Source organism: Streptomyces canus (genome assembly GCF_030815415.1).
GTDB lineage: Bacteria > Actinomycetota > Actinomycetes > Streptomycetales > Streptomycetaceae > Streptomyces > Streptomyces canus_F.
Window position 1 is genome coordinate 3479586 of the sequence record NZ_JAUSWW010000001.1, and the last position, 56182, is coordinate 3535767.

A 56182-nucleotide genomic window follows, 5' to 3' on the forward strand; every position below is an offset into this window, starting at 1 on the left:
AAGGCCTGTGTACGGCGCTGAGGGCGCCCCCTGGATCAGGGGGCGCCCTCAGGCGTGTTGCGGCTCCCGAACGGGCCTGTGGGGGCGCTCAGTCGGTGGTGTAGTTGTGCAGCCCGGGCACGTGCAGGGTGCCGCCGAACTGGCCGGCCTGCACGACCGTCACCTTGGTGAAGTAGATCAGCGGGATGTTCAGCGGCGGCGGGCTCTTCGGGCTGAACGTCACCGGGATCAGCCCCAGCAGGTTGCCGGAGATGCTCTCCGTGTACATCACCGTGTCGCCGTCACGGATCGTGGAGGTCGAGCCCTTGGCCGCCTGCACGTGGTAGGTCTTGCCGGACTGCTCGTCTTTCACCGTCTGGTGCAGGTCGCCGATGTCGGTGCCGTCGGAGATGACGTACTTCAGCACCTCCTTGACGGTGCCGTCGGCCGTGCGCACCTTGACGATGCCCTTGTAGTCGGCGCCCTTCAGCAGCAGGGAGCTGGCGTTCAGGTACCAGGGGTCGGCCGGCAGCGGCACGGCGTTGTCCACGCCGCCCTCCGCGTCGGTGGCGACCGGGCAGTCGTCGACGTCCGTGCTGGAGCTCGGCGACGGGCTGGCGGTGGCCGCCTCGGCCGCCTTCTCGACAGCCTTGGTGGTGTCCTCGGCAGCCTTGGACGCCGCGTCGGTCGTGTCCTTCGCGGTGTCCTCGACCGTGTCGGCGACCTTGTCGGTGGTGTCCTTGACGGCGTCGGACGCGTCGTCGTCCTTGCTGTCGTCGGAGGCGCTCTCCGAGGCCGAAGCGGACGGCGTCGGGCTGGCGCTCGCGGACGGCGAGGCGCTCTCACCGCCCGTGAAGATGCCCTCGATGGCGTCGCCGATCTCCTCCAGCACGTTCCCGCTGCTCTCGGAGGCCGAGGGCGAGGGCGTGGCGGTGGCACCGGACTGCGCGTCGTTGGAGCCCGCCGAGGACGAACTGGCGGACGCCGACGGCGTGGGCTCGGCCTCGTCGTCGGAACCTGAATCCGACGAAGAGCCGTTGCCCGAGTCGGTGGGTGACGCGGACGCCGAAGGGGTGGCCTCGGCCTCGTCGTCCTTGGAACCGGAGTCACTGGCGCTCGGGGACGGTGAGGCGGACGCCGAGGCGCCGTCCTCCAGGGCCGCGACACAGTCCTTGTACTCGTCGGCCGTCAGGCTCTTGGAGGTGGGCTGGTCCTCCGCGTTGGCGAGCGTCGGCGTGAACCCCATCCCCATGAGGACCGCGGTCGGCATCGCCGCCAGGGCTATCGCCTTGCCGGCGGGCATGTGGAAGCGGGTGAACAGCGGCTTCTTGGGCGCCGCATGCCGTGGCCCGGTTCTCGCACGGGACCCCTCCACATCGGTCCCGTGGGTCACCTCGTCAGCCGGCACTGTGCCTCCCGTTCGCCCCGTTCGCCGGGCTCGTTCCTGACAGATCGTTCGGCTCGCCGACGTCGTACGCGTCCTTGGAGAGCGTGGGAACCGCACCACCGGGGGCGCTGCCCTCACCCGCGGTGTCCCCCTGGCCCGGCTCCTGCACGGGCGGCTCGCCCGGCACCCAGGCCACGGCCATCGCTCCGCCGATGAGGGAGAGGAGGAAGCCGACGAGGAAGCCGCCGAGATTGGACACGGGGATGGACACCAGGGCCAGCAGGATCGCCGCCACGCCCGCGAAGGTGCGCACGTGCTTCTGGAACCAGAGGCTGATGCCGAGGACGACCAGCAGCACGCCGATGATCAGCGACCCGGCGCCCGCGGTGGTGGCCATCGCGAGGGTCAGGTGACCGATCTGGAGGTGTGCGTAAGGGAAGTACGCGATGGGGATTCCGCCCAGAAGGACGAACAGGCCGGCCCAGAACGGCCGGTCGCCCCGCCAGGCGCGGAACTTCCGCTTGATGACCCGGATGTAGTGCTCATCGTGGCCGGGTACGGCAGGAGTCTCGGCGCTCATGGATACAGCTCCCTGGTGCGGCGTTGCTGTGGTGGTGAGTTGTACGGCATGTGAAGAACCGCGCTTCACAGTGGACGGGCGGGGGCGCCACCGGCTCCCCCGCCCGTCAGCGAGTGCTTAGTAGCACTCCTTGACACCTGACGACAGCGACATCTTGAGGCCGCTGAGCTTGAAGGTTCCGGCGGTGGTGGCCCACGCCGTCTGCTTCACGCCGGTCAGCGTGGCCTTGTCGGCCTGCTGGGCGAAGCCGAAGGGGTTGGCCTGCTCGCCGCCACCCTTCATGCCCGGACCCTTGCTGGCGTCCTTGGCGGCCACACCGATGTCGATGTTCTCGAACGTCGCGTCGGCCTCGAGCTCTTCGACGTCGATGTACAGGTTCTCGGCCTGGACGGGAGTACCGCCGCCGCCCGCCTTCAGGATCAGGCTGACGGAACCGAGGACCGGGATGTTCGGCGTGACCACGGACTGGCACATGCCGGTGATCGAGGCCGACTTGAACGCCGAGACCGCGACGGGGTGAGCCGTCTTCTTGCCGTCGAGGGTGTACCCCGTGTCAAGCGCACCGTACTGGGAGAAACCCGTACCGACGAGCTTGTCCGCGGTGACCTTGAACGACTGGCCCGACACACTGAACGACGCGGCGAGAGCGCCCTGCGCGAGGGCGACACCTATCGCAGCCGTGGCGGCCACGCTGGGCACCATCACGACGGCGAACCGCTTCCATCTGGTCCCGCCACGCACCTGGGACTCCATATTTCCTCCTTCTCGGACGTACATCTCCTGGCCCTGACTGCCCCTGTCGAACATGACGGCTCAGCCGGGCAGGGATGGGAGAAGTGCTACGTCCTCGGGAAGGGGAGCGCCCGTACTCGGAGGCGCGAACCGCGCACCGATCACCGGCGATCACCCCCGAGCGACAACCACTGGTCGCGCCTGAGCACATCACGCACAACCTTCTGGACAGGCTTCACCGGAAGGCGAAGACCCCCCTGCCCAAGAGCAGGCACCACTGCTGCCTGCTCTGCTCGGTGGGGACCCAGGAGTTCCCGCGGGCCCGACCGGCTGTCGGGGTGCGGGGAATGGACCGAGCGTCGCCGATCGTGGTGCATTCTCGCCGCCCGCACAAGGGGCTTCGTTACTCGGTAGTAACGGCCGGATAACCGAACAACGACCCGCTGGTCTCGGCCGACGACTCAGGGTGGCGCGCAGGGGCCGGACAAAATTGTTGATCGCCGGACAGAAACCGACAGATCAACGCCCAAAACTTACTTGCAGTAACAGCGGCCGCGATTACCAAGATTTGGTAAAGCGCGGCCGCAGTGACACTCCGTCGGCAAATCTTTCACTCGGGCACCACAGGCCCGGGTGTTTAGGGACTGGTCAGAACGGGGCTCCCGCCCCGGTCGGCGCCCCTCCCCTAGAACAGGGCCCGCGCCAGCGCCCGGCGTGCCGCGATCACCCGCGGGTCATCGGCCCCGACGACCTCGAAGAGCTCCAACAGCCGTACACGTACGGCATCCCGGTCGTCACCGAACGTGCGCCGCACGGTGTCGATGAGCCGCCCGAAGGCGTCATCCACATGTCCGCCCACCAGATCCAGGTCGGCGGCGGCGATCTGCGCCGGCACATCGGCCGGCTTCTCGGCGGCGTCCTTGCGGACCTGCTGCGGGTCCAGACCCTGCACCCGCTGGAGCAACTCGGCCTGGGCGAGGCCCAGTTTGGCCTCCGAGTTGCCCGGGTCGTCGCTCAGTACGTTCTTGTACGCCTGCACCGCACCGCCGAAGTCCCCCGCGTCCAGGGCCTGTACGGCGGCCTCGAGCAGCGCGTCGTAGGGCCCGACCGGCGTCGCGGGCGCGGCGGCCTGTGCGACACCGGGCCGGGCGTCGGGGTCCACCGTGATCCCGGTGAGCCCGAAGCGCTCCTCGGCGACCTGCACCAGTTGGTCCAGGGTCTGCTGGATCTGCTCCTTGCCGGCGGCTCCCTGGAAGAGCGGCAGGGCCTGTCCGGCCACCACCGCGAAGACGGCGGGAATCCCCTGGACCCCGAACTGCTGCATCAGCATCTGGTTGGCGTCGACGTCGATCTTGGCGAGGAGGAGGCGCCCGTTGTACTCGACGACGAGCTGCTCCAGCACCGGGCTGAGCTGCTTGCAGGGCTCGCACCACTCGGCCCAGAAGTCGATGACGACCGGTACCTCGGTGGAGCGCTGCAGGACGTCCCGCTCGAATCCGGCCTCGTCGACGTCGATGACGAGATCGGCCGGCGAGACGCCTGCGGTGCCGCCGCCCTGCCGGGCCGCTGCGGCGCGCGCCTGCTCCGCCTTCTCCTTGGCCTCCTGGGCCGCCTTCACCGCGGCGAGGTCGACGACTCCGCTCATGGACATGTTCCGTGGCTGCATGCGTCTATCCTCCCCCGTCCGCGCGTGCAAGTGAAAAGCGTTGAGAAAGCCGGTACCGCTTCTGTACTGCCGAGCGCCGGGTCCCCACCCCACGCCAGTGGTTTCGCTACGGGTCGTAGCGTAATGGCACGGGGTGCCTCGGGGCCACCCGAGCCCGGTGATCTCCCTCACGGCCACACGGGAACCGCCGGTTATGGTCATGGGATGCAGAGCCGCACTCCCGCCCCGCGGGCCACCGGACGCCCCCGCAGCGCCACCGCGGACGCGGCGATCCTCGCGGCGACCCGGGAGGCCCTGGTGGAGCTGGGCTGGTCCAAGCTCACCCTGGGAGACGTGGCGGCCCGGGCGGGGGTCGCGAAAACGACGCTCTACCGTCGCTGGGCGGGCAAGAACGAACTGGTCGTCGACGCGGTGGCGGAGCTCTTCGACGAGCTGGAACTCCCCGACTGCGGCACCCTCGCCGCCGACATCGAGGGCGTGGTCCTGCAGTACGCCGCGATCCTGGCCCGTCCGGAGGCGAAGAGCGGTCTGATGTCGGTCGTGGCCGAGTCCATCCACGACGAGGCCCTGCGCGAGCGCATCCGCTGCTCGATCGTCGAACGCCAGAAGCGGCTGGTCCTGGAGGGCCGCGCCCGCGCCGAGGCGCGCGGCGAGCTCCCCCCGGAATCCGATCCGGGGGAAGCCGCCCGCACGATCGACCTCATTTTCGACATGGTCGCCGGCACGGTGGTGCACCGCACCCTGGTCAGCGCGCAACCGGCGGACGAGGAGTGGGTGCGCGGTTTCGCCCGCGTCCTGCTCCTGGGCCTGACCTCGGCCGGACCCCGGTAAGTGCGAGAGGCCGCCCGGCGCGGGCGGCCGAGTCCGTCGCCTCAGCCGTCTGTTGTGGAGTGGGACCGCACAGTCGGGCTGACGTCGCGGGCCCGTGCCACAGCCCTGGACCAGATCTCGGCGACCTTGTGCAGCCTGGACCTGTCGGCGACGGGCAGCGAGGCCGCGTACTGCTTGCGCAGCGAGAGCACCGTGGACGGGATGTGCAACCGCGCGGCGCACTCCCCGTCTCCCACCGCCACCGCGATCTCCCGTCGGCGCAACTCCTCGGTCGCGCCCCGCTTGCGGAACTCGGTGCTGAGACGCTCGCTCGCCTCTTCGGGGGTCGGGTAGGGATGTCCCTTCTCCCTCATGCACGTCCGCCAGTCGCGCAGGGCGGCCGTATACCGGGGGGCGCGGGTCACCTGGTCCGTGAGCGAGGCGTCGAGGTTCTGCGGGATGTGCATCGCCGCCGCCCAGCCGTCCAGGTCGCCGAACAGCCGTCTGCGGCTGTCCGCCTCGCAACCCACGGCCGAGAAGGTGACGGTGCTGCCCGCGCCGAACCTGATCTCCCGCAGGTCCCCCGGAGTGCCGCGCAGAGCTCGCAGATACGCGTCCGCTTCCCTGGCCGGCAGCCGGGCCACGTACTGGTCGTTGGTCGGACTGTCGGTGTCCGCCGCCTTCCGGGCACGCTCCGTCGAGAACCTCGCATACAGCCCGTAGCCTTCGCGGCGCCGGGTGTCCAAGCCGATCTCCCGCTCCTCGTAGGAGCCTGTGGCCGGGGCGAACGCATCGACTCGGTAGGGGAAGCCCTTGGCGGTCATGCATGCCGCGATGAGTTCGGTCTCGGCGTGGAAGAGCCGGGCCTCGTCCAGCGCCTGGCCACCCGAACGCGTGAGCAACGCGAGCTCGGCCGGGCCGAGTTCCGGCGTGGGCGCTGGGGCCGAGCCCGAGTCGCTGCACGCCGTCAACACGAGAGCCGCCGCCACGGCGCAGGCGGAGAAGGCTGCGCTTGTCGCCTTCCGGCGGTGTGTCATACGACCGTCCCCTCTCTGGACGTACACGGCGTCCCGTCCGTGGAAATGGGCGCGAGTGGCGGGCGGTGCCGATGGGCACCGCCCGGGCGCGCTCAGTCGAACGGGTTGGGGCCGCCGCATGCGGAGGTGGTCGTGTCGCTGGGCGAGATCCAGCTGTTGGACGAGAAGTTGTTGTTGTGCGAGGAGGCGAACTGGGTCTCACCGGAACCGCGGGACAACCGGTAGAAGCCGCCGCTGTAGTTCGTCCCGGTCCACATGACCGCGTTGCAGCTGACCCCGTTGTTGTAGGCGGAGGAGGCGCAGTCGCTCCAGGTGCCGTTCGGGCAGGCGCTCTGGCCGAACACCCCCCAGTTCGAGTTCCGTCCGGACAACTCGCCCGGTCCGGCGCCCGTGTAGTTCTCACCGTTCCAGAAACAGAGGTTCCCCGAGTCGCAGCCGACGGGCGCGGCCGCTATCGCCACGCTTGAGGGCAGGGCGGCGGACGTACCGGCGACACCACCGGACGAGGCCGCGGACGTTCCGGCCAGACCGGCGACCGCCAGGACCGCTCCCGCCGCGACTGACAAGAGTCTCTTCACGCATTTCTCCTTCCGATATGGCCAGAATGCATCGGCCGTTCATGGCGCCCGAATTCCTAAAACCGGCAAAAAAGTCTCGCCCGGTCCTTTCCGGAAGCCGATCCGGCCATGTTGCGCATGGCTGGCCTGAGCTGACCGGTACAGCATTGCCCGCCGATGCGAGAGCGGTCCATGATGCTGAACCTCATAGAAAAAGCGCAGGTACAGGGGAGGAATGAAATGCTCCGCATTCATTTCACGGACGCCGACCTCGCCCGGACACGCGTTGCCCGCTCACCCGACCCGATGTGGGAGATCACAACGAGCCTGCACCGTCTCCAGACGAAACGAGGCCGCTGGTCCCATGCGGAATGGTACAGATCAACCCGCGACCGCATCGCGGATCGAGGACTCGGAAGCCTGCTGCAGAAGTTCTTACTGCCGCTCTTTCCCAGGGCCGCCTATTTTCCCGACTTCCTCACGCCGAGTCAGGGCGCTGATGAGGAACTCGACGGCGGTCTCGAAGGCATGGTCGCCACATCGCCAGACCGGGTTCTGAAGGAAATGGCGATCTTCGACCGCAGGGTGGGCGCCCCCTCCTGGGCGCCCCGCATCGCCGAGAAAGAATCGAGGCAGGAACTCGCGGCGGCGCTGCGCACCTATTACGACGTCGCCGTCGCTCCGTACGCCGAGCGGATGCAGGCACGCATGGACGCCGAGCGGGCCCTCCGCTGCCGGCACGCCCTCGATGGCGGCATCGGGGGGATGCTGGCGAGCCTCGGACCCGCCATGTGCTGGCGGCCGCCGGTCCTGCACGTCTCGTTCACGGTCGCGGACCGGGACCTCCATCTGAACGGGCGAGGGCTGGTGCTGATCCCGTCCTACTTCGCCGCGCAGAATCCGACCACCCTCGCCGACCCGGAACTGCCGCCCGTCCTGGTCTACCCGGTCCACCGCGCCGCCCCGGGACGTCCCCCGCTCGCCACCGTGGCCGCGAACGCCGGTGCACCGCTCACGGCACTGCTCGGGCGCGCGCGGGCCGGGGTGTTGCGGGCCACCGCCGCGGGAGCCACAACCGGCGAGATCGCTCGCGTCACGGGCATCTCCCCGTCGTCCGCGAGCAAGCACACCACGACCCTGCGGGAGGCAGGGCTGATCACCAGCCATCGGCACGCGACGACGGTGCTGCACACGTTGACGCCTGCGGGGGCCGCGGTTCTGCGAGCGGCCACCCGCACCGCGCCCGACGCTTGAGCCGCCCTGTCCGCTCGGGGTCGGTGCGGGCTCAGAACCCCGCCGGCTCCGTATAGACGCCCCACTCGTCCCGCAGCACCCCGCAGATCTCACCGAGGGTCGCTTCGGCCCGTACGGCGTCCAGCATCGGCCCGATCATGTTGCCGCCGTCTCGCGCGCAGGCGAGCATCGCGTCGAGGGCGGCGCGTACGGCGGCCTCGTCCCGTGCGCCCTTGCGGGCACCCAGCACACGCACCTGCTCCCGCTCCACCTCGTGGCTGACCCGCAGGATCTCCAGGTCGCCGGTGACGGAGCCGTGGTGGACGTTGACGCCGACGACCCTCTTGTCGCCCTTCTCCAGGGACCGTTGGTACTGGAACGCGGACTCGGCGATCTCGCCGGTGAACCAGCCGTCCTCGATGCCGCGCAGGATGCCGGAGGTGATGGGCCCGATGGGATGCCGCCCGTCGGGATGGGCCCGCAGCCCCCGCTCCTTGATCTGCTCGAAGATCTTCTCGGCGTCGGCCTCGATACGGTCCGTCAGCTGCTCCACGTACCACGAACCACCCAGCGGATCCGCCACGTTGGCGACCCCGGTCTCCTCCATGAGGACCTGCTGGGTCCGCAGCGCGATCTCCGCGGCCTGCTCGGACGGGAGCGCGAGGGTCTCGTCGAGGGCGTTGGTGTGCAGGGAGTTGGTGCCGCCGAGCACGGCCGCGAGCGCCTCGACGGCCGTCCGTACGACGTTGTTGTACGGCTGCTGCGCGGTCAGTGAGACCCCGGCGGTCTGGGTGTGGAAGCGCAGCCACTGCGCCTTGTCGCTCCGCGCCCCGTACACGTCCCGCATCCACCGCGCCCAGATCCTGCGGGCCGCGCGGAACTTGGCGATCTCCTCGAAGAAATCGACGTGGGCGTCGAAGAAGAAGGAGAGCCCGGGCGCGAAGACCTCGACGTCGAGTCCGCGACTCAGCCCCAGCTCCACGTACCCGAACCCGTCGGCGAGCGTGTAGGCGAGCTCCTGCGCGGCCGTCGATCCCGCTTCCCGGATGTGGTAGCCGGAGACGGAGAGCGGCTTGTACGCGGGAATGCCCTCCGCGCAGTACTCCATGAGATCCCCGATGAGCCGCAGATGGGGCTCGGGCTGGAAGAGCCACTCCTTCTGCGCGATGTACTCCTTGAAGATGTCGGTCTGGAGAGTGCCGTTGAGCACCCCGGGATCGACGCCCTGCCGCTCGGCGGCGACGAGGTACATGCAGAAGACGGGTACGGCGGGCCCGCTGATGGTCATGGAGGTGGTGACGTCCCCGAGCGGGATGTCCTTGAACAGCACCTCCATGTCGGCGGCCGAGTCGATGGCGACCCCGCAGTGCCCGACCTCCCCGAGCGCCCGGGGGTCGTCGGAGTCCCGCCCCATGAGGGTCGGCATGTCAAAAGCGACGGACAGCCCCCCGCCCCCGTTGGCGAGGATCTTCTTGTACCGCTCGTTGGTCTGCTCGGCGTTCCCGAACCCGGCGAACTGCCGGATGGTCCACGTGCGCCCCCGGTACCCGGTCGGATAGAGCCCCCGCGTGAACGGATACTCCCCCGGCCACCCGATCCGCTCGAACCCCTCGTACCGGTCCCCCACCCGAGGCCCGTACACCGGCTCCACGGCGTCCCCGGACAACGTGGTGAAGTCCGCCTCCCGCTTACGCGAGGCGTCGTACCGGGCCTGCCACCGTCGGCGGCCCTCTTCGATGGCGTCAGCGTCCATGCTTCAAATTTACTAGGACGTCCTAGTAAATGTCGATGGAGAACCGCCGCGAGCTCTCTCGCGGCGGTGGAGTTACGCCTTGGCGACGGCCGCGCCGTCCTCGGCGACCTGGCCCTCGAGCTCGTGAGTGATCTTGCGCTCCACGAAGAAGGCGGCCGTCGGAATCGTTCCTGCGAGCAGGACCCAGAGCTGCTTCTTGACCGGCCACTTGGCCTTGGAACCCAGGTCGAAGGCGAAGACCAGGTAGATGACGTAGAGCCAGCCGTGGGCGATGCCGACGACGCTCGTGAAGCTGTCCGCGCCGTCCATCTCGAGCAGGTACTTGGCGATGACGCCCAGGGTCAGCAGGACGAGCAGCACGCCGGTGACGTAGGCCATGACGCGGTAGCGGGTCAGCACGCTCTTTTTCATGCGTACGAGCGTAACCGCCGGTTTCGAATGATCTTCCGGCGCCCCTGAAGGCCACCGGCGTGTCCGTCAGCCCTCGTCGAAGTCGTGCGCCGCCACCCGTAGGGGCCTCAGCATCGCGAAGAGTTCGGCGCACTCCTCCGCGTCGTAGACGCCGAGTCCGAAGTCCATGGCCATGAGGTCGCGGGTGGCGGATTCGACGACCTCGCGGCCCTTGTCGGTGATGACGGCGAGCGTGCCGCGGCCGTCGTTGGGGTTGGGCTTTCTGTCCACGAGGCCCGACTTCACCAGGCGGTCGACCGTGTTGGTGACCGACGTGGGGTGGACCATCAGACGTTCGCCGATCTTGGACATGGTCAGCTCGCCGGCCTTGGAGAAGGTGAGCAGGACCAGGGCCTCGTAGCGCGCGAAGGTCAGTCCGTAGGGCTTGACGACCGCGTCGACCTCGGCGAGGAGGATCTGGTGGGCGCGCATGATCGAGGTGATCGCGGCCATGGACGGCACGTTTCCCCAGCGCTGCTTCCAGAGTTCGTCGGCGCGGGCGATGGGATCGAAGGGAAGACTGAGCGGCTTCGGCACGGCACCAGACCTTACCGGCCGGTCACATGCTGGTCAGCCCCGTCTTGGCATTCGGTCCGGCGGGCCGCCACGGCCAGCAGCACACAGCACGCCGTGCCCAGCACTCCCGCCCCCGCCACGGTCCCCGCGACCCCCGCGAACTCCGCCACCACCCCTGCCAGCGCCATTCCCACGCCCTGGATCGTCATCAGGCCGGCCGTCAGCAGCGTCATCGCCCGACCCCGCAGTTTCTCCGGCACCGCCCGCACGAACCACTGGTCCAGGCCCAGCGTGTACGCCGACCCCGCCCCCGACAGCACCAACACCAGCAGGGAGACGGACAAACCGGGGTGCAGCACATACGCCACGTACGGCACCAGCGTCACGCACACCAGCGGCAACGCGATCCGTTCCCTGGCCGCCGGCCCCAGCCGCGCCCCCGCCCACAGCTCCCCCGCGATCGTGCCCACCGGCAGCGCGCACATCAGCAGTCCCAGCCCCACCGACCCCGCGCCCAGATCGTCCGCGTACGGCGCCGCCAGCGCCTCCGGGACCACCGAGAACATCGGCGGCACCCAGAAGAGGAACAGCAGCACCCGGACCCTGCGGTTCGCGAACACCTGCCGCGCGCCCTTCAGCGACTCCGTCACCAGAGCGGTCCCGGCCCCCGCCCGCGCCGGCCGCCGCCGCGTGCCGAAGCGCAGCAGCACCGCCGACGCACAGAACGTGGCCACCGTGATCAGCAGCGCATGCCGCGGCGCCACGACGGTCAGCAGCAGGCCGCCCACCCCGTACCCCACGAGCAGCGCGCTCTGCGACACGATCCGCAGCAGCGAGCGGCCCAGCACGAACAGATCGCCGTCCCCGAGGATGTCGGCCAGCGTCGCCATCCGCGTCCCCTGGAACACCGGCGCCACCACCGCCAGACAGCACCGCAGTGCCAGCAGCAGCGCGATGCCCGCCCCCGGCGCCGCCATCGGCAGCACGCACGCCGCGCACACCAGGTCGCACACCACCAGCACCCGCCGGGCCGGAAAGCGGTCGGCGATCCCCGCGAGCAGGGTGCCGCCGACGACGTACGGGAGGAATCCGAGCGCGAACGCCAGCGCGCTCATCAGGGGCGAGCCCGTCAGCTCGTAGACGAGGACCGAGAGCGCGATCTCGCTGACCACGACACCCAGCAGGGAGAGCAGATGCGCCACGAAGACCGCGCGGAACTCCCGTACGGCGAAGACGCGGCCGTAGCCGGTGGGCGGGGCGGCGGTGAGGGTGTCGTCCGTCATGTGCAGCAGCGTGCCGACCGCCCCGCCCGCACCCTAGAGTTTCGGACACAGCCGAATCTTCCCGCCATCCAGCCATCCAGCCATCCAGCCAGGGACACGGACACGTATGCCATCGCGACTGCACTTCGGTGAGGACGACTTCCTCCGCTGCCGCTTCGCGATCTCCCCCCTCTGGGAGACGCAGGAAGTCGTCCGCACCCTGAAGCGGCCCGACCGGCACGGCTATCACACGCCCTGGCTGCGCCGGATCCGCACCGCGGCCGCCGAGCTGGATCTCACGCCGTTGTGGCTGCTGATGCCCCGCCGCGGGCACTCCCCCGACTGGCTGGGCCCGCCCCCGCTCGGGCCCGGGGCCACCTTCGAGGAGGAGATCGCGGCCGTACGGGCGAGTGATCCGGTGGCCGCGCGCGCGGACACCGCGAAGTCGCTCGCGTGCACGCCCGGCGCGCCGGAGTCGGCGCACGGACGGGCCTGGATGCGGGATCCCGTCCGGATGGTGCGGGAACTGTCCGACGCGATCGAGGAGGTCTGGCGCACCCTCGTCGCCCCGGACTGGCCTCGGCTGCGCGCCCTGCTGGAGGCCGACGTCGCCTTCCACTCGCGCCGGCTGGCCGAGGTGGGGCTCGGCGGCCTGCTGCCGGAGATCAGCCGGCGGTTCGGGTGGGACGCGGGGACGCTGACCGTCGAGCACCGGGGCGAGCACGAGCGACGGCTCGAAGGCCAGGGGCTGGTGCTCATGCCGAGCGTCTTCATCTGGCCCGACGTGGTCAGCACCTTCGAACCGCCCTGGCAGCCGACCCTCGCGTATCCGGCGCGGGGCATCGGCGGGTTGTGGGCCGAGCCCGACGACCGTACGTCCGACTCGCTCGTACGGCTCCTGGGCCGCGGCCGGGCCGCCGTACTCGCCGCACTCGACGAACCCGCCACCACGACCGCCCTGGCCCACAGGCTCGGCCTCGCCCCGTCATCCGTGTCCGCACACCTGACAGTCCTGCGCGACGCGGGCCTGCTCACCGCGAGGAGGTACGGCCACCAGGTCCTGTACGAACGCACACCGCTGGGGATCGCCATGAGCGGGGCCGCGCCCCGCTAGGGGCGTGGGGCTGTGCTGGATCTGCGGCTACCGCCGCGCGGGCGCGACCAGCCACAACGAACCCGCACCCGAAACACGGCCCTCCCGCGGAGCGGCGCGGTGTCGCATACGGCTCGGACACGTGATCCATGTGACGATGAGTCACGCACCCTTACTCAAAGTCATCACTCGCGCAAGGGAGCAGCATGCCCCGGCTGAGCCACACCCTCGCGGTCCTCGCAACCCTCGCGCTCGCCGCAGGCTGCTCGTTCGCGTCCGACGTCGAGGAGGCCTCCGTCGCCGGCGCGGCCAGCAGGAAGTCGGACACGGATCCGGCGTCCCCGTTCTGGGTGGACCCCAACAGTTCCGCCGCCCAGCAGATCCAGCTGTGGCAGCGGGAGGGCCGTACCCGGGACGCGGCGCAGCTCCAGAAGATCGCGGACCAGCCGGCCGCGCTGTGGCCGGCCGGTGAGATCGACCCGGGTCCGGCCGTCAGGGCGGCCATCGGCTCGGCCGCGGCCGAGGACCGTACGGCACTGTTCGTCGCGTACAACATCCCGCACCGGGACTGCGGCCAGCACTCGGCGGGCGGGGCCGCGGACGCGGACACCTACCGGCGGTGGATCGGGAGGTTCGCGGACGCGCTCGGTGACGCGAAGGCCCTCGTCGTCCTGGAACCCGACGCGGTCGCGCACATCGTGGACGGCTGCACACCGGGCGAATACCACGCCGAGCGCGAGCAGTTGCTGGGCGAGGCGATCGACCGGCTGAAGCGGCAGCCGAACACCAAGGTGTACCTCGACGCGGGCAACCCGTCGTGGATCCGGGAGCCCAAGAAGCTGGTCGAGCCACTGCGGCGGGCGGGCGTGGCGAAGGCCGACGGCTTCTCGCTCAACGTCTCCAACTTCCAGACCGACACCGTCACCAAGGAGTACGGCCGCCGCCTCTCCAGGGACCTCGACGGCAAGCACTTCGTCATCGACAGCAGCCGTAACGGCAACGGGCCGCTGCCGGGTGTGTGGTGCAACCCGCCCGGCAGGGCGCTGGGCACCGCGCCTACGACGAGCACGGGCGAGACGGCCCTGGACGCCTATCTGTGGGTCAAGCGGCCCGGCGAGTCGGACGGGACCTGCGAGGGCGGTCCGGACGCCGGGCAGTGGTGGCCGGAGTACGCCCTGGGGCTGGCGGACAACTCCCGGAACTGACCGGCCACTTCACCCGCTTCGGCCACTTCGCCTACTTCACCTGGATCCACTTCGCTTCGGACGGGGTGCCGTCCGCGTCCGTCACGAACAGCATGTACCAGCCGGGCGGCACCAGGGCCGGGTCCTTGGGCACATCGAAAGTGACGGCGTTCGCGTTCTTCGTGATGCCGAGTTCGATGGAGCGCTGTTCGACGTCGGTGGTGTGCGTCACCGCGCTCGGCCGCATCAGCCGGGCCTTGGCGATCCGGTCCGCGTCGGCGGTGCGGAAGGTCGCGCGGTGGTCCGCGTCGAGTTCCTTCGGTCCGTTCTTCAGTTCGGGGCGGTCGGCATCGCCACGGTGCAGGGCGGGCGGTGTGAAGATCTCCATGCGCTGCTCGAAGTGGCCGAGCTTGGTGTTCTGCTGGTCGTCGTAGAGCGGGTCGGAGCCGAAGCTGGCGACCCTTCCGTCGGGCAGCAGCAGCGCCTCGGAGTGGTAGTTGCGGCCCACCGTCGGGGACGCGGCCTCGTGGAAGACGTTGCCCTTCGGGTCGTAGAACTGCGCCTTGAGGATGTTGCTGGCGCTGCGGCCGCGGTAGTCCTCGGCGCCGTTCGCGGTGAACACGGTGTCGTCCGGCATGATCACGCTGTTCAGATACCGCGTGCCCTGCGGGAGGCTGGGGCCGTCCTCGAAGACGGGGTTGTCCTTCTTCAGGTCGACCACGGCCGTGCGCGGGGTCGACTTCTTCGACTCGCCGACGCCTCCGCCGCCGAGGATCATCACCTTCTGGTCCTGCGCGGGCGGGAGGAGGAGGGACGCCGAGGTCTCCGTCTCGTCGGCGTCACGCAGACCGGGGACCTTCTCGAAGGTGTTGGTCTTCAGGTCCCACAGCCCCGGCTCGCGACCCATGTCTGCGGGCCCGTAACCGGCGTTGGAGGCCGGGTAGAAGAGCTTGCCGCCCTTGGTGAGGAAGAGCGCGGGGTACGTGGGGAAGTACCGCTTGGGGCCTGGTGACCACTTCTTCGTCTTCGGGTCGTAGATCTCGTTGTCGCCCGGGTCGATCATCCCCACGTCGTCCAGGCCGGAGACGGCGAGGACGCGGCCGTCGTCGAGGCCGACCAGGGTCGGATACCAGCGGGCCTTGTCCATCGGGTCGACCGGGATGTACTTCTCGGCGAGCGGGTCGAACTCGTAGGCGGCGCGGATGCCCTGGAAGTCCTGCTTGTCGAGGGTGATCTTCTCGCTGAGACCGTAGGCGTTGTCCGCGTCCTCGCCGTTCAGGCCCACGATCTCGTACTGGGCCTGCTTCTCGGTGACGGACATCGGGCCCTTCTCCACGGCCTCCACGAAGACGCGCGCCTCGGCGGCCGTCACCTTGGTCTGCCAGGGCTGCATCACACCGCGGGCGTTGTAGGTGACCTTGAAGGTCTTCTTCGCCTTGGGGACGGTGACATCGAACTTGGTGGCGTACTCGACCCCGGCGGGCGAGCGGAAGCGGGTCCCCTTCTTCAGGACGATCGCCTTGTCGGGGTTCTCGTTCTTCACGCGCATGCCGCCGCCGGCCCGGTCCACCTCGCCGTCGAGCAGCTCGTAGCGGGCCGTGCCGCCGGCCACGAGGAGGCTGCCGTCCGGGAGTTGGGCGTGCCCCGAGCAGAAGAAGTCGTCGGGCGTCGGGATCTTCTTGAAGGTGTCCGTGGCCGGGTCCCAGAGAACGGTGTCGAAGGACCCCTCGTCGAACTTCTTCTGCTCGTTCCCGGAGCCCGCGACGATGAGCACCTTGCCGGTGTGCAGCAGCGCCGCGTGGATGGCGTTGGTGCGGTACTCCTCCGGGATGTCGACCCGGCTCCAACTCCCGTACTTCGCCTTGTACTCGGGTTGGGCGATCTTGTACGCGTAGTACTGATCACCGGCGAAGTCGAGCGCGGCCGGGGTGTTCAGGCCGACGAGGAGGGCGATGCCGCCGATGGCGAGGGCGGTCTTCTTGGTGCGCTGGGACGGCTGGTAGGCCATGCCTAGTTGCCTCCTGTCGTGGTGCTGGAGGTGGTGGCGAGGGCGGGCTCGGTGCCGTCGGCGGGGCGGGGGGTGGCTGAGGCTGTGGCTGTGGCTGTCGTCCTGGAGCGGTGGGTCTGGCGTTCCTTCAGGCGGGTGGAGATCCACACACCGACTGGGGCCAGGGATATCGCCATGGCCAGGACCGCCCAGGTACGCATCGCCACATGCGTGTGGTCCAGGGCGACCGAGCCGGCCAGCGAGGTCGCGAGGAGGGCCGCCCAGAACAGGTGGATGCGGAAGGTGAGCAGCCGGTCGGGGCTGACGTCGCCGCCCTTCGGGGTGACGACGAAGCGGCTGGGGCGGCGGATGAGGGCCTCGCCGAAGGACTTCAGGTAGATCGGCGCGGAGAGGGCCGACATCGCCATGCCCGCGAGGCCGCCGGAGCCCTCGGGCTCGTGCGGGGAGACGTTGTGGCGGCGGTTCCAGAGGTAGAGGCCGATCTGGAGGGCGGCCGCGTCGCTGTAGAGCATCAGCCAGACCGATGCGGCGACTTGAGTGCCGGACGCGCCGAACCAGAGGAACAGGAAGCAGCTCAGGATGCCCAGGAACCAGTTGACGGCCGTCATCGGGTAGTAGACGAGCATCAGCGTGTACGAGAGGAGACGTCCGGGCGGCATCGTGAACGGTGCCTTCCAGTACTGCTTGAAGAGCGTCTCGTACGTGCCGCGCGACCACCGCAACTGCTGGGTGAAGAAGTCCGTCCAGGAGGCGGGGCCTTCGCCGACGGCGAGGACGTCGGGGGTGTAGACGCTGCGCCAGTGGTTGCGGGTTTTGGGATTGCGGTGGCGGTGGAGCTCGAAGCCGGTGGCCATGTCCTCGGTGATGGAGTCGTACAGGCCGCCGATCTGTTTCACGGCCGCGATGCGTACGACGTTGTTGGTGCCGACGAACATGGGGGCGCGGTAACGGTTGCCGGCGCGCTGGATCAGCGCGTGGAAGAGGAACTGCTGGGACTCGGCGGCCTTGGTGACGGGGTTGTGGTAGTTGCCGTACACCTGCGGGCCCACGACGAAGGCGACGTCCGGGTCCCGGAGGTAACCCATCATCCGCTCCAGGAAGTTGGGGAGCGGGACGTGGTCCGTGTCGACCGAGGCGAAGAAGTCGTACTCGTCGCCGTGCATGGCGATCCAGGCGTTGTAGTTCCCGTGCTTGGTGTTGGCCTTGTGGACGCCCTTGGGTCTGTTCCACTCGGGGACGCCGTGGCGGGTGAAGTGCCGTACGCCGAGTTCCGTGCACAGGGCCTTGGCCGGTTCGTCGTCGCCTTCGTCCAGGAGCCAGACGTCCAGGGGGCCGGTGTGGGTGATCTTCGTGGCGCCTTCGAGGGTGGCGCGGACCATCTCCAGGGGTTCCTTGCCCGGGACGTACGTCGTGAGGAAGGCGACGCGGGTGCCGGGTTCGGGGGTGACGGGGACGGGGTCGCGGGCCACGAGGGTGGCGTGTGCGACGGAGACGACGTTGACGACCATGAACAGCTCGATGAGCGCGATGGCTATGAGCATCGTGAAGTCGAGGCCGACCATCCAGTCGTCGCCGCCCTCGCGTTCGACCCAGTGGGTGGGCCAGACGAGGTAGACCAGCAGGGCGCCGGTGAGCAGGGGCGCGAGGGTCATCAGAAGGATCGCGCGTATTCGGTGCGGCTCGCCTGCGAGGAGTGAGGTGTACCGCACCCGGTACTTCTCTTCGGACGGCTCGGTGAGCGGTCCGGCAAGTCGGCTGTGGGTGTCGTAGTCGTAGCCCTCCGGCCGCACAGCGCCCTCCAGTGATCGAACGAGCCGATATCAACACACAAGTGGAGATTTACGGGCGTGTCGAACTGGGAGGGTCCAGGCGAGTGGGATGCGTCTGACGGTGAGTGGGGGGATGCCTGCGGCGGCCCGTGGCGGCTTCGGTGGGGTTCGCGTTGCGCACTACTCGTCGTTGGGGGTCGGTGCCGCACCGGGGGGTGTCCGTCCTCGGTCGGGCGGTGCGGTGGGCTGGGGATGTGCTCTTGGTCGGTCGCCCGACGCTGCGGGCGGACACCCCCCGGTACGTCCCCTTCTCGCCGTTGCGCAAGCGCGGGCCCGTCCCGCCTGGGGACGGTGCGCCAGTGCGCCGCTGCGGGTGCGTCCCGCCTGGGGACAGTGCGGCGGTGCGGGTGCGTCCCCGCCTGGGGACAGTGCGGCGGTGCGGGTGCGTCCCCGCCTGGGGACGGTGCCCATGCGTGGGTGGTGCCCCGCCGGGGGCCCGGGGGGTGCGGCTCCCTGTCCGCGCGCCCCCAAAGGGGCGCGGGGAACTGCGCGACCAGCCACGACGGAGTCGCAGACGAAGCACCGCACTTGCAGCGGAGCGCTCAGTCGGTGAGGTGTCGCTCCACCGTTGCCACCTTGGAGGTCAGGCCGTCGGTCACGCCCGGGCGGATGTCCGCCTTGAGGACCAGGGAGACGCGCGGGGCGCGTGCCTCGACCGCGGCGACGGCGCGCTTCACGACGTCCATGACCTCGTCCCAGTCGCCCTCGATCGAGGTGAACATCGCGTCGGTGCGGTTGGGGAGGCCCGATTCGCGGACGACACGGACGGCGTCGGCGACGTACTCCCCCACCTCGTCGCCGACGCCGAGCGGGGTGACGGAGAAGGCGACGATCACGACGTCTTCACCGCGCTCTCCTGGCGGGCGCGGGAGGCGATGACCGCGTCCTCGGCCTCGCGCTTGAGCTTGCGCTCGGCGAAGAAGCCGCCGGTGGGCAGGACCGAGAGGACGAAGTAGAGGGCGGCGGTCTTCACGGACCACTTCGTACGGTTCCAGGCGTCGGCCCAGAAGATCACGTAGAGGATGAAGAGAACGCCGTGGACCATGCCCATCACGGGCACCGCGTTGAAGTCCGTGGTCCGCTTCAGGACCGAGCAGACGAGCAGGAGCAGGAACGAGACCGCCTCGGGGGCGGAGACGAGGCGGAGGCGGCGCAGGGCGCTGGCGGTCTTGAGGTCCACGGGTCACCTTCGGTGGATGGGCGTCGACGCTTTGTGAATGCGTGCACAAACGTTGTCCATTGTGGCAAACCGTTGAGCGGGGGCAGGCTGGGGGGTCCGTCGTCGGTGTCTCGCAGCCAGGAGTGCGTGTGCGGTTCGTCTGCGGGCCGGCCGGGCCGGAGTGCTGCCGTGGCGCAATGCTGCCCGGCAGGGGCAGATCTCCGCGACCGGCTTCGAGCAATTGCACGCCGCCCTCTCGCCGGGCAAGCAGAGCGAACTGAAGGAACGGCAGAGCGCGCTGGTGATGCGGGACGACGAGGAGGACGGGGCGCCCCCGCACTCCACCGTCGACCTGACCTCGGGGAAGGCGGTCATACGGCTGCCCGGGGCCCGTCACTGACCCCCTAGGGGTGCGATCAGGGTCCCTCTCCACCCACGGGCTCTGTCGGCAAGGCCTTTCCGCGGGCTACCTTCGCAGCGTGGCGATGTTCCGACTTCAAGGAAGCAAGGTGCTCGCCGTCGAGATGACCGGGGACGCCGTGAAGGCGAAGAACGGCTCGATGGTCGCGTACGACGGACAGATGGCGTTCAAGAAGCTCAGCGGTGGCGGTGAGGGCATCCGGGGCATGGTGACCCGGCGGATCACCGGTGAGCAGATGACGGTGATGGAGGTGAGGGGGCAGGGGACCTGCTGGTTCGCCGATCGCGCCTCCGAGATCAATCTCGTCGGTCTCCAGGGGGACAAGCTCTACGTGGAGTCGAGCAATCTGCTCGCGACCGACGGGGGGCTGCGGACGGGGACCACTTTCACGGGGCTGCGCGGCGCCTCGCAGGGCAACGGGCTGTTCACGACCACCGTCGAGGGCCATGGACAGGCGGCGATCACCTCGGACGGTCCGGCCGTGGTGCTGCGGGTCAGCCCGCAGTACCCGCTGAGCGTCGACCCGGGGGCGTACATCGCGCACCAGGGGAATCTGCGGCAGTCCTTCCAGTCCGGTGTGACATTCCGCACCCTCATGGGAGAGGGCGGCGGCGAGGCCTTCCAGATCCGCTTCGAGGGGGACGGTCTGGTGTACGTCCAGCCCAGTGAGCGGAACACGATCGCGGGGGATGTCTGAGATGGCCTTCCGCGAGCTCAACTCGAAGATGGTCGAGGCGACCGTCGTGCCCGGGCAGCGGCTGTTCAGCCAGCGCGGCGCGATGCTCGCCTACCGGGGCGAGGTGTCCTTCACGCCCAACACCCAGGGCGGCCGGGGCGGGATCGCGTCGATGATCGGGCGCCGGGTCGCGGGCGAGGCCACTCCCCTGATGACCGTGGAGGGCAGCGGCACCGTCCTGTTCGGGCACGGCGGCCACCACGTCCAGGTGATCAACCTCACCGGCGACACCCTGTACGTCGAGGCGGACCGCCTCCTCGCCTTCGAGGGCACCCTCGATCAGGGCACGATGTTCATGGGCTCGCAGGGCGGCGTCATGGGCATGGTCCGCGGCCAGGTCACCGGCCAGGGGCTGTTCACCACCACCCTCAAGGGACATGGCTCGGTCGCCGTGATGGCCCACGGCGGCGTCATCGAGCTGCCGATCACCCCGCAGCGTCCGGTCCATGTCGACCCACAGGCCTACGTCGCCCACCACGGGGACGTCCGCAACAAGCTGTCCACCGCGCTCGGCTGGCGCGACATGGTGGGCCGCGGCTCCGGCGAGGCCTTCCAGCTGGAGCTCAGTGGTCACGGAACGGTGTTCGTCCAGGCGTCGGAGGAGAAGCTGTGAGCACCTACCCGGGCGCGGGCCCCACCGTCCACGACCCCGCGACACTGCCCGTCGACGACAACGTGAACAACTACACCTTCTGTGTGGAGCTCAAGGGGAGCCAGTGGTTCCTGCAGAAGGGGAAGATGATCGCCTACTACGGTTCGATCGATTTCAACGGCGTCGGACACGGGCGACTCGACCGACTTGTCCGTACGTCCTTCCATTCGCCTCTGCACGCGAGCGACTGGGTCGTGGCCGAGGGTTCGGGCAAGATGCTCCTCGCCGACCGGGCCTTCGACGTGAATTCGTACGACCTCGAGAACGGCAACCTGACCATTCGCTCAGGCAACCTGCTCGCTTTTCAGCCAAGTCTCGCCCTCAAGCAATCAATCGTGCCGGGTTTTCTGACCCTGATCGGAACCGGAAAGTTCGTGGCCGCATCTAACGGCCCGGTGGTGTTCATGGAACCCCCGATCCGGGTGGACCCGCAGGCGCTCGTCGGCTGGGCCGACTGCCCGTCGCCGTGCCATCACTACGACCACGGCTATATGACCGGTCTGATGGGCGGTCTACGTGCGATGACGGGCCTGGGCGGGGCCTCTGGAGAGGAGCATCAGTTCGAGTTCGTAGGGGCCGGCACCGTGCTGCTCCAGTCCTCCGAGGCACTGATGGCGGAGCAGGCCACGGGGGCGGTTCCCCAGCAGGCCGGAGTGCCCGGTTCCGGAGTGCCCTCCACAGGCCCTTCACAGCAAGCGGGCACACCGCGCCTTCCCGGACAGCTGGGGGACCTCCAGCGTCGCTTCGGGCTGTGAGCGGTAGTCTGCGGAGTGTGACGTCGAACGTGTGCACGCCGTCACGCCAAACCCTCACTAGTTCGCCTTTCAACTTCTTAGGTAGACTTCATTCATGGAGACCGAGACGGCCACGCCCTGGCTGACTGATGCGGAGCAGTGCGCCTGGCGCACCCACCTGGAGGTCAACAGGCTGTTGACGTACCAGCTCGAGAAGGACCTCCAGCCGTTCGGCCTGACAATGAACGACTACGAGATCCTGGTGAATCTCTCCGAGTCGGAGGACGTACGGATGCGGATGAGCGATCTCGCGTCCGCCACCCTCCAGTCCAAGAGCCGCCTCTCGCACCAGATCACCCGCATGGAGAACGCGGACCTGGTGCGGCGCGAGAACTGCGAGTCAGACCGCCGCGGTCTGTACGCGGTGCTGACCGAGCACGGCATGGAGACGATGCAGAAGGTCGCGCCACACCACGTGGCGTCTGTGCGGCGCCACTTCATCGACCTGCTGAACCCCGATTCCCTGGCGGAGCTCGACAAGTCCCTCAAGCCCATCGCGGAGCATCTGCGCGGCCAGCGCGGGCGCCCCTGACCGGGTAACGGCAGCTAGACGAGCGGCAGGCGGAGTTCGAACAGGGCTCCGCCTGCCGGCGCGTCGCGGACCGTGAGCGTGCCGCCGTGGCGTGCGGCGACGTCCCGGGCGATGGCGAGCCCGAGCCCGGCGCCGCCGTCGTCACGGCCGCGGGTCTCGTCGAGCCGCACGAACCGCTCGAAGATCCGCTCCCGGTCGGCCTCGGCCACCCCGCCCCCGTCGTCGGCGACCTCGACGACGGCCCACGCCCCGTCCCGCCGTACGGTCACACCGACCGCCGAACGGGCGTGCCGCTGGGCGTTGTCGAGCAGATTGCCGATCACCCGCCCCAGCCGGCTCCGGGACCCGGCCACCTCCACGTCCACCGCCTCGACGGTCACCCCGTCGCGTCCCCGCGCCTCCCGCCGCGCCACCTTGCCGAGGTCGAGCCGCTTGTCGCCGGCCCCTCCCCCGCGTCCAGCCGGGCGAGCAGCAGCGGATCGGCGGCGAGCCGCTGGAGTCGTACGGTGTCCTGGACCGCGCCCGGGACGTCCAGCAACTCCAGATGGGCGGCGCCCACTTCCAGCTGGGTGCGCAGGACGCGATCGGGCTGCGCAGTTCGTGCGAGGCGTCGGCGACGAACCGGCGCCGGCGCTCCACGGAGGTCTCCAGCGCGGCCGGCGTCGCGTTGGTGGTGCGGGCGAGCCGGGCGACCTCGTCGTGGGTGTCCGGCTCCGGTACGCGTCGCGCGAGGTCCTCGGAGGCGGTGATCGCGGCCATCTCGCGCCGGATGCCCTCGACCGGGCGCAGGGCGCGCCGGGTGACGAGCCAGGTCGCGGCGGCGACGACGCCGAGCAGCAGGGGGAAGTCGATCAGCATGACGGTGAGCGCGGTGTCCACGGCGCTCTGTTCGGTGTCCAGGGACTCTCCGGCGTACACGGTCGGCTCGGCCCCGTCGTCGGTCTCCACGGGGAGCGCCGCGAAACGGTAGTCGGCGCTCGCGCCGTCGATGGTCGCGGTGACGTCAGTGAGCTCGACGCTGTCGCCGATCTCGCCGGGTTCGAGGGCGGTGCCGTCGTCCGCGTCGTCGTCGGAGTCGTCGCCCGAGCCGCTCGGGCTGCCCGGCTGCGCCTGGGCCTTCACCGCGTCGGTGGCGGTGCCGCTGATCCGCTCCAGGCCGTCGCTGACCGCGACCAGCGTGCCGTTCGCGTCGCCCAGGTCCAGGTCGGCGTACGACTTCCCGGTGGCGAGCAGGGTGGCCACGCCGCGTGCCGAGCGTTCCGCCTGGTCGATGAGGTTGGACCGCGCGAGCGGACCGAGCCGAAGAGGCTGCTCACCGCCGTGCCTCCAGACGGTGCCGCTTCTCGTCCTCCATGGGCAACAGGCGCATACGTAAAGGTTCGCAAAGCCGAGCTGAAGATCCCTTCAGGCGGCTTCAGGTTCCCCTCAGCGTCGATCGGCGATGTTTGGTCATGTCGAAAGCGAGCGAATCGCTGAAACCGAGTGAAGTCGACCGAATAGGCAGGAAAACCTCATGAAGCGCAACATCGTCATCGCCACCCTGACCGCCGCCGCCCTGGTCACCGGCGGGACCGTCGCGGCCTTCGCGGCGGGCGACGACGACACGACGGCGCAGCGTCAGGCGAGCGCCGGCGCGCAGGTGATCGCGGACCGGGACGACGTGAACGACCGCGACGACGACGCGAACGACGACCGTACGGCGACCGCCGGTGGTGACGTCACCGCCGCCGAGGCGATCGCGGCCGCCCTCAAGCACACCCCGGGCACCGCCGTCTCCGCCGACGTGGACGACGACGGCGCCGACGCCGGCACGTGGGACGTGGACGTCGTCAAGGGCGACGGCGCCGAGTACAGCGTCAAGGTCGCCCCGGACTCCGGCGAGGTCCTCGGCGCCCACCGCGACACCGACGACGGCAACGACAGCGAGGACCGCGCCGAACTGGCCGCGCTGAAGGGCGCCGAGTTCGACGCCCGTGAGATCGCGAAGGCGGCCGCGGCCAAGGGCACGGTCACCGAGGTCGGCGTCGACGACGACAACGGCACCGTGGCGTGGAGCGTGGAGACCGTGAAGAACAACGTGACCTCCGAGTGGAAGGGCGCCCTCGACACGGGCAAGCTCACCCAGGACCAGGACGACTGACCGTCCCCTCCACCGAGGGCCCGGCCTCCCCCGCCGGGCCCTCGGATCCCCCCACCCGGCGGGCGCGGCTTACTGGCCGCGCCCGCCGGTCTCGTCATACGGCGGCCAGGGCCCCCTTCGCCTCAGCAGTACGGCCGCGGCGGGCACCCTTCGCCACGGCCAGTGCCGTCAGGACGACGGCCGCACCGGTCACCGCGAAGCACCCGGACACTGGCAGCCGTCCGGCGAGGACGCCGGCCGCCGCCGTACCGGCCGTGCTCCCGGCGTTGACCGCCGTGTTGACCCAGGCACCGGCCCGGGTGCGCGCCTCGTCGGCGACGGCCTCGTCCGCGATGAGATACGCGGTGGTGAGGGCCGGCGACACGAAGAGGCCGGCCACCGTCATGGTCAGGGTGAGCGTGCCCAGGCCCGGGGCGAGACCGGCGCCGAGGAGCGCGAGGCCGAGGCCCGCCGTCAGCAGGGCCAGCCGGACCGGGGCGGACGTACGCCAGTGGACGGCACCGTTCAGCAGGCCGCCGACGGCACTCCCGGCGGACAGCGCGGCCAGCACCCAGGCCACGCTCGCCCCGCCGTGGTGATGGCGCTCGGCGAAGACCATGACCAGCAGATCGAGCACACCGAGAGCGACCCCGACGGCCACGGCGGCGGTGACGGGCCGCCCGATCCTCCGCAGCACGGGACGACCGCGCCCGCCCCGACCCCCGGCCCCACTGCGGCCCGCGGGCGCCATGCCCCGCACCACCGGCGACGACACGAACCCCACCGCCCCCGTCACCATCAGCGCCGCCCCCACGACGATCCCGGCCGCCGGCGTGACGGCCCCGACCAGGACGCCCACCAGCAGCGGGCCCGAGACGAAGAGCAGTTCCTCGGCGACGGCGTCGAGGCTGTACGCGCGTTGCCGCAGGTCGCGGTCCGGGGCGAGCCGGCTCCAGACGGTCCGCATGGTCGGGCCGAGCGGCGGCACGCAGGCGCCGGCGAGGGCGGTGAGGGTGCCCAGGAGGTACGCCGGAGCGCCCGGCCGCCAGACGGCCGCGGTCAGCAGACCGAGCAGGACGGTGTAGGCGACGAGCATCGGCACGAGCGCCCGGCGCGGCCCGTGCCGGTCGATCAGCGAGGCCCTCGCGGGCGCCAGGAAGACGACGGTGGCGCCGAACAGCGCCATCACGGTGCCCGCCACGGCGTACGAGCCGGAGGCGCGGGTCACGGCGAGCATCACGGACAGCGGGACGATGCCGTACGACAGTCTGCCGACCAGGGCGGTGACGAAGGTGCGGCGGGCATGCGGAATGCGCAGCACGCGCGCGTAGGACGCGGACATGATGAGTTCCTCGGAGAAGAGGCGGAAGGCGGACACCGGCACGTCACGGGAGCGGTGTGCTCGACCGTGACTCGGTGTGCGCTCTATGCCAGGGAGAGGAACATGCGGATCACCGTATCAGCGGCGCCGCGGAGTCGACCAGGGCGCCTCAGCCCTGCGTCAGGCCCGCCACCAGCTCGTCCGCCGCCCCGTACGGGTCCAGTTCCCCGGCCACGATCCGGTCCGCCAGCGCGTCCAGGCGTCGGTCGCCGTGCAGGTCGCCGATCCTCTCGCGCAGGGCCGTGACCGCGATGGTCTCCACCTCGCGGGCGGCGCGGGCGCGGCGGCGCTCGGCCAGGACTCCGCGCTCCTCCATCCAGGCGCGGTGCTTCTCCAGCGCCTCGACGACCTCGTCGATGCCCTCGGAGCGGGCGGCGACCGTCTTCACGATGGGCGGGCGCCAGTCGCCGGGGCCGCGGGACTCGCCGAGGCCCAGCATGTGGTTGAGCTCACGGGCGGTGGCGTCGGCGCCGTCCCGGTCGGCCTTGTTGACGACGTACACATCGCCGATCTCCAGGATTCCGGCCTTGGCCGCCTGGATGCCGTCGCCCATGCCCGGGGCCAGGAGGACCACGCTGGTGTCCGCCTGCGAGGCGATCTCGACCTCCGACTGGCCGACGCCGACCGTCTCGACCAGGACGACGTCGCAGCCCGCCGCGTCCAGGACCCGGATCGCCTGCGGGGCCGACCAGGCCAGGCCGCCGAGGTGGCCGCGGGTGGCCATCGAGCGGATGTAGACGCCCGGGTCGGAGGCGTGGTCCGACATCCGGACGCGGTCGCCCAGCAGGGCGCCGCCCGAGAAGGGCGAGGACGGGTCGACGGCCAGGACGCCGACCCGCCTGCCCTGCTTGCGGTACGCGGTGACCAGGGCGGACGTGGACGTGGACTTGCCCACGCCCGGCGAACCGGTGAGGCCCACGACGTACGCGTTGCCCGTCAGCGGGGCGAGCGCCGCCATGACCTCCCTGAGCTGCGGGGACGCCCCCTCCACCAGGGAGATCAGCCGGGCCACGGCACGCGGCCTGCCCTCCCTCGCCTGGGCCACCAGAGAGGAGACGTCCTGCATCACAGCTCCGATCCGTGAGAAAAGTACAGCTCAGGCCTTGGGTACCCGCACGATGAGCGCGTCACCCTGACCGCCGCCGCCGCACAGCGCGGCCGCGCCGACACCGCCGCCGCGCCGCTTCAGCTCCAGCGCCAGGTGCAGCACCAGACGGGCCCCGGACATGCCGATCGGGTGGCCCAGGGCGATGGCACCGCCGTTGACGTTCACCGTTTCGGAGGACACCCCGAGGTCCTTCATTGACTGGACCGCGACGGCGGCGAAGGCCTCGTTGATCTCGATCAGGTCGAGGTCGGAGACGTCCAGGCCCTCCTTCTTCAGGGCGTGGAGGATGGCGTTGGACGGCTGGGACTGGAGGGAGTTGTCCGGTCCCGCCACATTGCCGTGGGCGCCGATCTCGGCGATCCACTCCAGGCCGAGCTCCTGCGCCTTGGTCTTGCTCATCACGACCACGGCCGCGGCACCGTCGGAGATCTGCGAGGAGGTGCCCGCCGTGATGGTGCCGTCGCGGGTGAACGCCGGGCGCAGCTTGCCCAGGGACTCCGCGGTCGTCTCCGCGCGGATGCCCTCGTCCTTGCTGAACACGACCGGCTCGCCCTTGCGCTGCGGGATCTCGACCGGGGTGATCTCGGCCTCGAAGATGCCGTTCTTCTGCGCGGCCGCGGCCCGCTGGTGGGACAGGGCGGCGATCTCGTCCTGCGCGGGACGCTGGATGCCCAGGCGCGCGTTGTGCTTCTCCGTGGACTCGCCCATGGCGACGTTCTCGAAGGCGTCGGTCAGACCGTCGTGGGCCATGGCGTCGAGCATCTCGATGGCGCCGTACTTGTAGCCCTCGCGGGACTTCGGGAGCAGGTGGGGGGCGTTGGTCATGGACTCCTGGCCGCCCGCGACGATCACGTCGAACTCGCCCGCGCGGATCAGCTGGTCGGCCAGCGCGATCGCGTCGAGGCCCGACAGACAGACCTTGTTGATGGTGAGCGCCGGGACGCCCATCGGGATGCCTGCTTTGACCGCGGCCTGGCGCGCCGGGATCTGGCCGGCCCCGGCCTGGAGCACCTGGCCCATGATCACGTACTGCACCTGGTCGCCGCCGATCCCCGCACGGTCGAGGGCGGCCTTGATCGCGAAGCCGCCGAGGTCGGCTCCGGAGAAGGACTTGAGTGAGCCGAGCAACCGTCCCATCGGGGTGCGGGCACCCGCCACGATGACGGACGTCGTGCTGTTCGAACCAGACATGAGGTGCGATCCCCTTTCAGCTGCACAGCTGAGGAGTGAACGAGGGTTTACTTCGAATGTACTGAGTGGCACTCCGTGCCGTCACCGGGCTGTCGGTGTGATCGCGCGCACGTTGCGTAACCACCTCCGGAGCGCTGCACTGAGTTCCATGCTGACGCGAATCGACCACATCGGGATCGCCTGTTTCGACCTGGACAAGACTGTCGAGTTCTACCGGGCCACCTACGGCTTCGAGGTGTACCACTCCGAGGTCAACGAGGAGCAGGGCGTGCGCGAGGCCATGCTCAAGATCAACGACACGTCGGACGGCGGGGCCTCCTACCTGCAGCTCCTCGAGCCGACCCGCGAGGACTCCACCGTCGCGAAGTGGCTCGCGAAGAACGGTGAGGGCGTGCACCACATCGCTTTCGGTACGGCGGATGTGGACGGCGAGTCCGCCGACATCCGCGGCAAGGGCGTACGCGTCCTGTACGAGGAGCCGCGACGCGGCTCCATGGGGTCACGGATCACGTTCCTGCACCCCAAGGATTGCCATGGAGTACTGACAGAACTGGTCACTTCGGCGCCTGTTGAGTCACCTGAGCACTGACCCCCGTACATATGGGCCGGTAGGGTTGGGGGCGGTCGCCGCTCTTGGGGGGCGACCTGGCTCCCCCGGTCAAAGGTGGTGCCTGCCCCGCGACGTCTGGTACGCACGCTCGCCGCGTTGCCGAAAGGCCCTAGTAGCTCCGCTACGAGGACCTTCCGGCGCCTTGCGATCGCACGCACCAGACGCCGCGGGGCCCGCCCTTCGGGCGGACGACACCACCTTTGACCGGAGAAGCCGCCGGGGTCCGGGTTTCGGGGGACAAGCGTCGGGGCGGCAGCCCTTGCTCCGCCGTTGATCTGACACCATTCCCCGGGGGCCCCGTTCGGCGGATGGACGGAGCTCGTTTGGGCAGACACGCGACCAGGGGACGGATGGGACCGCGCAGTGCGGGGCTACGAAAGCCAGGAGCGAGTGCCGGCGGCTGACGTCGACCACCTCTCTCGGTTCGAGGCCGAGATGGACCGGCTGAAGACCGAGCGGGAAAAGGCGATCCAGCACGCCGAGGACCTCGGCTACCAGGTCGAGGTGCTGCGCGCCAAGTTGCACGAGGCGCGGCGCACCCTCATGTCCCGACCGTCCTACGACGGCGGCGACATCGGCTATCAAGCCGAACAGTTGCTCCGCAACGCCCAGATCCAGGCCGATCAGTTGCGCCAGGACGCCGAGCGCGAGCTGAGCCAGGCGCGGGCGCAGACGCAGCGCATCCTCCAGGAGCACGCCGAGAACGCGGCGCGGCTCCAGGCGGAGCTGCACCAGGAGGCGGTCACCCGCCGCCAGCAGCTGGACCAGGAGCTCTCCGAGCGCCGCCAGACCGTCGAGTCGCACGTCAACGAGAACGTGGCGTGGGCCGAGCAGCTGCGCGCCCGTACCGAGCAGCAGGCCCGCCGGCTCCTGGAGGAGTCCCGCGCGGAGGCCGAGCAGGCCATGGCCGCCGCCCGCGCGGAGGCCGAGCGGGTCGCCGCCGAGGCCCGCCAGCGGCTCCAGAGCGAGGCCGAGACGGCCCGCGCGGAGGCCGAGCAACTGCTGCGCCGCGCCCGCACGGACGCCGAGCGGCTGCTGAACGCCGCGTCCACGCAGGCCCAGGAGGCCACCGACCACGCCGAGCAGCTGCGCAACTCCACGGCGAGCGAGTCGGACAGCGCCCGCCGCGAGGCGACCGAGCTGAGCCGCGCGGCCGAGCAGCGGATGACGGAGGCCGAGGAGGCGCTCCGCAAGGCGCAGAGCGAGGCCGAGAAGCTCCTCGCCGAGGCCAAGGCGAGCGCCGAGAAGACGCTCTCCAGTGCCGAGTCGGCCAACGAACAGCGCACGCGTACGGCCAAGGAGCAGGTCGCCCGGCTGGTCACCGAGGCCACCAAGGAGGCCGAGGCCACGAAGGCGGACGCCGAGCAGGTCGTCGCGGACGCCCGCGCGGAGGCCGAGAAGATCGTCGCCCAGGCCTCCGAGAAGGCCCGCACGCTCACCGCCGAGGAGACCGCGTCCCAGCTGGGCAAGGCGGCCAAGACCGCCGAGGACGTCCTCACCAAGGCGTCCGAGGACGCCCGTAGGACCACCAGGGCCGCCGCCGAGGAGGCCGAGCGGATCCGTTCCGAGGCCGAGGCCGAGGCGGACCGGCTGCGCGCCGAGGCGCATGACATCGCCGAGCAGCTCAAGGGCTCGGCGAAGGACGACACCAAGGAGTACCGGGCCAAGACGGTCGAGCTCCAGGAGGAGGCCCGTCGGCTGCGCGGCGAGGCCGAGCAGCTGCGTGCCGACGCGGTCGCCGAGGGCGAGAAGATCCGCGCGGAGGCCCGCAAGGAGGCCGTCCAGCAGATCGAGGAGGCGGCCAAGACCGCCGAGGAACTGCTGGCGAAGGCCAAGCAGGACGCGGACGAGCTGCGTCAGACGGCCACGACGGACAGCGAGAAGGTCCGCACCGAGGCCATCGAGCGCGCCACCACGCTGCGCCGGCAGGCCGAGGAGACCCTGGAGCGTACCCGCCAGGAGGCCGAGCGGCACCGCGCGGAGGTCGTCGAGCAGTCCGAGGGCATCAAGGCGGACGCCGAGCGGTCCGCGCGGGAGCTGCACGAGGAGACCGAGCAGGCCATAGCGGCCCGCCGGGCCGAGGCCGCCGAGGAACTGACCCGGCTGCGCACCGACACCGAGGAGCGTCTCGCCGCCGCCGAGCAGGCGCTGACCGACGCTCGCGCCGAGGCCGCGCGGATCCGTCGCGAGGCCGTCGAGGAGAGCGAGCGGCTGCGCTCCGAGTCCGCCGAGCGGATCCGCACCCTGCAGCAGCAGGCCGAGGCGGAGGCCGACCGGCTGCGCAACGAGGCCGCCTCCGACGCGTCCGCGTCCCGCGCGGAGGGCGAGGCCATCGCCGTACGGCTGCGTTCGGCGGCCGCGGCCGAGGCCGAGCAGCTGAAGGCGGAGGCCCAGGACACCGCCGACCGGGTCCGTGCGGAGGCGCAGGCCGCCGCCGAGCGGCTGGCGACGGAGGCGTCCGAGACGCTGGCCGCCGCCCAGGAGGAGGCCGTCCGGCGCCGCCGCGAGGCCGAGGAGACCCTCGGCTCGGCGCGCCAGGAGGCCGACCAGGAGCGCGAGCGGGCCCGCGAGCAGAGCGAGGAGCTGCTGGCCTCCGCACGCAACCGTGTGGAGGAGGCGCAGGCCGAGGCGGTGCGGCTGGTCGAGGAGGCCGACCGGCGCGCCACCGAGATGGTGTCTGCGGCCGAACAGCACGCCCAGCAGGTACGGGACTCCGTGGCCGGGCTGCACGAGCAGGCTCAGGAGGAGATCACCGGGCTGCGCAGCGCCGCCGAGCACGCGGCGGACCGCACCCGGCGCGAGGCCGAGGAGGAGGCGGACCGGGTCCGCGGCGACGCCTACGCCGAGCGGGAGCGGGCCAGCGAGGACGCGGGCCGCATCCGGCGCGAGGCGAACGAGGAGTCGGAGGCCGCCAAGGCGCTCGCCGAGCGCACCGTCGGGGAGGCGATCGCCGAGGCGGAGCGGCTCAGGTCGGACGCCGCCGAGCACGCCCAACGGGTGCGCACGGACGCCTCGAACGCGATCGCCGAGGCCGACCAGGCCGCCGCCCGTACCCGGGCGGACGCCCGTGAGGACGCCAACCGGATCCGCTCCGACGCGGCCTCGCAGGCCGACGCCCTCATCACCGAGGCGCGCAACGAGGCCGAGCGGCTCACCACGGAGACGCTCGCCGACACCGACCGGCTGCGCACGGACACGGTCAACGAGGCCGAGCGTGTACGGTCCGAGGCGGTCGCCAAGGCCGAGAAGCTGATCGCGGACGCCACCGGGGACGCGGAGCGGCTGCGCGCCGAGGCCGCCGACACGGTCGGCTCCGCGCAGCAGCACGCCGACCGGGTCCGCGCCGACTCCGAGCGTTTCAAGGCCGACGCGCTGGCCGAGGCCGACCGGGTCACGACGGCCGCGCGCGAGGAGGCCGAGCGGACCCTCGACGAGGCCCGCAAGGACGCGAACAAGCGGCGCCAGGACGTGGCCGAGCAGGTCGACACGCTCATCACGGAGACCACGGCCGAGGCGGACAAGCTCCTCACCGAGGCGCAGCAGCAGGCCCACAAGACCACCGCGGACGCGGAGGGACAGGCCGACTCCATGGTGGGCGCGGCCCGCTCGGAGGCCGACCGGCTGGTCTCGGAGGCGACCGTCCAGGGCAACTCCCTGGTGGAGAAGGCCCGTACGGACGCGGACGAGCTGCTCGTCGGTGCCCGCCGGGACGCCACCGCCATAAGGGAGCGCGCCGAGGAGCTGCGGGACCGCATCACGGCCGAGATCGAGGACCTGCACGAGCGGGCCCGCCGCGAGGCCGCCGAGACGATGAGGTCGACCGGTGACCGCTGCGACGCGCTCATCAAGGCGTCCGAGGAGCAGCTGGCGAAGGCGCAGGCGAAGGCCAAGGAGCTGGTCTCGGAGGCGAACTCCGAGGCGGGCAAGGTCCGTATCGCCGCCGTGAAGAAGGCCGAGGGGCTCCTGAAGGAGGCCGAGCAGAAGAAGGCGGCGCTCGTGCGGGAGGCCGAGGAGCTCAAGGCGGAGGCGATCCGCGAGGCCCGGCGCACGGTGGAGGAAGGCAAGCGCGAGCTGGAGATCCTGGTGCGCCGCCGCGAGGACATCAACGCCGAGATCTCCCGTGTCCAGGACGTCCTGGAAGCGTTGGAGTCCTTCGAGGCTCCTTCGGCGGGCAAGGACGGTGGCGTCAAGGCCGGCGTCACGGTCGGCGCCCCGCGATCGGGTGGCAAGCCGTCCGACAGTTAGGCGTCGGACAGCTGAGCGAAGGCTGACCGACAGGTCGAATTCCGGTGCCGTCTGAGGCCTTTGACCAAGTTTTTGGCAAGCCGTCCCGGGGTTAGCCACTCAAAAGGGGTGTCATTCTCCAGATCAAACACGTATCCGCTCGATGACACACCGCTTCGGCCCCTAGGATTCCCCCTATCACCTCACCGGTCTCATTTGACAGGAACCCCATGAGCGACACTTCCCCCTACGGCTTCGAGCTTGTGCGGCGTGGGTACGACCGCGCTCAGGTGGACGAACGGATCTCCAAGCTCGTCTCCGACCGTGACAGCGCTCTCTCCCGCATCACCGCTCTGGAAAAGCGCATCGAGGAGCTCCACCTCGAAACGCAGAACGCGCAGGCTCAGGTCACCGACGCCGAGCCCTCGTACGCCGGTCTCGGCGCGCGTGTCGAGAAGATCCTCCGCCTCGCCGAGGAGGAGGCCAAGGATCTGCGCGAGGAGGCCCGTCGCGCGGCGGAGCAGCACCGCGAACTCGCCGAGTCGGCGGCCCAGCAGGTCCGCAATGACGCGGAGTCGTTCGCCGCGGAGCGCAAGGCCAAGGCCGAGGACGAAGGCGTCCGGATCGTCGAGAAGGCCAAGAGCGACTCCTCTCAGCTGCGCCAGGAGGCACAGAAGGACGCGCAGCAGAAGCGCGAGGAGGCGGACGCCCTCTTCGAGGAGACCCGCGCCAAGGCCGCCCAGGCCGCCGCGGACTTCGAGACGAACCTCGCCAAGCGTCGCGAGCAGTCCGAGCGCGACCTGGCGTCCCGCCAGCAGAAGGCGGAGAAGCGCCTCGCGGAGATCGAGCACCGCGCGGAGCAGCTGCGTCTCGAGGCCGAGAAGCTGCGCACCGACGCCGAGCGCCGGGCCCGTCAGACCGTCGAGACGGCGCAGCGCCAGGCCGAGGACATCGTGGCCGACGCGAACGCCAAGGCCGACCGGATCCGTTCGGAATCCGAGCGCGAGCTGGCCGCCCTCACCAACCGCCGCGACAGCATCAACGCCCAGCTGACGAACGTGCGCGAGATGCTCGCCACGCTCACGGGCGCCGCGGTGGCCGCGGCCGGTTCGCCGGCCACGGACGACGAGCCGATCTCCCGTGGGGTCCCGGCTCAGCAGTCCCGGTAAGCAGTAGCGCGCTCAGAGGCCCGCACCGTCTCCCCCGGAGGTGCGGGCCTCTGGCGTGCCCACCAGGGGCAGGAAGACGTCGTCGACGATCTCCGGTCAGCGTCTCGTGGCACAGGACACCGGCACGACGCTCGCGAGGGCCGGCAGATACGCCGTGCTCACCCACTGCACGGCTGTCGTCGAGGCGTCCAGGTCGTGGGGCCGCCGTACTGGCGCGCGGGCGGGGAGCCGCGGCCTTCCCGCCCGCCTCCTCTGGTCGACGGCCTTCACGGTGCTCGCCGCCCTCGTCGCACTCGCCCTGCCCGCTCAGGTGGCAGCCCCCGAACGCCCGTCTTAGCGTGGCCGCATGATCGAGCTCGAGGGCCTGACCAAGCGGTACGGCGAGAAGATGGCGGTCAACAACCTGACCTTCGCCGTCAGACCGGGCATCGTCACGGGCTTCCTCGGTCCCAACGGCGCCGGCAAGTCCACGACGATGCGGATGATGCTCGGCCTCGACCGCCCCACCGCCGGTGACGTCCGGATCGACGGGCAGCACTACGACCACCTCAAAGAGCCTCTGAAGTACATCGGCGCCCTGCTGGACGCCAAGGCCATGCACGGCGGGCGCAGCGCCTTCAACCATCTCCTCTGCCTCGCCCAGAGCAACGGCATCCCCCGCGGCCGGGTCGCCGAGGTCCTCGACACCGTCGGCCTCACCGCGGTGGCGAGGAAGAAGGCCAAGGGGTTCTCCCTCGGCATGGGACAGCGGCTCGGCATCGCGGGCGCGCTCCTGGGCGATCCGCGGATCCTGATGTTCGACGAGCCGGTCAACGGGCTCGACCCCGAGGGCATCCACTGGATCCGCAACCTGATGAAATCGCTCGCGACACAGGGGCGGACCGTCTTCGTCTCCTCCCACCTCATGAGCGAGATGGCGCTGACCGCCGATCACCTCGTCGTCATCGGTCAGGGGCGGCTGCTCGCCGACACCTCCATGGCCGAGTTCATCGAGCAGAACTCGCGGTCGTACGTCCGGATCCGCTCACCCCAGCGCGAGCGGCTGCTCGACGTGCTGCACGAGGCCGGGATCACGGCCGTGGAGGCCGGCAACGGGACGCTGGAGGTCGACGGCGGCAAGCCCGAGCACGTCGGGGAACTGGCCGCGCGGTACCAGATCGTGCTGCACGAGCTGAGCCCTCAGCAGGCCTCCCTGGAAGAGGCGTTCATGCAGCTGACCGCGGAGTCGGTCGAGTACCACGCACACTCCGACACACCCGTCGCGGCGCCGGCCGAGCAGTGGGGCGACGACTGGAAGGGGAACCGACCATGACGGCGATCCAGGTCGTACGGTCCGAGTGGACCAAGATCCGGTCGGTGGCCTCCACCGTGTGGACGCTCTCCCTCGCCGTGGTCGTCACCCTCGCCCTCGGCATGCTGATCGCGGCCCTGTCGAAGAACGAGTTCGACACCATGAGCCGCAACGACCAGCTCTCCTTCGACCCCACCTTCATCAGCTTCGCCGGGATGGGCCTCGGTCAGCTCGCGATGATCGTGTTCGGGGTGCTCGTGGTGTCGAACGAGTACAGCACCGGCATGATCCGCACCTCGCTGGCCGCCGTACCGCAGCGCGGCACCTTCCTGTTCAGCAAGATCGCGGTGGCGGCCGGCCTCTGCCTGGTCGTCGGCCTCGTCACCAGCTTCGTCACCTTCTTTCTCGGGCAGGCGATGCTCGGCTCGCGCCGGGCCGACATCGGCGACCCGGGAGTGCTGCGCGCGGTCATCGGCGGCGGGCTCTACATGACCCTCATCGCGGTGTTCTCGATGGGCGTGGCCACGATGCTGCGCTCGCCGATGCTGTCGCTGGGCATCCTGATGCCGTTCTTCTTCCTGATCTCCAACATCCTCGGCAACGTCTCGGCGACCAAGAAGATCGGCCAGTACCTGCCCGACCAGGCCGGCAGCAAGATCATGCAGGTGGTCACCCCGATCGAGGACGACACTCCGTACGGTCCCTGGGGCGGGCTGGGAATCATGGTGCTGTGGGTGGTCGCGGCGGTCGCGGGCGGGTACGTCCTGCTGAAGAAGAGGGATGCGTGACGACCCAGAGCTTTGCTCGCTCTTGAGTGGAACCGTCAGCGCCCCGATAAGCTCCTAACCCTTACGGGGGCGTGTGCCCTGCTGTCCTGAACCTTTCGATGGGTGCGGAGCATGATCGAGGCAGTCGGCCTGACCAAGCAATATGGCGACAAGACCGCTGTGTACAACCTTTCCTTCCAGGTGCGGCCCGGTGCCGTCACCGGCTTCCTGGGCCCCAACGGCTCCGGCAAGTCGACGACGATGAGGATGATCCTCGGTCTGGACAACCCCACGTCGGGGCAGGTGACGATCGGCGGCTACCCGTACCGCAAGCTGCCCAACGCCCCCCGCCAGGTGGGCGCGCTGCTCGACGCCAAGGCCGTGCACGGCGGCCGGCACGCCCGCAACCATCTGCTCTGCCTCGCCCAGCTGTCCGGCATCCCGGCCCGCCGGGTGGACGAGGTGCTCGGTGTGGTCGGACTCCAGGACGTGGCCAGGAAGCGCTCCAAGGGCTTCTCCCTCGGCATGGGCCAGCGGCTCGGCATCGCCGCCGCGCTGCTCGGCGACCCCCAGGTGCTGCTGTTCGACGAGCCGGTCAACGGGCTCGACCCCGAGGGCATCCTCTGGGTGCGCAACCTGATGAAGTCGCTCGCGGCGGAGGGCCGTACGGTCTTCGTCTCCTCGCACCTCATGAGCGAGATGGCGCTGACCGCCGACCACCTGATCGTCATCGGGCGCGGACAGCTGCTGGCCGACATGAGCGTGCAGGACTTCATCGCCGCGAACTCCGCCGGCTTCGCGCGCGTACGCACCCCCGACACCGACCCGCAGCTGCGCGAGAAGCTGACGTCCGCGCTGACGGAGGCGGGCGGGCACGTGCTGCCGGAGCAGGACGGCGCGCTGCGCATCACGGGTCTGCCGCTCCCCCGCATCAGCGACATCGCCCACGACACGGACGTACGCCTCTGGGAGCTCTCCCCGCACCAGGCCTCGCTGGAAGAGGCGTACATGCGGATGACCCAGGGCGCCGTCGACTACCGCTCGACGATCGACCAGAAGGCGGGCCTCCAGCAGCTCCTCCCGCCGGGAACCCAGCCCCCGATGCCGGTCCCGGGCCAGGGCCAGCCCGGCTGGTACGCGCCTCCGCCGCCGCAGCAGGGCGGCCAGCCGCTCGCGGGCGCCCCCGCCGGCGCGTACGGCACCGGGCAGCCTCCGGCGGGCCCGTACGCCGCCCCCGGCGCGGGTCAGCCCAACCCGTACGCCCAGACGCCTCCCCAGGCCCCCCAGGCCCCGGCGCAGCCCTCCGCCCCAGCGACCCCGCCCGCGGACCGGCAGCCCGCCCCGAGCGCGCCCGCCGCGGCCCCCGCGCCGCCCACGGCCGCCCCACAGCCCACCGCACCCGCCCCGGCCCCCGCGCCCGCCGCCGACCTGACGAAGTCCGAGGACGCCCGATGAGTACGCCCCAGCCCCCGATGCCGCAGGCCGCCGCACCCGACTGGCAGGCGGCGCCCGCTCCTTCGTACGCCGCGTACACCTCGCCGATCCCGGTCGTGCGCACGCACCTCGGGCACGCGATCGCCTCGGAGTGGACGAAGATCCGCTCGGTGCGCTCGACGATGTGGACGCTGGGCGTCTTCGTGCTGCTGGTCGTCGGCATCGGCCTGCTCGCCGCCGCCGTGGTGTCGAGCAGCGCGACCGAGGGCGATCTGTCCGGTGAGAACCCGCTGTCGTTCGGCTTCTTCGGACTGCTGCTCGGCACGATGTGCGTGATCACGCTCGGCGTGCTGACCACGGCCTCCGAGTACGGCACCGGCATGATCCGCACGACGATGACCGCGTGCCCGAGCCGTGGCCGGGTGCTGACCGCGAAGGCCGTCGTCTTCTTCCTGGTCGCCTTCGTCGTCACGTTCGTGTCGGTCCTGCTGGTCGCCCTCGCCGACGTGGCCCTCCTCGACGGCACCGGTGTGAAGGACCCCTCCGGCAGCGAGTGGCTCAAGGGCACCCTCGGCATCTCGCTCTACATCGCGCTGCTCGGCCTGCTCTCGCTGGTCGTCGGCTCGATCATCCGGCACTCGGCGGGCGCCATCACCATCATGATCGGCCTGGTGCTGGCGCCGCTGGTCATCGCCCTGTTCATGTTCTCGTCCTCGCTGGAGGACCTGCGCACGGCCCTGTTCGAGTACTCCATCCCGAACCAGCTGAGCGTCTTCTACTCCAACTCGCTCACCGAGACCGGCCCCTCCGGCTGGGACCCGCTGTGGATCATCGCGGGGGTGACGGCCGCCGCGTTCGCCGGTGCCTACGCCCTCCTCAACCAGCGGGACGTCTAGAACCTCGGCGCGTTACGGGACCGCTGCACCCGCGAGGTGCGGCGGTCCTTCGCGTTCCAGCAGGCCTTGTGCCAGTGCCGCCGCTCGTCGACGCCCGAGTGGTCCGGCCAGGCCACCACATGCGGGACGCCGTCGGGGATCAACTGGTCGCAGCCCGGGCAGCGGTAGGACTTGCCCTGGGCACTCGCCCCCGGCACATGGCGGATGTTCCACTCCTCGCCCTGCCAGCTCTCGGAGGACTGGAAACCGCCGTAACGTCCCGAGCGGTCGTCCCCGCCTGAGGGGTCGGCTCCTTTGGGGCGGTTGCGACGCGGGGACACAGGACACCTCACGGGGCTATACAGGAAGCATGGACCGTGTCCAGCCTACGCGGCGCGAGCCTGGGTAGGCGTAGGGGACCAACCCCCACAAGTACCCCTTCATATCGGCCCATTCTGCAGACAATCCGAGTATCTCTTCGGCAGGCCGTGTCCTCGGCACGTGTCAGACGGTTATGCCGGGTGGGGGAGCTCCGCGTCGGAGCCAAGGAAGCAGGAAAAGCAATGCACGTGGGAAGTTTCGTGTTGGCGGCCCAGTTCCCGGGGCAGGGCCAGGGGGAGGCGCTGCACCGCGCGGTCCGCTCGGCCGAGGTGGCCGAGGAGGCCGGACTCGACTCCGTCTGGCTGGCCGAGCATCACTTCGTGCCGTACGGCACCTGTCCGTCGGCGGTCACCCTGGCGGCGTTGCTGCTGGGCCGCACCAGTCGTCTCAGGGTCGGCACCGCGGTCAGCGTGCTGCCCACCGTCCACCCGGTCGCCCTTGGCGAGCAGGCCGCGCTGCTGCACATCGCGTCCGGCGGACGGTTCTCGCTGGGCGTGGGGCGCGGCGGGCCATGGGTCGACCTGGAGGTGTTCGGCTCGGGCCTGGAGGCCTACGAGACGGGGTTCCCGGAATCACTCGATCTGCTGGTGCGCTGGCTGCGCGAACCGTCGGTGGGTGCCTCCGGGGAGCGCTTCGTCTTCCGTGAAGTACCCGTCGTACCGCGGCCGTCGGAGTCCCTGTCGGAGGAGCCGGGGCCCGAGGTCGTCGTCGCGTGCACCTCTCCGGCGAGTGTGCGGCTGGCCGCCGAGCGCGGACTGCCGATGCTGCTCGGGATGCATGTGGGGGACGAGGAGAAGGCCGAGATGGTCTCCTTGTGGCGCACCCACGCGCGCACGGCGGGTCGTTCACCGGAGGAGGTGCGGGGCGCGGCCCATGTCTCGGCCGGGGTCTGCCAGATCGCGGACCGGCGCACGGATGCGGTGGAGACCCTGGTGAAGGCGATGCCGGGCTGGCTGCGGCAGGGCCTGGAGGCCCATGTGACCGTCGACGGCCGGCATCGCTCGATGCGCGACCCGGTGGCGTACACCGAACTGCTCTGCGGGCTGCACCCGGTGGGCACTCCGCGGCTCTGCGCCGACCGGCTCGCGGCGACCAGCGAGCGGACCGGGATCACCCGCTTCGCCCTCCTCACGGAGGGCTCGGGAGATCTGGCGGCGACGGAGGAGAACGTCCGGCGGCTGGGCGCCGAGGTGCTCCCCCACCTCGGCTGACCGTGCGTATCGCACCCGCCGTGCTTGCCGCCCCGGTACCTGATGCACCTCGCGCGTACGGAGCGGCAAGCAAGCAGTTCGCTGTCAGCAGTCCCGGAACTCCGGTGACTGATTGAGCAGCTGGCTACGGACCGAGGTGAAACGGGCCAGGGTCTCGTCCACCGAGCCGTCCAGCGGGAACACCGCCACACGGTGGCAGTTCTGGAAGGCCAGTCGCACCCCGAAGTGCCTTTGCAGCGCGCCGCGTATCGCGTCACTCGCGAGCGCACGCAGCAGCTGACCGCGTGCTTGCTCGTCCGGCGGAGGCGTCTGGTTGTCGGCGAACTGACCGCCGTCGACCTTCAGCTGGGCCACCAGGGAGCTGACCATCTCCCATGCGTAGGGCAGGGAGGTCCGGACGCAGTCGACGAATTCCGCTTCGTCGACCTCGCCTCGCTCGGCCTTCTCGAGTAGGGCCGGTGAGACGTCGAGCGACATGGGTTCTCCTCTCGCACCCCCGAACAGGTATTCAGGGGTTGCCGGACAGGTAAGGGAGTTCGCGAATCTGAACACTCTGAGTGCACGTTCCGCGACCTCCCGGTTACTACGGTAAGCAACGGACGGTGACCGCACCAGGCGAACGCGTACATAGAGAGCCCTGGTTGGGGACACAATCGGCCACAAACGAACATCGCGTTTCTGGGGCGAATCGCGTGGACCCGGGCCCGTCGAGTAGCGTTGCCGACCATGCGTCTCGTCATTGCCCGGTGCTCCGTGGACTACGCGGGCCGGCTCACCGCCCACCTCCCGTCCGCCCCCCGTCTCATCCTGGTGAAGGCGGACGGCAGCGTGTCGATCCACGCGGACGACCGGGCCTACAAGCCCCTGAACTGGATGTCGCCGCCCTGCACGTTGAAGGAGGAATCGGGGGACTTTCCCGAGGGCGCCGTGGGCGTCTGGACCGTCGTCAACAAGGGCGGCGAGAAGCTGATCATCACCATGGAGGAGATCCTCCACGACTCCTCGCACGAACTGGGTGTGGATCCCGGCCTGATCAAGGACGGCGTGGAAGCACACCTTCAGGAGCTGCTCGCCGACCGCATCGAAACCCTCGGCGACGGCTATACGTTGATCCGCCGCGAGTACATGACGGCCATCGGCCCGGTCGACATCCTGTGCCGGGACGCCGAGGGCCAGACCGTCGCGGTCGAGATCAAGCGGCGCGGCGAGATCGACGGCGTGGAGCAACTCACCCGCTATCTGGAGCTGTTGAACCGCGACCCGCATCTCGCCCCGGTCCGCGGCGTCTTCGCGGCCCAGGAGATCAAGCCCCAGGCCCGCGTCCTGGCCACGGACCGCGGCATCGGCTGCACGGTCCTCGACTACAACGCCCTGCGCGGCATCGAGGACGACAAGCTGCGGCTGTTCTGACGGGTTCTTCTTCTACGGCGGTTCTTCTACGACGAAGAGGGCCGGGTCCTGTTTCCAGGATCCGGCCCTCTCGTGTTGCCGTACGGCGTCAGATCACCGCGTTCGACGCCGAGCCCGTCGCGCTGGGCGAACCCGCGTCACTGCTCCCCGGGACGCCGGCGGAGGTGCTCGCCGGTGCGCTGGAGGAGGCGGGGCCACTGGCCGAGTCGGAGGTGGAGGTGGACGGCGTGGTCGACGGCGTGGTCGACGGGGTGGTCGACGGCGTTTCGCTCGGAGTCTGCGAAGGCGTTTCGCTGGGCGTCGACGACGTCGGCGGCTTCGAGGTCGAGGACGGCGGCTTCGTCGTCGGCGTCTTGCTCGGCGAGCTCGACGTCCCGCCCGTCCCCTTCGTCCCGCTCGGGTCGTCCGAAGGCTCCGCGGTGTCCGTCGGTGTCGGGTCGTCGGATGTGCCGTAGGTGCCGTCGGGGCCCGGGTCGGTCGGCCGGCTGGTGGCCTCGCCGGTGTCGCCCTCGTCGCCGTTCTTCGGCACGTCGGCGCCCAGGCTGCCGTCGTCCAGGCCCTGGCTGGCCGACGGGTTGGGGCCGACCTTGGTGGACGGGTCGTCGTTGTCGGGGTTGGTGGTGGCGCCGAGCGTCACGACCGTGCCGAGCACCGCCGCGAGCAGCGCGCCCGCGCCGGCCGCGACCAGGTTGCGGCGGGCCAGACCCTTCAGACCGCCCCGGGCCTTGCGGTTGGGAACGGGGGCCGCCGGGACCCGGTTGGTGACCAGGGTCGAGTTGTCGAACGGCGACTGGAGCGGCGGGAAGGCCGTGGGGACGCCACCGGGAGGCGACTGCGACTCCTCGGACCGGGCGTCGGGCACCTCTTCACCGGCCGTCGCGCCGATACCGAGCGGGGCGCCGGAGCGGTCGGAGACCAGCGCCAGAGCCCGGCGGCCGGCGACCGTGCCGCGCTTGTCGGCGAGTGCGCCACGCAGCCCGATGGAGGCCTCCAGTTCGGAGCGGGCCCGGTCGAGCTGGTCGGCACAGAGCGCGAGGACACCCAACTCGTGGCGGAAGTAGGCCCGTTCGCCCCCGTCACCGGCGACCTGGGCGGCCTCGGCCCCGAGCTGCAGGGTTTGCTCCCAGGCGCTCCAGTGCAGACCCGAGGCGAACGCGGGCGCCGCCGTGCGGGCCAGCTGGACGGTGACGGACTCCTCGTCCTCGGCGGGCGGAACGGCGGCCGGCACGAGGATGCCGAGCGCGGCGAGCACGGCGTCCGCCTCGGCGCACACCCGCTCGGGAGTGACCGACGGATGCCCGGCCCACCAGGCGTAGTGCCGGGCGGCGGCGAGGGCCTTGGCCTCGGTGTCGGTGCCGTATCCGGCGGCCTCCAGCTGGGCCTGCACCCCGGCGGCGAGCCGGTAGCGGGAGCCGACCGGGGAGACCAGCGCGCAGCCCAGCAGTTCGCCGAGGGCGGCGTCCGCGTGGGTGTCGCCGACGAGGGCGGGCAGATGTGCCTGGTGCGGCACCTCGCCGTCGAGCGCCACGGCGAACCGCAGTGCGGCGCGTGCCGAGTCGCTGAGCCGGGTGGCGAGCAGGGCCGCGGGCGCGGCTCCCTCGGCGAGCGAGGGCAGCGGTACATCGTGTCCGTCGCCGGCCTCGAAGGGTGCGTCGACCTGGGTTTCCTGGAAGACGCCGAACTCGTCGAAGGCGTCCGCGCTGGCCCGCAGTTCGTCGCGCTGCCGGAGCAGGGCGCCGGCCTGGACGAAGCGCAGCGGCAGCCCCTCGGACTCGAACCAGAGGTCGCCGGCCCAGTTGGCCTCCTCCTCGGTGAGGACCCGGCCGACACCGCGCTCCAGGAGTTCGACGCCGCCGGCCCGGTCCAGGCCGCTGAGAAAGACCTCCTCGATGGCCGAGTCGGCGGACGGCGCGGGCACGTCCGGTGTCGTGGCGACCAGGAAGGCGCACTCGGGGGTGGCGTCCAGGAGTTCGTCGAGCGCGGCCCCGCCGAACTCGACGTCGTCCAGGATGACGACCGCGCCGATCTCCCGGACGTACCCGAGCAGTTCGTCCCGTGCGGGCCGGTGCAGAGGGGCGTCGAAGACGGCGTAGAAGAGGTCGTACAGCAGGTCGTCGGCCGTGCGGTGGAAGCCGGTCAGCCGGATCACGCCGTCGGGGGCGAGGTCCGAGCAGTCCTCGGCGAGAAGGTCGAGCAGGCTGGTGCGACCGGAGCCGGCGGGGCCGGTGAGACGTACGGAACGGCCGCGGGCGAGCAGGCGTACCAGCCGTTCCCGCTCGTCCTGGCGGGCCAGGAGATGCAGTGCGGGCCGGTTGAGGCCGGCCGGAACGGGAGGTTTGGCCGCGCGGTCCAGCTCGGCGCGTTCGGTGGCGCTGAGCTTCCGGGGCCGCGAGGGCCGTTCGCCGGGCGGGCAGACCTCTATCTCGCTGCCGTCGACGGGGTTGACGGTGAGCAGGTAGTCGCCGGACACCAGCTGCACCGTGCGGGCCAGGGCGGGTCGGCTCTGGCCGAAGTCGGGTGTGAGGGGGTCCCTGGGCGGGCGCTGGCGCGGCGAATCGCCGTCACCGTCATGGCCGTACTCCTCGGGTCCCCGGTTGTTCGGGTCCATAGGTTCAAGCCCCCCAAAAGCGTCGTGTGCCGAGCCCCTCCCGGCCTTGCTGCACACCGCGCTGTCGCTTCTGGTCCGGGCCCGCTCATTCAGGGATGTTCACTCAGCGGGCGACCGAACCCTAAACCTTCGCACAGTATCTACGACAGCCCGGGGTACCGCGCCGTCCGAGACGTCACAGTCTCGTGAGGATTGTGCGCGACCTGCACTTCACAGCCGCAGCACCCAGCCCTCACACCGCATTCACACAAGGGGTCACACCCGGGGCAGTGACTCCACCCCGATGCCGCCCTCGATCGCCAGGATCCGGTGCAGCCGGGTGGCCACCAGCAGGCGCTGCAGCTGCGGCGGTACCTCGCGCAGCACCAGGCGTCGGCCGCAGCGGCCGGCCCTGCGGTGGGCCCCCATGATCACCCCGAGTCCGGTGGCGTCCCAGGAGTCGAGCTCGGACAGATCCAGCACCAGATCGCCGACTCCGTCGTCGACGGCCGTGTGCAGGACCGTACGGGCGTCCGCCGCGCTGCGGACGTCGAGGCGGCCCCCGACGACCAGCTCGGCGTGGTCGCCCCTGATGAACATATGCGCTCCCCGTGGTGCGTCTCGTGCTCCGCGAATGTGATGTCCGGTGATGCAACGTCTGACTGAGTTGGACGGTCAGAGGTTGCCGTCTGTAAGCGAACCGATACCGAATTCACCCCTGGGAGTGATACCTCAGGGGTCTGTGCGGTTTCAGTGCTTGTAGAAGCCCTGCCCGCTCTTGCGCCCGATGTCACCGGCGTCAACCATCCGGCGCATCAGCTCGGGCGGGGCGAACTTCTCGTCCTGGGTCTCGGTGTAGATGTTGCTCGTGGCGTGCAGCAGGATGTCGACGCCGGTGAGGTCGGCGGTGGCGAGCGGGCCCATGGCGTGGCCGAAGCCCAGCTTGCAGGCGAGGTCGATGTCCTCGGCGGTGGCGACGCCCGACTCGTAGAGCTTGGTCGCCTCGACGACGAGGGCGGAGATGAGCCGGGTGGTCACGAAGCCGGCGACGTCCCGGTTGACGACGATGCAGGTCTTGCCGACGGACTCGGCGAACTCCCGGGCGGTGGCGAGGGTTTCGTCGCTGGTCTTGTAGCCGCGGACGAGCTCGACGAGCTGCATCATCGGCACCGGCGAGAAGAAGTGCACCCCGACGACCCGCTCGGGACGCTCGGTGGCCGCCGCGATCTTGGTGATCGGGATGGCGGAGGTGTTGGAGGCGAGCACGGCGTCTTCGCGCACGATCTTGTCCAGGGCACGGAAGATCTCGTGCTTGACCTCGAGCTTCTCGAAGACGGCCTCGACGACGATGTCGGCGTCCGCGGCGGCGTCCAGGTCGGTGGTGGCGGTGATCCGGCCGAGGGCGGCGTCGGCGTCGTGCGCCTCCAGCTTGCCCTTGCTCACGAACTTGTCGTACGAGGCCTTGATGCCGTCGGTGCCACGCTTGAGTGCCTCGTCGGTGACGTCCCGCAGGACGACGTCCCAGCCCGCCTGAGCAGAGACCTGGGCGATCCCGGAACCCATCAAGCCGGCGCCGATGACGGCAAGCTTCCGTGCCACTGTGCGACTCCCCTTTGAACGCCTTACACGCTGTTGACATCTGCCTCTTCGGCGGACCTTAGCGGGCGTGAGGTGCTGTGTGGCCGGTTAGTAATGCGCGTCACGTCTCATCTGACGGACATCACACCGGCACGGCTCATCCGTGGTCTCGTACGGCGTAGTTGAGCACGTTCTCGCTCAACAGCTCCTCGATGTCGTCGAGAAGCGTCAGCACCTCTCGTGACACTTCGTCCGGATTGCGCCCGGCGACCATCTCACGCCCCACGTGCACGAACACCTCCGAGTGGACCCAGCAGATCTGACCGGCGATCAGCCCCGGCAGCGGGTCCGCGCCGGCGGCACCGGTCGCCTCCCGGAGGGTGGCTTCGAGGTGGTCGTGGATCTCCTGCTGGAGACTCCACAGCCGGGAGCGGAGCGGCGGTGCCTCGTGGATGCAGCGCATGAAACGGTCGTAGCCCGCCATGAGGCCGATCCGGGGCGAGACCGCCTCCGCCTCCGCGCGCAGCTCGCGCAGCACGGCCCGCGCGGCCGACTCCCCCACGTCCCGGGCGCGCACCCAGCGCGAGAGCTGTTCGACGACGCCGGAGGAACGGTCGAAGAAAAGGTCCTCCTTCGCCGGGAAGTAGTTGTAGACGGTGTTCACGGAGACATCGGCGGCCTCCGCCACCTCCGCGATGGTCACGGTCACGAACCCGTGCTCCAGGAACAGCCCGGTGGCGATGTCCGAGATCCGCTGTCTCGTCTCGCGCTTCTTCCGCTCCCTGAGCCCTTCAGCCATGGTCCACATCCTAGCTTCGCTGGGCTCTCTGAAACTTTGGGGTCATTGCAAAATTTAAGAGACTCTGTTTTTCTGTGGCCATGACCGTCATCAGTACGGCGGGCCTGGCCCGTACCTTTCAGACGAAACTCGGCCCGGTGGAGGCCGTGCACGGCATCGACCTGAGAGTCCGCGAGGGCGAGATCCTCGGCTTCCTCGGCCCGAACGGCGCCGGGAAGACCACCACCCTGCGGATGCTCACGACCCTGTTGAAACCCACCGGCGGCGCCGCCACCGTCGCCGGCCACGACCTCACCACCGACCCCGCCGGGGTGCGGAGAGCCTGCGGCTATGTGGCCCAGTCGGGAGGGGTCGACCCGCAGATCACCGTGCGGGAGGAACTGGTCACCCAGGGCCGCCTCTACCGCCTGACGAAGTCCCGGGCGGCCGAACGGGCCGAGGAACTGGCCCGGGATCTGGACCTGACCGGGCTGCTCGACCGCAAGTGCGGGGCGCTGTCGGGCGGTCAGCGCCGGCGCCTGGACATCGCGATGGCCCTCACCCATCGCCCGAAGGTGCTCTTCCTCGACGAACCCACCACCGGACTCGACCCCGGCAGCCGGGCCGACCTGTGGGACCTGGTCCGCCGGCTGCGCGACGAGCACGGCACGACGGTGTTCCTGACCACCCACTACCTGGACGAGGCCGACGCCCTCGCCGACCGTCTGGTCGTCGTCGACAAGGGCGTGGTCGTCGCGGAGGGCACGCCGACCGCGCTCAAGCTGGAGTACGGCGGCTCGATCGACGCCTCGCTCCAGGACACCTTCCTCGCCATCACCGGCCGCAGCGCCACACCGGCCGACGCCGCCCCCGTAGCCGTATAGGAATCCCCCGACGATGCTTCTCCACGACACCGCGCTGATCTACGGCCGCTATCTCCGTCAGTCGCTGCGCTCCCGCTTCGCCCTGCTCTTCGGCGTGCTGATGCCGCTGCTCTATCTCCTCTTCTTCGGCCCGCTGCTCACCGATCTCCCGCTGGGCGGGGCGGGCAGCTCCTGGCAAATGCTCGTGCCCGGCCTGCTGCTTCAACTCGGCCTGTTCGGAGCCTCGTTCGCGGGGTTCGCGATCATCGTCGAGAAGAGCCAGGGGGTGGTGGAGCGGATGCGGGTGACGCCGGTCAGCCGGCTGGCGCTACTGCTCGGGCGGGTGCTGCGCGACGCCACCGTCTTCGTCCTCCAGGCGGTGCTGCTCGTGCTGGCCGCGCTGGCGATGGGGCTGCGGGCCCCGCTGGCCGGCATCCTGATCGGCTTCGCTTTCGTCGCGCTGCTGACGGTGTCGCTGGCCTCGCTGTCGTACGCGCTGGCCATGAAGCTGCACACCCCGGGCGAGTTCGGTCCGGCGGTCAACGCCCTGACGATGCCGATGATGCTGCTGTCCGGCCTGATGCTCCCGATGACCCTCGGCCCGGCCTGGCTGGACGTCCTCTCGCACTTCGTGCCGTTCCGCTATCTGGTGGACGCGGTCAGGGACGCCTACGTCGGCTCGTACGCCTCGGCGCACATGGCGTACGGCGTGCTGGTCGCCCTCGCCCTCACGGCACTCGCGGTGACGGTGGGCACACGCGTGTTCCGAACGGCCGGGGCGTAACTACGCTGACCTCATGGTCAATCTGACGCGCATCTACACCAGGACCGGCGACCAGGGCACCACCGCCCTCGGTGACATGAGCCGGGTCGCCAAGACCGATCTGCGGATCTCGGCGTACGCCGACGCCAACGAGGCGAACGCGGTGATCGGCACGGCGATCGCGCTGGGCGGACTCGACGAGGAGATCGTCAAGGTCCTCACCCGGGTGCAGAACGACCTGTTCGACGTGGGCGCGGACCTGTCGACGCCGGTCGTGGAGAACCCGGAGTTCCCGCCGCTCAGGGTCGAGCAGTTCTACGTCGACAAGCTGGAGGCGGACTGCGACCGCTTCAACGAGCGGCTGGAGAAGCTCCGGTCCTTCATCCTGCCCGGCGGCACTCCGGGTGCGGCCCTGCTGCACCAGGCGTGCACGGTCGTACGTCGCGCCGAGCGCTCCACGTGGGCCGCGCTGGAGGTCCACGGCGAGGTGATGAACCCGCTGACCGCGACCTACCTGAACCGGTTGTCGGACCTGCTGTTCATCCTTGCCCGCTCGGCCAACAAGGACGTCGGGGACGTGCTCTGGGTCCCGGGCGGGGAGCGTTAACGCTCCCGCTTGGGAAACAGGGTGTAGCTCCCGGCGATGATCACGTTGATGCCGATCAGCCACACCATGCGCTGCTGCCAGGCCCGTAGCGAGTCGGTCCCGCCGTCGCCGCCGACGTACCAGATCGCCCCCTGGAGCAGCGTCATGGCGACGACCGCGGCGAGGATCCAGCGGCCCGCGACCTTCCACTCGTGGACGGCGCGGGCCGTGCCGTACTTCGGCGGCCGTACCGGCGGCGGGCCGCCCGCGAAGCGGTGGGCGAAGCGGGCGTCGGCCCAGCGGATCGTGGAGTGGCCGAGGCCCACGGTGAAGCCGATGTAGACGGCGGCCAGGCCGTGCTTCCAGTCGGGCTCGGCGCCGCCGCGCAGATCGACCGCGGTGACGGTGAACAGCACGAGCTCGAGCAGCGGCTCGCACAGCAGCAGGGCCAGCCCCGCCCGCGGCATCCCGAGGACGTACCGGAAGGCCAGTCCCGCGGCCAGCAGCACCCAGAACGCCACCTCGCAGGCGACGATCAGTCCGACGATCACGGCTCGCTCCCTTCGGTCACCCTTCCAGGCTCCCGGTGCGCGCAGCCGCTTTCGTCGTCGCCGCTGACGAAGTCGCCGTACATCGAAAGATGCAGTCCAGGACCGTCCCCGGGGATCAGGCGGGCGCCGCGCGGGCCGTGTTTCATGGGGACATGGCCGTTCGACTCCCCCGACCGCACCGCTTCGACGTGTACATCGCGGCCGGCGGGCTGCTCGGCGGGCTGCTGCTCGTCCTCGCGGGTCTCGGCACCCGGCGGTCCGACGACCCGATCACCCTCTTCGACGGCCCCTGGCCGGTGCTGGTACCGCTCACCGTGCTGGCCGGCTGCGAGCTGCTGCGCCGCACGGCACCCCGCACGGCCCTGCTCACCGGCACGGTCGCGATCTGCGCGGACCTGGTGACCCAGGGCAGCCTCGCGTCGGTGCTGATGTTCACCGACCTGGTCTACGCGGCCGTCCTGTACGGCCCGCTCGCCTCGGCCCGGCGCATCCAGTGGATCACCGGTCTGCTCACGGTGGCGGGGACGCTGGTGCCGTTCGCGGTGTGGCGGGTACCGGAGGCGCTGCTGATCGGCGTGGTCGTCGGTGTCGTGGCGTACGCGCCCGCCGCCACCGGCTGGATCGTCCGCAACCATCGCGACGCCGCCGAGGCCGCGCGCCTGCGTGCCGAACAGACCGCCCTGCTCGCCGAGATGGACCGCACCCAGGCTGTCGTCGCCGAACGCGCCCGGATGGCACGGGAGTTGCACGACATGGTCGCCAACCATCTGTCGGCGATCGCCATCCACTCCACCGCCGCGTTGTCGCTGGACGATCCGGAGACGTCCCGGCAGGCCCTCGGCGTCATCCGCGAGAACAGCGTCAAGGGACTCGAGGAGATGCGCCGGCTGATCGGCATCCTGCGGGAGGGCGACGGCGCGCCCAGCGCGGTACCCACCCTCGACGGACTCGCCGTCCTGGTCGACGACGCCCACGCCAACGGCCTCGACGTCACGCTGGAGGCCGAGCACGGCACGACCCTGCCCGCCCCCGTCGAGCTCGCCGCCTACCGAATCGTCCAGGAATCCCTCACCAACGCCCTCAAGCACGCCTGCCCCGGCCGGGTCACCGTGCTTCTGCGCCAGGCGGACGGCTCCCTCGCCATCGCCGTGACCAGCCCGTACGGCGACCGCGACGGGCCGAGCGCGCCCGGTTCCGGCGCCGGTCTGGTGGGTATGCGGGAGCGGGCGGCGCTGCTCGGCGGCACCTTCGAGTCCGGCCCCGAGAGCTCGGCGAACGGCAAGATCTGGGCCGTACGCGCCGCCCTGCCCGTCGCCGACGTCACTGAAGGAGATCCCGCATGATCCGCGTGCTCGTCGCCGAGGACCAGTCCGCCGTCCGCGCCGGACTGGTCCTCATCCTGCGCAGCTCGCCCGACATCGAGGTGGTCGGCGAGGCCGCGGACGGCGAACAGGCGGTCGCGCTGACCCGGGAACTGCGGCCCGACCTGGTGCTGATGGACGTGCAGATGCCGCGTCTGGACGGGGTGTCGGCGACCCGGAAGGTCACGGAGGAGGGGCTCGCGGACGTCCTCGTGCTGACCACCTTCGACCTCGACGAGTATGTGTTCGGGGCGCTCAGGGCCGGGGCGGCCGGGTTCCTGCTGAAGAACACGGAGGCGAGGGATCTCGTGGAGGCGGTCCGTACGGTGGCGCGCGGCGAGGGGATCGTCGCTCCGGCCGTCACCCGACGGCTGATCTCCGAGTTCGCCGCCAGGCCGGTACGGCAGCCGAGCGCCGACCCTGCGGTCCTGGACACCCTCACGCGCCGGGAGCGCGAGGTGCTGTCCTGCCTGGGCGAGGGACTGTCCAACGCGGACATCGCGGCCCGTCTCGACATGGCGGAGGCGACGGTGAAGACGCACGTCAGCCGACTGCTGGGGAAGCTGGAGCTGCGCAGCCGCGTGCAAGCCGCGGTGCTGGCGCAGGAGTTGGGTGTCTGAGCGATCGCATACTGAGTGGTCCAGACCTATTGACCCGTGGTCCAGACCTTTCTATTCTCGCCGCACCGTGGGCGTGAAGGCTCAGTCGCGCCCCCAAGACCCCTCAAGGAGGCGCCGCATGCGCTTCAGACACAGAGTGGCGGCAGGGATAGCGACCCTGGTGCTCCCCTTCGCCGGCCTCGTCGGCCTCGCGAGCCCCGCCCAGGCCGCGACATCCGCGACCGCCACCTACGCCAAGCCGCAGGACTGGGGCACCGGGTTCGAAGGCAAGTGGACCGTCAAGAACACCGGCGACACCGCCCTCAGCTCATGGACCGTCGAGTGGGACTTCCCCTCCGGCACATCCGTCACCTCCGCCTGGGACGCCGACGTCACCTCCTCCGGCACCCACTGGACCGCCAAGAACAAGTCCTGGAACGGCACCCTCGCCCCCGGCGCCTCCGTCTCCTTCGGCTTCAACGGCTCCGGGTCCGGCTCCCCCGCCAACTGCAAGCTCAACGGCGGCAGTTGTGACGGCGGCACCACGACCCCCGGCGACAGCGCGCCGAGCGCCCCCGGCACTCCCACCGCCTCGGACATCACCGACACCTCGGTGAAGCTCTCCTGGAGCGCCGCCACCGACGACAAGGGCATCAAGAACTACGACGTCCTGCGCGACGGCACCAAGGTCGCCACCGTGACGACGACGTCGTACACCAACACCGGCCTGACCGCCGGCACCGACTACTCCTACAGCGTCCAGGCCCGCGACACCGCCGACCAGACCGGCCCGGTCAGCGGCGCCCGCGCGGTGCGCACCACCGGCGGCACCACCGAGCCGCCGCCCACCGGTGACAAGGTCAAGCTCGGCTACTTCACCGAGTGGGGCGTCTACGGCCGCAACTACCACGTCAAGAACCTGGTCAGCTCCGGCTCCGCGTCGAAGATCACGCACATCAACTACGCGTTCGGCAACGTCAAGAACGGTCAGTGCACCGTCGACGACACCTACGCCGCCTACGACAAGGCCTACACCGCCGACCAGTCCGTCAGCGGCACCGCCGACACCTGGGACCAGCCGCTGCGCGGCAACTTCAACCAGCTGCGCCAGCTGAAGGCCAAGTACCCGCACATCAAGGTGCTGTACTCCTTCGGCGGCTGGACCTACTCCGGCGGCTTCGCCCAGGCCGCGGCCAACCCGGCCGCTTTCGCCAAGTCCTGCAAGGCGGTCGTCGAGGACCCGCGCTGGGCCGATGTCTTCGACGGCATCGACATCGACTGGGAGTACCCGAACGCCTGCGGACTGACCTGTGACACCTCGGGCGCTGCGGCCTTCAAGAACCTGATGCAGGCCCTGCGCACCGAGTTCGGCCCGTCCTACCTGGTCACCGCGGCCATCACGGCCGACGGCTCCTCCGGCGGCAAGATCGACGCAGCCGACTACGGCGGCGCCTCGGCCTCCGTCGACTGGTACAACGTGATGACGTACGACTACTTCGGCGCCTTCAACGCGAAGGGCCCGACCGCTCCGCACTCACCGCTGACCTCGTACTCCGGCATCCCGCAGGCGGGCTTCAACTCCGCCGACGCGATCGCCAAGCTGAAGTCGAAGGGCGTGGCCTCGAAGAAGCTGCTGCTCGGCATCGGCTTCTACGGCCGCGGCTGGACCGGTGTCACCCAGGCCGCCCCCGGCGGCACGGCGACCGGCGCGGCCCCGGGCACCTACGAGGCGGGCATCGAGGACTACAAGATCCTCAAGACGTCCTGCCCGGCCACCGGCACCATCGCGGGCACGGCGTACGCCTACTGCGGCAACAACTGGTGGTCGTACGACACCCCGGCCACCATCGGCACCAAGATGACCTGGGCCAAGAACCAGGGCCTGGGCGGGGCGTTCTTCTGGGAGTTCAGCGGCGACACCGGCAACGGTGAGCTGGTGAGCGCCATCAACAGCGGGCTGTCGTAAGCGGGGTTACGACCGTCAGTAGGACCTAGGCGACATTGACGCGCTGACCGGGCGGGGCTGCTTCCAGCCACGCGAGGAAACCGGTCAGCGCGTCTTCGCTCATGGCGAGTTCCAGCCGCGTGCCCCGGTGCAGACAGGTCAGGATGATGGCATCGGAGAGCAGTGCCAGCTCCTCCTCGCCCTCCGGCAGCCGACGCCCGGCGACCTCGATCGCGGCGCGCTCCAGGACACGGCGCGGGCGGTAGGCGTAGGAGAAGACGCGGTACCACTCGATGCGGTCGCCGTTGTAGCGGGCGACACCGTAGCTCCAGCCCTTGCCGTTGGTGTCGGGTTTCTCCGGGACGTCCCAGCGCAGCGAACAGTCGAAGGTGCCGCCGGAGCGCTGGATGAGTCTGCGACGAAGGCCGAAGACGAACAGTCCCAGCACTACAAGTGCCACGACGATTCCGCACACAGTCAGAGCGAGGGCCATCGACACCGACCTCCTCGTCTACTCGGTAACGGAATGGAAAAAACATCCACATTTGCCTCAGCCGCGACCAGGACCGGATTGCTCCGGTCCCAGCCGCGGCTGAGTGACGTCATAGGCGTGACGCGCCGACTAACGCGTCGCCGCCGCACGGATCCGTACGTCCGCGCGACGCTCGGCGGCGGCGTCACCCTCCGCCTTCGCGCGCTCCAGCTCGCGTTCCGCGCGCTGGAGGTCGATCTCGTCCGACAGCTCGGCGATCTCGGCCAGCAGCGACAGCTTGTTGTCCGCGAACGAGATGAAACCGCCGTGCACCGCGGCGACGACCGTTCCACCATCACTCGTACGGATGGTCACCGGGCCCGACTCCAGCACACCGAGCAGCGGCTGGTGACCGGGCATGACGCCGATGTCGCCGGACGTGGTACGCGCGACGACCAGGGTGGCCTCGCCGGACCAGACCTCTCGGTCGGCCGCGACCAGCGCGACGTGCAGCTCAGCAGCCAAGGTGGCTCCTCGGGTCACCACCCGGCGGTTCGGCCGGGTGTTGGTTACAAGTCTAGTAGGCGTGAAAGAGGGGGCGGGACGTGCCCCGCCCCCTCAGTCGAACTCAGAGCTTAAGGACTCTTCAGGTCCGAGTTCAGGAGACGCCGAGCTCCTTGGCGTTGGCCTTGAGGTCCTCAATGCCACCGCAGAGGAAGAACGCCTGCTCCGGGAAGTGGTCGTACTCGCCGTCGATGATCGCGTTGAAGGCCCTGATCGACTCCTCCAGCGGCACGTCCGACCCGTCGACGCCGGTGAACTGCTTGGCGACGTGGGTGTTCTGGGACAGGAAGCGCTCCACGCGACGGGCGCGGTGGACGACGAGCTTGTCCTCTTCGCCCAGCTCGTCGATACCGAGGATCGCGATGATGTCCTGGAGGTCCTTGTACTTCTGCAGGACACCCTTGACACGCATGGCCGTGTTGTAGTGGTCCGCCGCGATGTAGCGGGGGTCCAGGATGCGGGACGTGGAGTCCAGCGGGTCCACGGCCGGGTAGATGCCCTTCTCGGAGATCGGACGGGAGAGCACCGTCGTCGCGTCGAGGTGGGCGAAGGTGGTGGCCGGGGCCGGGTCGGTCAGGTCGTCCGCGGGGACGTAGATCGCCTGCATCGAGGTGATCGAGTGACCACGGGTCGAGGTGATGCGCTCCTGGAGGAGACCCATCTCGTCGGCCAGGTTCGGCTGGTATCCCACCGCGGAGGGCATCCGGCCGAGCAGGGTCGAGACCTCGGAACCGGCCTGCGTGAAGCGGAAGATGTTGTCGATGAAGAACAGCACGTCCTGCTTCTGCACATCGCGGAAGTACTCCGCCATGGTCAGACCCGCGAGAGCCACGCGCAGACGGGTGCCCGGGGGCTCGTCCATCTGACCGAAGACCAGGGCGGTCTTGTCGATGACGCCCGACTCCGCCATCTCCTCGATGAGGTCGTTGCCCTCACGCGTGCGCTCACCGACACCGGCGAACACGGAGACACCGTCGTGGTTGTTGGCGACGCGGTAGATCATCTCCTGGATGAGCACCGTCTTGCCGACGCCGGCACCACCGAACAGGCCGATCTTTCCACCCTTGACGTACGGGGTGAGAAGGTCGATGACCTTGACGCCGGTCTCGAACATCTCGGTCTTCGACTCGAGCTCGTCGAAGTTCGGGGCCTTGCGGTGGATGCCCCAGCGCTCACCGTCGTACTGCTCGTCGGTGTTCAGTACCTCACCGAGGGTGTTGAACACCTTGCCCTTGGTGAAGTCGCCGACCGGCACGCTGATGGAGGCGCCCGTGTCGGTGACCGCGGCCTGGCGGACCAGACCGTCGGTGGGCTGCATGGAGATGGTGCGGACCAGGCCGTCACCCAGGTGCTGGGCGACCTCCAGGGTCAGCGTCTTCTTGGCGCCGTCGAGGGCCGGGTCGGCCACCTCGACGTGCAGAGCGTTGTAGATCTCCGGCATCGCGTCGACGGGGAATTCCACGTCGACGACCGGGCCGATGACCCGGGCGACGCGGCCCGTGGCAGCGGCCGTCTCAACTGTCGTCGTCATTACCTGTCACTCCCCGCGGTCGCGTCGGCCAGGGCTGCGGAGCCACCGACGATCTCGCTGATTTCCTGGGTGATTTCGGCCTGGCGGGCCGCGTTGGCAAGACGGGAGAGAGTGGTGATCAGCTCTCCCGCGTTGTCGGTGGCCGACTTCATCGCGCGCCGCGTGGCGGCGTGCTTCGAAGCGGCCGACTGGAGCAGCGCGTTGTAGATACGGCTCTCCACGTAGCGCGGCAGAAGGGCGTCGAGGACGTCCTCCGCCGAGGGCTCGAAGTCGTACAGCGGAAGGATCTCGCCCTTGGGCGTGGCCTCCGCGGCGACCTCTTCGAGGCTGAGCGGCAGCAGACGGTCGTCGAGCGCCGTCTGCGTCATCATCGAGACGAACTCGGTGAAGACGATGTGGAGTTCATCCACGCCGCCCTCGGCCGTGTCCTTCTCGATGGCCTCGATCAGCGGACCCGCGACCT

Annotated in this window: 54 protein-coding genes and 1 pseudogene (1 of these 55 running past the window's edge); 26 read left to right on the top strand and 29 right to left on the bottom strand. The window is 70.1% G+C overall.

Annotated elements, in window-relative coordinates; genetic code table 11:
• Window positions 1–88: 88 nt before the first annotated feature.
• The 4 genes from QF037_RS15800 to QF037_RS15815 all read right to left on the bottom strand — a co-directional run bounded on the left by QF037_RS15800 (window position 89) and on the right by QF037_RS15815 (window position 4344).
• Window positions 89–1387: a hypothetical protein gene (locus QF037_RS15800; protein ID WP_307025721.1), complete on the bottom strand. Its 1299-nt coding sequence runs from the start codon at window positions 1385–1387 to the stop codon at window positions 89–91.
• Entirely contained in the window at window positions 1377–1946 is a 570-nt protein-coding gene (locus tag QF037_RS15805; protein WP_307025722.1) for a DUF6114 domain-containing protein, read from the bottom strand. Before QF037_RS15805 ends, QF037_RS15800 begins: the two co-directional genes overlap by 11 nt.
• Window positions 1947–2063: 117 nt before the next feature.
• Window positions 2064–2699, bottom strand: a complete 636-nt coding sequence (locus tag QF037_RS15810) for a DUF6230 family protein (RefSeq protein WP_307025724.1) — start codon at window positions 2697–2699, stop codon at window positions 2064–2066.
• Window positions 2700–3363: 664 nt separating this feature from the next.
• Window positions 3364–4344, bottom strand: coding sequence for a tetratricopeptide repeat protein (locus tag QF037_RS15815; RefSeq protein ID WP_307025726.1), 981 nt, complete (start codon window positions 4342–4344; stop codon window positions 3364–3366).
• Between the two features lie 204 nt (window positions 4345–4548).
• Between QF037_RS15815 and QF037_RS15820 the strand changes: the two genes are divergently transcribed.
• Entirely contained in the window at window positions 4549–5175 is a 627-nt protein-coding gene (locus QF037_RS15820; RefSeq protein ID WP_307025729.1) for a TetR/AcrR family transcriptional regulator, read from the top strand.
• A gap of 41 nt (window positions 5176–5216) precedes the next feature.
• Here the strand turns inward: QF037_RS15820 and QF037_RS15825 are convergent, their stop codons facing one another.
• Both QF037_RS15825 and QF037_RS15830 read right to left on the bottom strand, forming a co-directional pair.
• Window positions 5217–6191 carry a hypothetical protein gene (locus QF037_RS15825; RefSeq protein ID WP_307025731.1) on the bottom strand — a complete coding sequence of 325 codons (975 nt, stop codon included), beginning with the start codon at window positions 6189–6191 and terminating at the stop codon, window positions 5217–5219.
• Between the two features lie 92 nt (window positions 6192–6283).
• The gene (locus QF037_RS15830) at window positions 6284–6769 is read right to left on the bottom strand and encodes a peptidase inhibitor family I36 protein (RefSeq protein WP_307025734.1); all 486 of its coding nucleotides are present in this window, start codon (window positions 6767–6769) and stop codon (window positions 6284–6286) included.
• Window positions 6770–6988: 219 nt separating this feature from the next.
• On the opposite strand from QF037_RS15830, the gene QF037_RS15835 reads away from it, so the two are divergent.
• Complete coding sequence (locus tag QF037_RS15835; RefSeq protein WP_307037184.1) at window positions 6989–8002, top strand: ArsR/SmtB family transcription factor; 1014 nt, start codon at window positions 6989–6991, stop codon at window positions 8000–8002.
• A gap of 31 nt (window positions 8003–8033) precedes the next feature.
• Here the strand turns inward: QF037_RS15835 and QF037_RS15840 are convergent, their stop codons facing one another.
• The 4 genes from QF037_RS15840 to QF037_RS15855 all read right to left on the bottom strand — a co-directional run bounded on the left by QF037_RS15840 (window position 8034) and on the right by QF037_RS15855 (window position 11983).
• Window positions 8034–9734, bottom strand: coding sequence for an acyl-CoA mutase large subunit family protein (locus QF037_RS15840; protein ID WP_307025736.1), 1701 nt, complete (start codon window positions 9732–9734; stop codon window positions 8034–8036).
• 72 nt (window positions 9735–9806) lie between these two features.
• Window positions 9807–10145 (bottom strand): DUF3817 domain-containing protein, encoded by a 339-nt coding sequence (locus QF037_RS15845; protein WP_046263391.1) that lies wholly within the window; start codon window positions 10143–10145, stop codon window positions 9807–9809.
• Window positions 10146–10211: 66 nt separating this feature from the next.
• Window positions 10212–10721, bottom strand: a complete 510-nt coding sequence (locus QF037_RS15850; protein ID WP_307025739.1) for a MarR family winged helix-turn-helix transcriptional regulator — start codon at window positions 10719–10721, stop codon at window positions 10212–10214.
• 11 nt (window positions 10722–10732) lie between these two features.
• Window positions 10733–11983, bottom strand: a complete 1251-nt coding sequence (locus QF037_RS15855) for an MFS transporter (protein WP_307025741.1) — start codon at window positions 11981–11983, stop codon at window positions 10733–10735.
• Window positions 11984–12089: 106 nt separating this feature from the next.
• Between QF037_RS15855 and QF037_RS15860 the strand changes: the two genes are divergently transcribed.
• Together QF037_RS15860 and QF037_RS15865 are read left to right on the top strand one after the other, a co-directional pair.
• Complete coding sequence (locus QF037_RS15860; RefSeq protein WP_307025743.1) at window positions 12090–13076, top strand: ArsR/SmtB family transcription factor; 987 nt, start codon at window positions 12090–12092, stop codon at window positions 13074–13076.
• A 185-nt stretch (window positions 13077–13261) separates the two neighbouring features.
• Window positions 13262–14260 (top strand): glycoside hydrolase family 6 protein, encoded by a 999-nt coding sequence (locus tag QF037_RS15865; protein WP_307025745.1) that lies wholly within the window; start codon window positions 13262–13264, stop codon window positions 14258–14260.
• Window positions 14261–14291: 31 nt separating this feature from the next.
• Here the strand turns inward: QF037_RS15865 and QF037_RS15870 are convergent, their stop codons facing one another.
• The 4 genes from QF037_RS15870 to QF037_RS15885 form a co-directional block, all read right to left on the bottom strand.
• The gene (locus QF037_RS15870; RefSeq protein WP_307025746.1) at window positions 14292–16247 is read right to left on the bottom strand and encodes a kelch motif-containing protein; all 1956 of its coding nucleotides are present in this window, start codon (window positions 16245–16247) and stop codon (window positions 14292–14294) included.
• Between the two features lie 2 nt (window positions 16248–16249).
• Entirely contained in the window at window positions 16250–18037 is a 1788-nt protein-coding gene (locus QF037_RS15875) for a glycosyltransferase family 2 protein (protein ID WP_307025748.1), read from the bottom strand.
• Window positions 18038–18618: 581 nt separating this feature from the next.
• Entirely contained in the window at window positions 18619–18912 is a 294-nt protein-coding gene (locus tag QF037_RS15880) for an MTH1187 family thiamine-binding protein (RefSeq protein WP_266821886.1), read from the bottom strand.
• Entirely contained in the window at window positions 18909–19256 is a 348-nt protein-coding gene (locus QF037_RS15885; RefSeq protein WP_307025751.1) for a DUF3817 domain-containing protein, read from the bottom strand. The genes QF037_RS15880 and QF037_RS15885 overlap by 4 nt, the downstream gene beginning before the upstream one ends.
• Before the next feature lie 139 nt (window positions 19257–19395).
• On the opposite strand from QF037_RS15885, the gene QF037_RS15890 reads away from it, so the two are divergent.
• From QF037_RS15890 to QF037_RS15910, 5 genes are all read left to right on the top strand, one after another.
• Complete coding sequence (locus tag QF037_RS15890; protein ID WP_307037186.1) at window positions 19396–19635, top strand: DUF6191 domain-containing protein; 240 nt, start codon at window positions 19396–19398, stop codon at window positions 19633–19635.
• Between the two features lie 85 nt (window positions 19636–19720).
• Complete coding sequence (locus QF037_RS15895; RefSeq protein WP_307037188.1) at window positions 19721–20353, top strand: AIM24 family protein; 633 nt, start codon at window positions 19721–19723, stop codon at window positions 20351–20353.
• 1 nt (window position 20354) lies between these two features.
• Window positions 20355–21005, top strand: a complete 651-nt coding sequence (locus tag QF037_RS15900; protein ID WP_307037190.1) for an AIM24 family protein — start codon at window positions 20355–20357, stop codon at window positions 21003–21005.
• Complete coding sequence (locus QF037_RS15905) at window positions 21002–21799, top strand: AIM24 family protein (protein WP_266887941.1); 798 nt, start codon at window positions 21002–21004, stop codon at window positions 21797–21799. The genes QF037_RS15900 and QF037_RS15905 overlap by 4 nt, the downstream gene beginning before the upstream one ends.
• Window positions 21800–21893: 94 nt before the next feature.
• Window positions 21894–22370 (top strand): MarR family winged helix-turn-helix transcriptional regulator, encoded by a 477-nt coding sequence (locus tag QF037_RS15910; protein ID WP_307025755.1) that lies wholly within the window; start codon window positions 21894–21896, stop codon window positions 22368–22370.
• Between the two features lie 14 nt (window positions 22371–22384).
• Here QF037_RS15910 and QF037_RS15915 read toward each other — a convergent pair.
• A pseudogene (locus QF037_RS15915) lies at window positions 22385–23654 on the bottom strand (sensor histidine kinase); the annotation flags it as partial.
• A gap of 229 nt (window positions 23655–23883) precedes the next feature.
• On the opposite strand from QF037_RS15915, the gene QF037_RS15920 reads away from it, so the two are divergent.
• A complete protein-coding gene (locus tag QF037_RS15920; protein ID WP_307025757.1) occupies window positions 23884–24510 on the top strand; it encodes a PepSY domain-containing protein in 627 nt (208 codons plus the stop codon).
• 94 nt (window positions 24511–24604) lie between these two features.
• On the opposite strand, the gene QF037_RS15925 is transcribed toward QF037_RS15920, so the two are convergent.
• The 3 genes from QF037_RS15925 to QF037_RS15935 form a co-directional block, all read right to left on the bottom strand.
• Entirely contained in the window at window positions 24605–25831 is a 1227-nt protein-coding gene (locus QF037_RS15925) for an MFS transporter (RefSeq protein ID WP_307025759.1), read from the bottom strand.
• Window positions 25832–25979: 148 nt separating this feature from the next.
• Window positions 25980–26936, bottom strand: coding sequence for a methylmalonyl Co-A mutase-associated GTPase MeaB (gene meaB / locus QF037_RS15930; RefSeq protein WP_266887950.1), 957 nt, complete (start codon window positions 26934–26936; stop codon window positions 25980–25982).
• Window positions 26937–26966: 30 nt separating this feature from the next.
• The gene (locus QF037_RS15935; RefSeq protein ID WP_307025762.1) at window positions 26967–28169 is read right to left on the bottom strand and encodes an acetyl-CoA C-acetyltransferase; all 1203 of its coding nucleotides are present in this window, start codon (window positions 28167–28169) and stop codon (window positions 26967–26969) included.
• A gap of 148 nt (window positions 28170–28317) precedes the next feature.
• On the opposite strand from QF037_RS15935, the gene mce reads away from it, so the two are divergent.
• From mce to QF037_RS15975, 8 genes are all read left to right on the top strand, one after another.
• On the top strand, window positions 28318–28758 hold the full coding sequence (gene mce, locus QF037_RS15940; protein ID WP_307025764.1) for a methylmalonyl-CoA epimerase: 441 nt from the start codon (window positions 28318–28320) through the stop codon (window positions 28756–28758).
• Between the two features lie 384 nt (window positions 28759–29142).
• Window positions 29143–33024: a polarized growth protein Scy gene (gene scy / locus QF037_RS15945; protein ID WP_307025766.1), complete on the top strand. Its 3882-nt coding sequence runs from the start codon at window positions 29143–29145 to the stop codon at window positions 33022–33024.
• A 209-nt stretch (window positions 33025–33233) separates the two neighbouring features.
• Window positions 33234–34172: a cellulose-binding protein gene (locus tag QF037_RS15950; protein ID WP_046263072.1), complete on the top strand. Its 939-nt coding sequence runs from the start codon at window positions 33234–33236 to the stop codon at window positions 34170–34172.
• 55 nt (window positions 34173–34227) lie between these two features.
• Window positions 34228–34509, top strand: coding sequence for a hypothetical protein (locus QF037_RS15955; RefSeq protein ID WP_307025768.1), 282 nt, complete (start codon window positions 34228–34230; stop codon window positions 34507–34509).
• A 9-nt stretch (window positions 34510–34518) separates the two neighbouring features.
• Complete coding sequence (locus QF037_RS15960) at window positions 34519–35484, top strand: ABC transporter ATP-binding protein (RefSeq protein ID WP_307025770.1); 966 nt, start codon at window positions 34519–34521, stop codon at window positions 35482–35484.
• On the top strand, window positions 35481–36251 hold the full coding sequence (locus QF037_RS15965; RefSeq protein WP_307025772.1) for an ABC transporter permease: 771 nt from the start codon (window positions 35481–35483) through the stop codon (window positions 36249–36251). The genes QF037_RS15960 and QF037_RS15965 overlap by 4 nt, the downstream gene beginning before the upstream one ends.
• A gap of 111 nt (window positions 36252–36362) precedes the next feature.
• Window positions 36363–37685 carry an ABC transporter ATP-binding protein gene (locus QF037_RS15970; protein WP_307025774.1) on the top strand — a complete coding sequence of 441 codons (1323 nt, stop codon included), beginning with the start codon at window positions 36363–36365 and terminating at the stop codon, window positions 37683–37685.
• Window positions 37682–38560 carry an ABC transporter permease gene (locus QF037_RS15975; protein WP_307025776.1) on the top strand — a complete coding sequence of 293 codons (879 nt, stop codon included), beginning with the start codon at window positions 37682–37684 and terminating at the stop codon, window positions 38558–38560. Before QF037_RS15970 ends, QF037_RS15975 begins: the two co-directional genes overlap by 4 nt.
• On the opposite strand, the gene QF037_RS15980 is transcribed toward QF037_RS15975, so the two are convergent.
• Window positions 38557–38880, bottom strand: a complete 324-nt coding sequence (locus QF037_RS15980) for an ATP/GTP-binding protein (RefSeq protein ID WP_307025778.1) — start codon at window positions 38878–38880, stop codon at window positions 38557–38559. The genes QF037_RS15975 and QF037_RS15980 overlap by 4 nt on opposite strands.
• 222 nt (window positions 38881–39102) lie before the next feature.
• On the opposite strand from QF037_RS15980, the gene QF037_RS15985 reads away from it, so the two are divergent.
• The gene (locus QF037_RS15985; RefSeq protein ID WP_307025780.1) at window positions 39103–40131 is read left to right on the top strand and encodes an LLM class flavin-dependent oxidoreductase; all 1029 of its coding nucleotides are present in this window, start codon (window positions 39103–39105) and stop codon (window positions 40129–40131) included.
• Window positions 40132–40215: 84 nt separating this feature from the next.
• Here the strand turns inward: QF037_RS15985 and QF037_RS15990 are convergent, their stop codons facing one another.
• Complete coding sequence (locus QF037_RS15990; RefSeq protein WP_046262495.1) at window positions 40216–40608, bottom strand: SCO5389 family protein; 393 nt, start codon at window positions 40606–40608, stop codon at window positions 40216–40218.
• Window positions 40609–40857: 249 nt separating this feature from the next.
• Between QF037_RS15990 and nucS the strand changes: the two genes are divergently transcribed.
• Window positions 40858–41541, top strand: a complete 684-nt coding sequence (gene nucS, locus QF037_RS15995; RefSeq protein WP_307025783.1) for an endonuclease NucS — start codon at window positions 40858–40860, stop codon at window positions 41539–41541.
• Between the two features lie 88 nt (window positions 41542–41629).
• Here the strand turns inward: nucS and QF037_RS16000 are convergent, their stop codons facing one another.
• The 4 genes from QF037_RS16000 to QF037_RS16015 form a co-directional block, all read right to left on the bottom strand.
• Entirely contained in the window at window positions 41630–44149 is a 2520-nt protein-coding gene (locus QF037_RS16000) for an ATP-binding protein (RefSeq protein WP_307025785.1), read from the bottom strand.
• A gap of 255 nt (window positions 44150–44404) precedes the next feature.
• The gene (locus QF037_RS16005) at window positions 44405–44728 is read right to left on the bottom strand and encodes an STAS domain-containing protein (protein WP_307025787.1); all 324 of its coding nucleotides are present in this window, start codon (window positions 44726–44728) and stop codon (window positions 44405–44407) included.
• Between the two features lie 150 nt (window positions 44729–44878).
• Entirely contained in the window at window positions 44879–45727 is an 849-nt protein-coding gene (locus QF037_RS16010) for a 3-hydroxyacyl-CoA dehydrogenase family protein (protein ID WP_307025789.1), read from the bottom strand.
• Window positions 45728–45863: 136 nt separating this feature from the next.
• Window positions 45864–46505 carry a TetR/AcrR family transcriptional regulator gene (locus QF037_RS16015; protein WP_307025791.1) on the bottom strand — a complete coding sequence of 214 codons (642 nt, stop codon included), beginning with the start codon at window positions 46503–46505 and terminating at the stop codon, window positions 45864–45866.
• 80 nt (window positions 46506–46585) lie between these two features.
• Between QF037_RS16015 and QF037_RS16020 the strand changes: the two genes are divergently transcribed.
• Genes QF037_RS16020 through QF037_RS16030 form a run of 3 tightly spaced genes read left to right on the top strand, consistent with a single transcriptional unit; the run spans window position 46586 to window position 48717 of the window.
• Window positions 46586–47368 carry an ABC transporter ATP-binding protein gene (locus QF037_RS16020; RefSeq protein WP_307025794.1) on the top strand — a complete coding sequence of 261 codons (783 nt, stop codon included), beginning with the start codon at window positions 46586–46588 and terminating at the stop codon, window positions 47366–47368.
• Window positions 47369–47381: 13 nt separating this feature from the next.
• Window positions 47382–48131 carry an ABC transporter permease gene (locus QF037_RS16025; RefSeq protein ID WP_307025795.1) on the top strand — a complete coding sequence of 250 codons (750 nt, stop codon included), beginning with the start codon at window positions 47382–47384 and terminating at the stop codon, window positions 48129–48131.
• 13 nt (window positions 48132–48144) lie between these two features.
• A complete protein-coding gene (locus QF037_RS16030) occupies window positions 48145–48717 on the top strand; it encodes a cob(I)yrinic acid a,c-diamide adenosyltransferase (RefSeq protein WP_307025797.1) in 573 nt (190 codons plus the stop codon).
• On the opposite strand, the gene QF037_RS16035 is transcribed toward QF037_RS16030, so the two are convergent.
• Window positions 48714–49247, bottom strand: coding sequence for a hypothetical protein (locus tag QF037_RS16035; RefSeq protein WP_307025799.1), 534 nt, complete (start codon window positions 49245–49247; stop codon window positions 48714–48716). The genes QF037_RS16030 and QF037_RS16035 overlap by 4 nt on opposite strands.
• Before the next feature lie 152 nt (window positions 49248–49399).
• Between QF037_RS16035 and QF037_RS16040 the strand changes: the two genes are divergently transcribed.
• The 3 genes from QF037_RS16040 (at window position 49400) to QF037_RS16050 (ending at window position 53173) form a co-directional block, all read left to right on the top strand.
• Window positions 49400–50590, top strand: coding sequence for a sensor histidine kinase (locus tag QF037_RS16040; protein ID WP_307025800.1), 1191 nt, complete (start codon window positions 49400–49402; stop codon window positions 50588–50590).
• Window positions 50587–51228, top strand: coding sequence for a response regulator (locus tag QF037_RS16045; protein ID WP_307025802.1), 642 nt, complete (start codon window positions 50587–50589; stop codon window positions 51226–51228). Before QF037_RS16040 ends, QF037_RS16045 begins: the two co-directional genes overlap by 4 nt.
• A gap of 118 nt (window positions 51229–51346) precedes the next feature.
• The gene (locus QF037_RS16050) at window positions 51347–53173 is read left to right on the top strand and encodes a glycoside hydrolase family 18 chitinase (protein WP_307025804.1); all 1827 of its coding nucleotides are present in this window, start codon (window positions 51347–51349) and stop codon (window positions 53171–53173) included.
• Between the two features lie 25 nt (window positions 53174–53198).
• On the opposite strand, the gene QF037_RS16055 is transcribed toward QF037_RS16050, so the two are convergent.
• The 4 genes from QF037_RS16055 to QF037_RS16070 all read right to left on the bottom strand — a co-directional run.
• Window positions 53199–53645, bottom strand: a complete 447-nt coding sequence (locus tag QF037_RS16055; protein WP_307025806.1) for a DUF2550 domain-containing protein — start codon at window positions 53643–53645, stop codon at window positions 53199–53201.
• Between the two features lie 129 nt (window positions 53646–53774).
• Window positions 53775–54149 carry a F0F1 ATP synthase subunit epsilon gene (locus QF037_RS16060; RefSeq protein WP_307025808.1) on the bottom strand — a complete coding sequence of 125 codons (375 nt, stop codon included), beginning with the start codon at window positions 54147–54149 and terminating at the stop codon, window positions 53775–53777.
• A gap of 133 nt (window positions 54150–54282) precedes the next feature.
• A complete protein-coding gene (atpD, locus tag QF037_RS16065) occupies window positions 54283–55719 on the bottom strand; it encodes a F0F1 ATP synthase subunit beta (RefSeq protein ID WP_307025810.1) in 1437 nt (478 codons plus the stop codon).
• Window positions 55719–56182, bottom strand: partial view of a F0F1 ATP synthase subunit gamma gene (locus tag QF037_RS16070; protein WP_307025812.1) — the 3' portion only. It continues 454 nt past the right edge of the window; only the last 464 of its 918 coding nucleotides appear in the window; its start codon lies beyond the right edge, outside the window — the gene reads right to left on this strand; its stop codon occupies window positions 55719–55721. Before QF037_RS16070 ends, atpD begins: the two co-directional genes overlap by 1 nt.

Bases quoted from the DNA above. Each gene is read 5' to 3' on its own strand.
- QF037_RS15925 (WP_307025759.1), bottom strand. From the start codon at position 25,831: ATGTCCGCGTCCTACGCGCGCGTGCTGCGCATTCCGCATGCCCGCCGC.
- QF037_RS15870 (WP_307025746.1), bottom strand. From the start codon at position 16,247: ATGGCCTACCAGCCGTCCCAGCGCACCAAGAAGACCGCCCTCGCCATC.
- QF037_RS16045 (WP_307025802.1), top strand. From the start codon at position 50,587: ATGATCCGCGTGCTCGTCGCCGAGGACCAGTCCGCCGTCCGCGCCGGA.
- nucS (WP_307025783.1), top strand. From the start codon at position 40,858: ATGCGTCTCGTCATTGCCCGGTGCTCCGTGGACTACGCGGGCCGGCTC.
- QF037_RS16055 (WP_307025806.1), bottom strand. From the start codon at position 53,645: ATGGCCCTCGCTCTGACTGTGTGCGGAATCGTCGTGGCACTTGTAGTG.
- QF037_RS16050 (WP_307025804.1), top strand. From the start codon at position 51,347: ATGCGCTTCAGACACAGAGTGGCGGCAGGGATAGCGACCCTGGTGCTC.
- QF037_RS15860 (WP_307025743.1), top strand. From the start codon at position 12,090: ATGCCATCGCGACTGCACTTCGGTGAGGACGACTTCCTCCGCTGCCGC.
- QF037_RS15950 (WP_046263072.1), top strand. From the start codon at position 33,234: ATGAGCGACACTTCCCCCTACGGCTTCGAGCTTGTGCGGCGTGGGTAC.
- QF037_RS16030 (WP_307025797.1), top strand. From the start codon at position 48,145: ATGGTCAATCTGACGCGCATCTACACCAGGACCGGCGACCAGGGCACC.
- QF037_RS15990 (WP_046262495.1), bottom strand. From the start codon at position 40,608: ATGTCGCTCGACGTCTCACCGGCCCTACTCGAGAAGGCCGAGCGAGGC.
- QF037_RS15805 (WP_307025722.1), bottom strand. From the start codon at position 1,946: ATGAGCGCCGAGACTCCTGCCGTACCCGGCCACGATGAGCACTACATC.
- QF037_RS15975 (WP_307025776.1), top strand. From the start codon at position 37,682: ATGAGTACGCCCCAGCCCCCGATGCCGCAGGCCGCCGCACCCGACTGG.
- QF037_RS15895 (WP_307037188.1), top strand. From the start codon at position 19,721: ATGTTCCGACTTCAAGGAAGCAAGGTGCTCGCCGTCGAGATGACCGGG.
- QF037_RS15970 (WP_307025774.1), top strand. From the start codon at position 36,363: ATGATCGAGGCAGTCGGCCTGACCAAGCAATATGGCGACAAGACCGCT.
- QF037_RS15865 (WP_307025745.1), top strand. From the start codon at position 13,262: ATGCCCCGGCTGAGCCACACCCTCGCGGTCCTCGCAACCCTCGCGCTC.
- QF037_RS16000 (WP_307025785.1), bottom strand. From the start codon at position 44,149: ATGGACCCGAACAACCGGGGACCCGAGGAGTACGGCCATGACGGTGAC.
- QF037_RS15845 (WP_046263391.1), bottom strand. From the start codon at position 10,145: ATGAAAAAGAGCGTGCTGACCCGCTACCGCGTCATGGCCTACGTCACC.
- QF037_RS15810 (WP_307025724.1), bottom strand. From the start codon at position 2,699: ATGGAGTCCCAGGTGCGTGGCGGGACCAGATGGAAGCGGTTCGCCGTC.
- QF037_RS15855 (WP_307025741.1), bottom strand. From the start codon at position 11,983: ATGACGGACGACACCCTCACCGCCGCCCCGCCCACCGGCTACGGCCGC.
- QF037_RS15960 (WP_307025770.1), top strand. From the start codon at position 34,519: ATGATCGAGCTCGAGGGCCTGACCAAGCGGTACGGCGAGAAGATGGCG.
- atpD (WP_307025810.1), bottom strand. From the start codon at position 55,719: ATGACGACGACAGTTGAGACGGCCGCTGCCACGGGCCGCGTCGCCCGG.
- QF037_RS15920 (WP_307025757.1), top strand. From the start codon at position 23,884: ATGAAGCGCAACATCGTCATCGCCACCCTGACCGCCGCCGCCCTGGTC.
- QF037_RS15840 (WP_307025736.1), bottom strand. From the start codon at position 9,734: ATGGACGCTGACGCCATCGAAGAGGGCCGCCGACGGTGGCAGGCCCGG.
- QF037_RS15965 (WP_307025772.1), top strand. From the start codon at position 35,481: ATGACGGCGATCCAGGTCGTACGGTCCGAGTGGACCAAGATCCGGTCG.
- QF037_RS15820 (WP_307025729.1), top strand. From the start codon at position 4,549: ATGCAGAGCCGCACTCCCGCCCCGCGGGCCACCGGACGCCCCCGCAGC.
- QF037_RS15900 (WP_307037190.1), top strand. From the start codon at position 20,355: ATGGCCTTCCGCGAGCTCAACTCGAAGATGGTCGAGGCGACCGTCGTG.
- QF037_RS15815 (WP_307025726.1), bottom strand. From the start codon at position 4,344: ATGCAGCCACGGAACATGTCCATGAGCGGAGTCGTCGACCTCGCCGCG.
- QF037_RS16020 (WP_307025794.1), top strand. From the start codon at position 46,586: ATGACCGTCATCAGTACGGCGGGCCTGGCCCGTACCTTTCAGACGAAA.
- QF037_RS16005 (WP_307025787.1), bottom strand. From the start codon at position 44,728: ATGTTCATCAGGGGCGACCACGCCGAGCTGGTCGTCGGGGGCCGCCTC.
- QF037_RS16040 (WP_307025800.1), top strand. From the start codon at position 49,400: ATGGCCGTTCGACTCCCCCGACCGCACCGCTTCGACGTGTACATCGCG.
- mce (WP_307025764.1), top strand. From the start codon at position 28,318: ATGCTGACGCGAATCGACCACATCGGGATCGCCTGTTTCGACCTGGAC.
- QF037_RS15985 (WP_307025780.1), top strand. From the start codon at position 39,103: ATGCACGTGGGAAGTTTCGTGTTGGCGGCCCAGTTCCCGGGGCAGGGC.
- QF037_RS15910 (WP_307025755.1), top strand. From the start codon at position 21,894: ATGGAGACCGAGACGGCCACGCCCTGGCTGACTGATGCGGAGCAGTGC.
- QF037_RS16015 (WP_307025791.1), bottom strand. From the start codon at position 46,505: ATGGCTGAAGGGCTCAGGGAGCGGAAGAAGCGCGAGACGAGACAGCGG.
- QF037_RS15835 (WP_307037184.1), top strand. From the start codon at position 6,989: ATGCTCCGCATTCATTTCACGGACGCCGACCTCGCCCGGACACGCGTT.
- QF037_RS16025 (WP_307025795.1), top strand. From the start codon at position 47,382: ATGCTTCTCCACGACACCGCGCTGATCTACGGCCGCTATCTCCGTCAG.
- QF037_RS15935 (WP_307025762.1), bottom strand. From the start codon at position 28,169: ATGTCTGGTTCGAACAGCACGACGTCCGTCATCGTGGCGGGTGCCCGC.
- meaB (WP_266887950.1), bottom strand. From the start codon at position 26,936: ATGCAGGACGTCTCCTCTCTGGTGGCCCAGGCGAGGGAGGGCAGGCCG.
- QF037_RS15825 (WP_307025731.1), bottom strand. From the start codon at position 6,191: ATGACACACCGCCGGAAGGCGACAAGCGCAGCCTTCTCCGCCTGCGCC.